Here is a 56,201-nt window from a genome sequence, read left to right as displayed (position 1 = left end):
CGCGATCGTCATCGCGGTGTGGTCCTGGTCGTTGATGCGCGACACCGGCGCGGTGCTGCTCGATGCCACCGATGACAAGCTCGCGAGCGAAATCCGCACCCTCGTCGAGGGGCCGGGCGATGCGACGATCACCGATCTCCATGTCTGGCGCGTCGGGCCGGGCGCACACGCCGCAATCGTCAGTGTGACGGGACAAGGGCGCGCGATCATTTGCGAACGCCTGCGCCCGGTCCACGAGATCGAACATCTGACGGTCGAAATTCGCTAGTCGGCAATCTCGATTTCGATATGCGGCCACGCGCCGCGCAATTTCTCCGCCCAGCGGTCATAGGGCCAGGGAATCACCTCCTGATCGAACCAGAAGAGGCGGTTGCCGGCGAGATCATAGAGATGGACCTCATCCTCCTGCTCGTCGCGGCGGACGATACGCAGCTTGCCGATTTGCGAGGGGTGGATACGCCCCTCATCCCCGCCCGCCGCGCCGATCCGGCCCTGCCACCACAAGATGTCGCCGGTCCGGACATCAATGCAACTGCCGCGCCGCGGATTGGCGAGGATGGTGAGGCCCGCGCCCAACGCGACGAGAGCCCCGAACCCCTGCGCCATCGGCACCAGCCACGGCGCGCATTCGCGCCCGTCCTCGCTGCAATTTTCCTCGGGGCGAAGCATCGAGCCCGCCCAGAAGAAGATCAGGCCGAAGGCGAAGAGCAATCACAGCCGGGCGTCGGTCCGCGCGCTGCGGCGATAGCTTGGAATACCCCCATCCGTCATGCGCCGAGCATAGGACGTCAGCCTCAACAGCTCGCTAACGTCCGCCGCCAGCCATGTCCCCGCGTGGGACATGCGCAGCGCGGCGAAACCGTTTATTGGCGTTTCGGGGCATAAGGCCGGAAATAGGGCGCGAATCGCCCGAGATGGTTTGACGGAACGCATGAAACCCGAACTCAACCTTGCCGCCGGATCGACGTGGCGCGACCCGGCGCCGGCAAAAACGGCGGGACCGGGCCGCGACTATTGGGCGGTGCTGGTCGCGGTGGTCGTGGTCGCGTGCCTCGCGCTGATGCTCTCAACCGGCCAATATCGCCCGCGCGGTTTCGGGCCGTACAGCGTCACGGTGCCGCTCAGTTTCAAACCCTATGATCCCGCGCGCTGGGCAATCATGAATTCCGACAGCTATGAGGACGCGCTGAAGATCGATCCGACGCTGCCCGATCCCGCGAGCGTAGGTTATGCCGATGCGACCGCGCTACCGCCGGCACCCCCCGCGCAGCTTCAGCAGGAGGCGCTCACCGGCCCTGCCGCGAGGCCCTATATGTTTCGCGGCCTCACTGCGCTCGACCGCGAGCGTGCACATTATTGCCTGACCGCCGCCATCTATTACGAAGCGGCGTCGGAAAGCGACGATGGGATGCGCGGCGTCGCGCAGACGGTGCTCAACCGAGTCCGCCATCCGAGCTTTCCGAACTCCGTGTGCGGTGTCGTGTTCCAGGGGTCGGAGCGCGCGGGCGTGTGCCAGTTCACCTTCTCCTGCGATGGTGCGATGGCCCGCGCGCCGAGCAAGACCAACTGGCTCCGCGCGAGCCGCATCGCGGCGGCCGCTCTCAATGGCTATGTCTTTACCGGCGTCGGGCTCGCGACCCATTATCACACCACCGCGATCTGGCCGCGCTGGGGCAAGAGCCTCGTCATGACGAACATCGTCGGTGCGCATATCTTCCACCGCTGGCGCGGCCGCTGGGGAATGCCCGACGCTTTCCGCGCGCCCTATCTCGGCCGCGAGCCCGTACCGGGCCCCTATCTGCCGGTCGCGCAGCAGCTTGCGATCCTGAGGGGCAAGGGGATCGTGCCGGGCGCAGGGCCGGTGCCCACGCTCGCCGGCGCGCCCGCTCCCCTCCCCGACGTTGCGCCCGCACCGATGCCCGGTGCGATGACCGCCCCGCCGCCCGCACCCGCGGCACCGGCTGCGGCGCCCGCGCCGGCCTACTCGGACCCGCGGCTGAACCAGTCGGGCCAGGTCCGCGAGGAATTCCGGAAAAGCGGGGAGTGGATTCGCTGACCGAAGCTGCCTAGTCTCACCGCGTCATTCCATGGGAGGCTGACATGGGGCATGTGAAAGGAATCGGCGGACTCTTCTTTCGCGCGAAGGATCCGGAGAAACTGAGCGCATGGTATCGCGAACGCCTCGGCGTCGGTGGCGGGTGCAGCGCCGACGACAGCGTGCCGCCGAACCAGTGGGTGTGGAATGTCACCGCGGGGCCGCTCGTCTTTTCGCCGTTCAAGGCCGACACCGACTATTTCGCCGCCGACCGCCAGTTCATGATCAACCTGCGCGTCGACGATCTCGATGCCGTGCTGGCGCCCTTCAGACAAGCGGGCGAGGCGATCATCACCAAGCCCGAATGGGACGATCCATCGGTCGGGCGCTTTGCGCGGGTCCACGACCCCGAAGGCAATCCGATCGAACTATGGGAGCCGCCGCAAGGGTAACCTTGTTGTCTGGCTAACGCCAGACGCGGCACCGGCCCGCTCCCCCGCCCGGCCTCCCGACATAGTATTCTGTGGGAGGCCGGGCGGGGGAGCGGGCCGGTGCCGCCTTCGCCGTCAGGCGAAGAACATCAACGCCCCTGGCTACGCCAGCGCTTGACGACGCGTTCGAGGATTTCGGCCTCGCCGCCGGTTTCGCGCCACAGTTTAGAGAAGAGCGGATCGCTCGACGCCGGGCGCTTGTCCTCTTCGAGCGTGTCGAGATAGACGCGGATCGGGATCGACACGCCCTCGCCGCAGACGATGCATTCGCGGTTGCGCAGCGCCGGGATCGAGTCGATGAAGCCGCGCGCGCCTTCGGGCATCGCCGCCTTGACGAAATGCTGGTCGCGCTCGTTGTTGAGGCGCATCGAGATGATCGTACCGCACTGCGACAGCACGCCTTCGGCCAGGTCGGACGGGCGCTGCGTGATCAGGCCCAGCGACACGCCGTACTTGCGACCTTCCTTGGCGATCCGTTCGAGGATCTTGCGGACCGCCTGGCCCTCGCCGACATCCTTCGCCGGGATGTAACGGTGCGCCTCCTCGCAGACGAGCAGGATCGGGCGCTGCGGCTCGCCGCGCGACCAGATCGCATAGTCGAAGGTCAGCCGAGATAGCACGGCCACGACCACGGACGTGATGTCCGACGGAACGCCGGAGACGTCGATGATCGAGATCGGGCGGCCATCCGACGGCAGGCGGAAGATCTTGCCGATGAAATTCGCCATGGTGTCGGCGACGAGCATCCCCGAGAACATGAAATTATAGCGCGGGTCGGCGCGCATTTCTTCGATCTTGCCCTTGATGCGCATGAAGGGCGCCGACGACGTCGCCTTGTCGAGCTTGCCCATCTCGTTCTGCAGGATGTTGAGAAGGTCGGAGAGCAGATAGGGGATCGGCGAGTCGACGGTGATCTTGGTCATCCCCTCGGCGAGCCGGTTCTTGGTGCGCGCCTGCAGCAGGCAGCGCGCCAGAATGTCGCAGTCGGCCTGGCGTTCGCGGCCCTGCGCGGTGACGAACACCTCGCAATGTTCCTCGAAGTTCATCAGCCAATAGGGAAGCGCGAGGTTATCGACGTCGAACAAGGCACCGGTGCTCTTGAACGCGGCCGAATATTCGCCGTGGGGGTCGATCATCACGATGTGACCCTGCGGCGCGAGTTCGCAGATCTTGTGCAGGATCAGCGCGGCGCTGGTCGACTTACCCGTACCGGTCGAGCCCAAAAGCGCGAAATGCTTGCCGAGCATCGCGTCGACATAGAGCGAGCCGCGAATATCCTTGGTCGGATAGACGTTGCCGATCTCGACATGCGCGCGTTCGTCGGCGGCATATATCTGCTTCAGATCGTGGCTGGTCGCCGCATAAACCTGGCTGCCCGGGATCGGATAGCGCGTCACGCCGCGGCGGAAATTGTGAATACGACCGGTGATCTTTTCCTCTTCGCCCTCGCCGAGGAAGTCGATCGTCGCGACGATCAGCCCCTCGCCGCGCTCGTGAAGCTGCTGGTCACGGATGCTGGCGACGAGCCAGGTGCTGCCGACGCGGATCTTTACCTGAGCGCCGACCTGTCCGGCCATCGCGACGGCAGCGTCGGCGGAAGTCGACAACTCGCCCAGCGTCGCAGCATCGAGCAGCATGCGCGATGCAGAACCCGAAATATCGATGACTTCGCCGATCAGCAGGTCATCGCGGTGATGGAGCGTGACCGGCGCGACCGCCGCTGCCGTGCCGCCGCCTGCGAGGCGCACATGCTGCGCCGCCGTCGTGTCACCGGCGCTGAAACCGCCGCCATGCATATCCATATTTTGCCCCGCCACTTGTTGTCCCGGGGTCGTTATCGCAGGCGAGAGTAAACAAAGCGCTTATACTAAATGGCAATATATCTCAGCGGCGCCGGAAAATGGCCGATGCGCCATAGCCGAGCAGCAGCGACAGCGCGACCGCGGTCAGGCCGTAGAGGAAGCCGTGGCGCTGCGCCGCGAGCGCGACGAAACGCTCGAAACCCGCCTTGCGGATCTGGACGTCGCGCGAGGCGACCGCCAGCACGCGGCCGCGGCTGATCAGATAGGTTTCGGCGCGATAGGTGCCCACCGGCACGCGCGCCGGAACCGGGATGCGCGCTCGATAGAGCACGCCTTCCGTAATCTCGACCGCGCCGGGATTCTCATAGAACAGTCCGCTCCGCCGATAGAGGTCGATCAGCCCGCTCTCGAAGCGCGCGAGCTTGCGCGCCTCCGAAAAGCCGGCCGGCGACATCGACAGATTGTCGAGGCCGAGCTCGAAGATGGCGGCGGTGCGTTCGTCGACCAGCTTGTCGATCGGCCGCGACGAACCGATTGCATAGAAGCCCGGCGACGTGCGAAGGCGGATGCTGTTCGCGTTAACCCAGATGCCCGCGACGCGGCGCTTTTCGCGAAGCACGATCGGACGCACCGGTCCTTTCAGCACCACGACGATATCGGCGCGGTCGTCGGGGAGGCGCTGGCCCGGATAGAGGATCGCGCCGAACAGCAGCAATTCCTCGCCGGTAAAGCTGTACTGGATGTCGATCGCGCGGCTCGACACATCGGGGACGAGCCGCGGGTCGGCGGCCTGCGCCGGAACCGCCGCGAACAGCGCGAAACCAAGGATCGAGGCGAGTGCGAGCCTCATTGCACCGTATAGATTTCGTCGGGGCGGATGAAGAGCCCCACGGCCATCCGCGCCGCGACCAGCAACACGATCGCCGCGAGCGCCATGCGCAGATATTCGGGCTTCACCTTCTGCGCGAAGCGCGCGCCGAACTGCGCCCCGGTGACGCTGCCGAGCAGTAGCAGGCCGGCGAGGACGATATCGACCGCACCCGTCGTCATCGCGTGGACCATCGTCGTCGCGATCGTCACGAACAGGATCTGGAACAGCGAGGTGCCGACCACGACCTGCGTCCCCATGCCGAGCAGATAGAGCATCGCCGGGACCATGATGAAACCGCCGCCGACACCAAGCAGCATCGTCAATATGCCGACCAGCATCCCGAGGATCAGCGGCGCGAGCGGCGAGATATAAAGGCCCGAGCGGTAGAAACGCCAGCGCAGCGGCAGGTTGGCAACCATCGGATGGTGACGCCGCTTTCTGGCGGGAGCAGGCAATCCCGCCCGCGCGGCGCGGAGCGCGCCCCAGGCCTCGCGCGCCATCAGCCCGCCGACCGAGCCGAGGAGCACGACATAGAGGATATTGATCGCGGTATCGATCTGGCCCCAGGCGGTGAGGAGTTCGAACAGCCCCGCGCCGATCAGCGAGCCGAGCAGGCCCCCGGCAATCAGCACCGCGCCCATCCGCACATCGACCCCGTCACGCTCGAAATGTGCGAGCGCGCCCGACACGCTGGCGCCGGTCACTTGCGTCGCCGCCGATGCGGCAGCGACCGTCGGCGGGATGCCATAGAAGATCAGCAGCGGCGTCGTCAGGAAACCGCCGCCGACCCCGAACATCCCCGACAGAAAGCCGACCCCGCCGCCGAGCAGGATGATGACCAGCGCGTTGACCGACAGATTGGCGACTGGGAGGTAGAGATCCATGGGCCCCGAAACATGCGTCTGCGGCGTAAAACTGCGCCGAGTCCCGAAACCCTAGAGCATTTTTCATCGCCGGGGAATCGGATGAACCAGCTAAATTTCCCGACGTCAGAAATCGGCCGCCAGCGTCAGCGCAACGCCGCTTTCGGGGCGAGCATTGCCGGCCACCCGCTGCCGCCAATCGAGAGCGATCCGAGCGCCCTGCCCGACATCTGGAAGCTTTACGGTCAATCGCGGCCCTATATCGACGCGCGACGCGCCGGGCTGGATCGCTCCAGCCGCCAGCGCGCCGAGGCGCAGCGGCGACCGCTCGTCCTTGCCCAACCGGCGATCGATCACGACGGCCCCGTCGGCAAAGCCGTCACGGCGGTTGAGGCCGACCACGCCGATTTGGGCATAGGCCTCGAGCCGGAACGCGCCCGCTACCGGAACATCGCCCACGCCACCGCTCGCCAGCGCGGCGAGCGCCGTCCGCCCTTGGTCGCCGAGCGCAACGCGTTGCTCCACCGCGATATCGACCGGCCAGCGCCGGACCGGCGCGAAAGCCACGCCGAACGCGGCCTCGCGCTGGCGCGGCTGTTCAATCGCCACCGTCGCCCGGCCATAGGCGCGCACGCGCCCGGCATCTCCAAAGCCGTAGGCCAGCCGCATCCCGGCCTGCGAGCCCCCCAGTTGACCGCCCGCCACGATATTGCCCGGCGTCCGATCGGATCCTTCGCGCAGATAGATCCAGCTTCCCAGCGACCAGCCACCGAGCCGCCGGTTCATCCAGAAGGGCTCCGCATAGCCTGGCGTTGCAGCAGCGGCGGGTGTCCCGACCGCCCACAGGCTTTCACGGCCGGGAAAGGCCGCGCTCGACTGACTGGCCGACGGGAAAAGGCGTGCCATCAAAGCCAAGCGTAAGCTGTGACGATTACCGCCGCCGGCCATCGACGGCTCCTCTCCACGCCGGTCATCGTCGCCGAACGCGAAGGCGCGCCGGGCGCCTTGACGGCTTGCCAGCATCGAGGGCGGCACCGACATGCCAAAGGCTTGGCGCGCCAGCCGGCGGTCTCCGGCGCGGGCGGACGTGACGAACGGAGGGGGCGGCGCAGCCAAGGCAGGCGGTGGAGGCACCCACGCGGACCCTACGCCCGCGGGCGCGGCCATCGGGACAGCGGCATCCCACAGCGCCAAAGCTCGAACGCCGATCCACCCAACCAGACACAGCGCCAAAAAGCGAAACGCCCGCGCTTCGGTTCCGGCCGGCAGCAAGACGCGTACGCCGATGATCACTCGGTCGCTCGCGATGGCAGCGGCTCGGTCAGCGGCGCGCGATGGAAATGTTCGGTCTTGTCCCACACGACCTTGCCCGATCGGAGCATGGTCCAATAGAGCGAAGCCGCCCGGCGCGCGGCGAGTATCGCGATGACATTGCCGAGAAAGGCGCGCGGCAGCGCCTGCAGCGCCTGCCGAGGCCCGTACCAGCGGGCAGTGAAATATCCGCGCATGCCAAGCCGCCAGAGCAGAACCACCGCGTTGACCAGGAACAGCGTGCGGATCGCCTGTCCCGGCGTCGGCATGGCCCATCCCAGCCACTGCGTCCCCGCAACGCCCAGCGTCGTCAGAACCAACGCGACATAGGCCGTCAGCAGCACGATCGCGGCCAAGGGCGCGCGCCGGTCGCGCCACAGCATCCAGCGCGTCAGCCAGATATTGGGACGTCCGCCATCCTGTATGCTGCGTATCTGGCCGATCCAACCGAGCGAATCCCAGGCCGCAAGCGCGATACCTGCAATCCACCGAGACTTCTGCCGTACTGCGGTTTCTACCGTGATCGGGAACGCCCCGCGCGACGCTATTCGATCCCCGTCCGGTCCGATCGCATCGACGAAGCGGGCCGACAGGCCATAGGCGCCGATCAGCATGCCCAGCTCATAATCCTCGGTCAGGCTGTCCGGCCGAAAGGGATCACCGCCGCGCTCGATCGCCAGCAGGGCAACGGTGCTGCGGGCCAACGCGCAGCCGACGCCTGCCGACGGGATCGGGAGGCCCAGCCGCGAACGAAGCACGACCTCCTTGCCATGCGCTTCCGCAAACTCGTCGCAATAATGACCCCCGATCCAGGTTGCCCCCTGATCGACAAAGGGCACGACCGGGATCTGGACCATCGCATTGCCGTCGAGGGTGCGGCGATAGAGAGCGAGTTCGTGAGGATGCACATGGTCTTCGGCATCGTGCAGAATGACGCCCAGGGCGCGAAACCCCTCGGCACGCTCGTCGGCGCACAGTGCGGCCCACATCTGGTTGAGATTGTCGCCCTTCGTCGTGGGGCCGTCAGCGGCGCCGATCACCAGGCGGAGCCGCGGGTCGGATGCCGCCAGCGGCGACACCGCGAGCAACGTCGCCGCGTCGTTGGGATAACAGCCGATATAGATGCGAAAATCATCGTCACCCCAGGCCGCCAGCGAGCGCAACAGCGTCGTCGGCAGAACCGCCGCCTCCTTCCAGGCCGGAATGAAGATCGCCAACTTTCCGGCGAGCGGCTGCTCCTTGTCCACACCGAGATCGACTAGTCGGTCGCGGCCGTTCGTCGCGATCCACAGACCGTCGAAGAGCAGGTCGTCAATCCCGAACAGCAGGATGCCGACCGATGCAAACAGCATCAGTTCGCGACCGGCGCCCAGCACCAGCCACTCCAGCGATGCGATCGACAGCTCCACCCCGCGCGTCGCCCCTTCTCGATGGCGCCCCGCCATCGGCCGGCGTCATTCGGTAATATCGACACAATTTTTGTAAAGGGTGACGGACGCCCCCACGGTCGCTAGGAAAGCGGGGTCAAACCCCTTGAAAGCGATCCGGTATTTTCCCGAATGTCCAGTAAATCCGCCCCTCGATCCGCCCTTCGCGACTTTCTGGAGAGTGAAAGCGCGGGAGGAATGCTGCTGATTTTCGCCGCCATAATGGCGATGATTGTTGCAAATTCGACATTCGCAGAGACCTATAATCATCTCATCCACGCCGTGACGGGGCCGGTCCTGACCGACAAGCTCGGTCCGATGACGGTGCATCTGTGGATCAACGACGGGCTGATGGCGATTTTCTTCCTGCTCGTCGGGCTGGAGATCAAGCGCGAGTTCGTCGACGGACGGCTCGCGACATGGGGCCGGCGGATCCTGCCGATGGTTGCCGCGGCTGCCGGCATGGCAGCCCCGGCCGCGATCTATTTGGCCTTTGCCGGCGCGACGCCCGGCCTCGCGCAGGGCTGGGCGATTCCCGCCGCGACCGACATCGCCTTCGCGATGGGCGTGCTCGCCCTGCTCGGCAAACGCGCACCGACCTCGCTCAAGCTGTTCCTCATCACCGTGGCGATCGTCGACGATATGGGCGCGGTGGCGATCATCGCGCTCTTCTATACCGCCAAGATCAACCTCGTCGCGCTCGGCGCGGCGGCGGCGATTCTCGGCGTGATGTTCGCGATGAACCGCCTGGGAGTGAAGAGCCTTGCGCTCTACCTCGTCGCCTTCCTGATCCTCTGGTACGCGATGCTGCTGTCGGGCGTCCACGCGACCATCGCGGGCGTGCTCGCCGCGATGGCGATTCCCTTCGAGCGGACGCCGGGCGCGCCCGACAGCGAAGAGTCTCCGCTGCACCGGCTGGAGCACGGACTGCATCCCTGGGTTGCCTTCGCGATCGTCCCGCTTTTCGGCTTCGCCAACGCCGGGGTCGATGTCCGCGGCCTTGGTCCCGAGCAGATGTTCGCGCCGCTGCCGCTCGGCATCGCGGCAGGGCTGTTCCTCGGCAAGCAGCTCGGCATCTTCGGCAGCGTCTGGCTCGCCGTGAAGCTCGGCATCGCCGGGCGTCTGCGCGGCGCGACCTGGCTGCAGGTCTATGCGGTCGCGATTCTGTGCGGCATCGGCTTCACGATGAGCCTGTTCATCGGCGGGCTCGCCTTCCCCGGCGATGCGGCGCTGGTCGAGGAAGCGAAGATCGGCATCCTGATGGGGTCGCTGGTCGCCGCGCTCTCGGGCTTCGCCCTGCTGCGCCTTGCACCGCCGCATCCCGACCATGACGCGATCGAAAGCGAGACGAATGCGGAAATTGCCGCCGATGGCGATGTGCGCGATACGTCGGACAGCAAGGAACCGGCCGCGACCTGATGCGCAAGCTCCCCTTCCTTCTCCTCCTCGCCGCCCCCTTGGGATCGTGCGCGGTCGATGCGCCGCCGCGTCCCGCGAATGAAGCGGGGATCGCGTCACTCGATGTCCGGCGCAGCCCCGACGCGTCGCAAGCCCTCGATGCCATCGCAGCCGACTATCTGCGCCTGACGCTTGAGATCGGGACGCACGAGGACGGCTATATCGACGCCTATTACGGCCCGCCCGACCTTCAAAAGGCGGCCGAGGCGGCGCCGCGCGACAGGGATGCGCTGCTCGCCGCGACGCGCGACCTGATGGTGCGGACCGATGCCGCAGCGCGGCGCCTGTCCGATCCGCTCGACCGCCGCCGCGCCGCCTTCCTGCGCGCGCAGCTTCGCGCCGCCGAAGCGCGGCTGATGATGATGCAAGGCACGCGCTTCGCCTTCGCCGACGAGGCCGAAAGGCTGTTCGGCGTCCGCCCGAAGCTGAAACCGCTCGAAACCTATGACGCTGAACTTGCCAGGATCGAGGCGCTGGTTCCCGGCGAGGGACCGCTCGCGACGCGGGTCGAGGCCTATCTCGACCGCTTCACCATCCCGAAGCAGCGGCTGCAGAAGGTCTTCGACGCCGCAATCGCACGCTGTCGCGGCCGCAGCGCCGCGCATATTCCGATGCCCGCGGGCGAGAGCTTCCGCCTCGAATTCGTCACCGGCAAGAGCTGGAGCGGCTATAACTATTACCAGGGCGGCTATCACAGCCTGATCCATGTCAACACCGACCTGCCGATCCGCCTGTCGCGCGCACTCGACCTCGGTTGCCACGAGGGCTATCCCGGCCATCATCTGCTCAACATGAAGCTGGAGGAAGGGCTGGCGAAGGGGCGCGGCTGGAGCGAGTTCAGCGTCTATCCGCTCTACAGCCCGCAAAGCCTGATCGCCGAGGGCAGCGCCAACTACGGCATCGACCTCGCCTTTCCAGGCACCAGCAAGGCCGACACCGAGCGCGACGTGCTGATGCCGATCGCCGAGATTCCCGTACCATCCGACGACCGCTACTGGCAATTGCTGTCGGCGATCAAACGCGCTTCGGGGGCGCGGCTGACGATCGCGCAGCAATATCTCGATGGCGAGATCGACCGGGCGACGGCGGTTGCGCTTACCCGGAAATATATGCTCGTCTCGCCCGAACGCGCCGACCAGTCGGTTCGCTTCACCGAACAATATCGCAGCTATGTGATCAATTACGGCCTCGGCGAGACGATGGTCCGCGCCTATGTCGAGCGCGGCAGGCCGAGCCGCGACGAGATGTGGCGGCGGATGGCGAAGATCGTCAGCGAACCGACCTTGCCTTCGGATTTGCTCGGGCGTTGAGCCGCTAGGGTCAGGACCCTAGATATCGACGATGATCTTGCCGAAATGCGCGTTCGCCGCCTGATGCCGGAACGCGTCGGCGAGATTTTCGAGCGGGAAATGCTGGTCGAGGATCGGACGGATGCCGTTCGCCTCGACCCCCGCGATCATCGCGAGTTGCTGCGCGCGGCTGCCGACCGTCAGCCCTTGCACGCGCAGATTCTTGCTCATCAGCAGCGCGGTTTTCACCGGCCCGACAATCCCCGTAAGCACGCCGATCAAGGCGACATGGCCGCCGACGCGCGTGGCGACCATCGATTGGTCGAGCGTCCCGGCACCGCCGATCTCGACCACCGTATCGACACCGCGCCCGCCGGTGAGTTCGAGCGCCCTGGCGCCCCACTCCGGGACGTCCTTGTAATTGATCAACGCGTCGGCGCCGAGCGCCTTCAGCCGATCGAGCTTCGCGTCCGACGAGCTTGTCGCGATCACTCGCGCACCTGCCGCCTTGGCGAATTGCAGCGCGAACACGGACACCCCGCCGCTGCCCTGCACCAGAACGGTCGAGCCCGGCAAGGTAGCACCGTCGACGAACAGCGCACGCCACGCGGTCAGCCCCGCACAGGTCAGCGTCGCGGCCTCGGCGGCCGACCAGCCTGTCGGTGTGCGGGTAAACCAATGCTGCGGCGTCACCACCACGTCGCGCGCATAGCCGTCGGTGCTGTCACCGGGCACATTGGTCAGCGCGCTCATCGACGGCGAGGGGCCGTCGCCCCAGCCGGGAAAGAAGAGTGAAACGACGCCGTCGCCGACCTTGTAATCGGTCACGCCCTCACCAACCGCCTCGACGGTCCCCGCCCCGTCGGACATCGGGATGCGGCCATCGACGGTCGGAATCATCCCGGCGACGACCGCGAAGTCATGGAAGTTGAGCGACGAGGCCGCGAGCCGCACGCGAATCTCGCCCGGCCCCGGATCGCCGGGGTCGGCAAGATCGGCGAGCGTCAGATTGTCGAGCGAGGCGGGCGCGCGAAGCCGGACCGCCCGCATCACTCCGCCGCCATCGCCAGCTCGACTTGCTGCGGACCGCGGATGACACCGCCCGGGGTCGGGCCCTGCATTTTGCCGTCCTTGAAGGTGACGACGCCCGACTTGATCGTCGCGACGTAGCCGTCGGCCTTTTGCAGCAGGCGCTTGCCGCCCGCGGGCAGGTCGAAGGCGAGCCACGGCTTGCCAAGCTTCAGCGCCTCCATGTCGATGACGTTCAAATCGGCGAGATAGCCCGGCGCCAGCACCCCGCGATCCTCGAGGCCATAGAGCATCGCGGTATCGCGGCACTGGCGCTTGATCGCATGTTCGAGGGCGATGCGGTTTCCCTTGCGGTCGCGGACCCAGTGCTGGAGCATGAAGGTCGGCGAGGCCGCATCGCAAATCGTGCCGCAATGCGCGCCGCCGTCCGAAAGGCTGTTCACGGTGTCGTCCGCCGCCTGCAAATCCTCGAGGAAATTGAGGTTGCCGTCGCGGTAGTTGAGGATTGGGAAGTAGATGAAACCCTTGCCGTCGTCCTTCATCAGCAGATCATAGGCATATTCGTCAGGCGAGACCCCCGCCGCCGCGGCACGCGCGGCAATGCTTTCGTCCATCTTGGGCTCATAGTTGAAGTCGGGGTCCATTTCGAACTGCACCGGCCAGCCGAGCGCGACGATCTTTAGGAAATCGAGGATGTCGCTTTCAGGCCAGACATTCGCCTCTTCGATCATGCGACTCTTGAACGCCGGGTCTTTCAGATGCGCGAGTTGCTGCTCCCACGGCAGGTCGATGATCTCGTTCCACGCGGGCTTGAAGCGGAAGGGATGCACCGTCCCCTGCCACGCCATGATGATGCCATTGCCGCGCAGCGCGATCTGCGCGACGATGTTCGCGCCGGTCGCATTCTGTTTGCGCATTTCCGAAATCTGCTCTTCGAGCGGCAATTCCTTGGCGATCGACTGGAGCGCGGCGAAGGTCACGGGAAGCCCGGTCTCGCGGCTCAAATCCCCCATCCACTGAAACTCGTTCCATTCGCGCTTCATGTCGCTCGCCATTTCGAACACGCCATAGCCGACGCGCCCCATTGCGCGGCCGATCGCGACCAGTTCCTCGGCGGTCGCGGTGGTGCCGGGGACGAGTTCGCCGTCGACCGACTTGTGGAGAACGGTGCGGCTGGTCGAGAAGCCGAGCGCACCGGCGCGCACGCCCTCCTCGACGATGCGCGACATTTCCGCGATATCCTCGGCGGTCGGAATCGCGCCGGGCTTTTCGCGGTCGCCCAGCACATAGGCGCGCACCGCCCCGTGCGGGACGTGGCACGCGACGTCGACGGTGCGCGGCAGTTTTTCGAGCGCGTCCATATATTCGGGGAAGGTCTCCCAATCCCACGACATGCCCTCGGCGAGCGCGGTGCCGGGGATGTCCTCGACGCCCTCCATCAGCGATATCAGCCAGTCGTGGCGGTCGGGCCGCGCGGGCGCAAAGCCAACGCCGCAATTGCCCATGACGACGGTGGTGACGCCGTGCCAGCTCGACGGCGCCATTTCGGCGTCCCAGGTCGCCTGCCCGTCATAATGGGTGTGGACGTCGACGAAGCCGGGGGTAACGATCTTGCCGGTCGCGTCGATTTCCTCGCGTGCGGGGCCGAGGTTCCGGCCGATCGCGACGATGCGATCGCCCGCCACCGCGACATCCGCAACGAAAGGCGCGCCGCCCGTTCCGTCGACGACGGTGCCGCCGCGTATCACCAGATCATGCATCCCGACTCTCCCGGCTATTTGGTTTCTAGGTGAAACCTATCACCAAAATCAGGATGTGCAAATTATGGCGCCGGACGCGTTCCAAGGCGCTATGATGTCGCAACAAACCATAAGGAGTCGATGCCATGATCCGCCCGCTGACCCTTGCCATCCTGCTTGCCCTCGCCGCTCCGTCGGTCGCTGCGAAACAGACCCCTGTCCCCGACAACAAGGCCGCGCTCGCCGACCCGGCGCGCCCGGCCGCCGACCGCGAGCGCGACGCGGCGCGCAAACCCGCGGAGCTGCTCGCCTTTGCCGGGATCAAGCCGGGGCAAAAGGTCGGCGACTTCGTGATGGGCGGCGGTTATCTGACCCGCATCCTCGCGGGTGCTGTCGGTCCCGCGGGAAAAGTCTATGCCTTCCAGCCCGCCGAGTTCATCGCGTTCAAGAAGCAATATGGCGACGATCAGGCTGCGATCGATGCTGCCTATGCCAATGTCGATGCGGTCGCGGGGCCGTTCGCGGCGCCGGCGTTCCCCGAACCCCTCGACGCGATCATCACCGTCCAGAATTTCCACGACCTTTACCTCAAGCCCTTCCCCGCAGGCACGGGCGCCAAGGCAAGCGCGGCGCTGTTCGCGGCGCTGAAGCCTGGCGGGACGCTGATCGTCGTCGACCATAGCGCTGCCGCGGGCAGCGGCACGACGCTGTCGGACAGCCTACACCGCATCGACAAAGCGGCGGTGGTCGCGGCGCTGACGGACGCGGGATTCAGGCTGGACGCATCCAGCGATCTTTACAAGCAAACGGCCGATCCGCTTACCGCCAACGTGTTCGACCCGGCCATTCGCGGCAAGACCGACCAGTTCACGCTGCGTTTCCGCAAACCCGAATAAGATAGCAGAGCGAGATCATGACCAGCGACGACGATGATTATGTCTATGACGAAGCGAGCGGCGAATGGTTGCCCGTCGGCGAAGCCCGCGCCCGCGCCGAAGCCGCGAATGCGCTTCCGCAAGCGAAGGATGCGGTCGGCAATGTGTTGAACGATGGCGACTCGGTCGTCCTCATCAAGGATCTGCCGGTGAAGGGCGCGGGGCAGACGCTCAAGGTCGGGACGGTGATCAAGTCGATCCGGCTGACCTCCGATCCCGAGGAAATCGACTGCCGCTACGAAGGCATCAAGGGCCTCGTCCTGCGCACCGAATTCGTGAAAAAGCGTTAGAGTCAGCGGCGGAGCTTCTTCATATGCCGGTCATACCATCTGCCGGCGAAATGCAGCGACCAGGCGAGCGGGATCGCCACGAACGCCCAACGCCAGTCGAAGCGGTCGATCAGGCCGTCGTCGAGGTGCGAAAAATAGCCAAGCAGGATGATCGGAACGACGACGGCGAGCGACGCGATCTGGAACCAGTTCGTGCCGCGGCCGAGGCGCCCGGCGTCGATCGGCAGCGGCGCGCGCGCGGCGACCGCCGCCTCGATCGCGTCGCGCCGGCTTCGCCACCCCCCGACATAGTCCCAGATTTCGAGGCCGACGAGGCCGACCTCGACCACGAAGACGCCGAGCCCGATCGCCGCCGCATGGAAACGCTGCGGGATATCCATGACGTCGAGCAGCCAGCCCCCGCCGAAGACGATCGCCAGCAACGCGCCGATCGCCCATGCCGCCTGGACGGGGATCGAGGCGATCATCGCATCGACATGCGTCTCGAGGTCGGCGCGCCAGCGTGCGATTTCGTCCGGCCGGACGCTGCGCCCGCGGCCGTCGCGGCCGCGATAGGCAGGGCCCATCGACGTGTCGACGAACCAGCGCTCGAAACGCCGAAGCTCGGTGTCGCGGATCTGCCGCTTCTGATAGTCGCTGACGAGTGCCATCGGTCGCCCCTTCCCCGCGTCGCATAGCGGGATGGACCTTAAGGCGACGATAAGGGCCGCCCTTACATCGGCGGGAATAATGATCTAGATTCAGCCGTCTTTCCGAAGTGCAAAGGGCCATATGCAGACGTCCGTGGCGAATTCTCTCGAACGGGACATGGCGGCCGGGTTGCACGCGATCCCATGGATGGCGTTGCCCGCCGTGCCGCCCGGCACGAAGCTCAGCGCGACGCGGGCCCATGTTGCCGCGCGCCGCGTCCGGCTTGCTCCCCGCACCGAGGTACTGGCGCCGGCAAACGGCGCCGGGCCCTGGGCGCTCTATTTCGCGTTTGCGCCCGATGGCCGGGCGCTGGGCCAGCACCGGTTCACGATGACGCGGCTGCGCGAACAGGGGTTTCGCATCTTGCTCGTCGTGGCGTGTAACGGCCTTCCCGATGCCAATTTCATGTCCGCCGATGCCGTGATCAGAAAGGAGCTGAACGGCTTCGACTTCTCGGGCTATGCGATCGGACTCGACCATCTTGCCGACACGGTCGGCCGCACCGACGTGCTGGTCCTGAACGACAGCGTCTTCGGTCCCTTTGCCGACATGCGCACATTTTTCGCGCGCACGCCGTTTCGCATGACAGGCTTCACGGCAAGCTACGCGGTCGAACCGCATCTGCAAAGCTACGCCTTTCTGATCCGCGATTTCGATCGCGCCTATATGGAAGGATTGCGGCCGGTCATGTGGCGCCGGTTCGCCTGCAGCCACCATGGCGGCGTGGCCTTCCTGCAGGAGACCCGGCTGGGCCGGATTGCGGCGCGGATGGGGTCGGTGGGGTCGGTCTGGACGCCATCAGACCCGATTTACGATCTGACGATGAGCGATCCGCTGGGGTTGTTGGCCGCCGGCTATCCCTTTCTGAAGCGTTCGGTGATCGGAAAATTCTCCGACGGCTTCGACAGCGATGCGATGATTGCCGCGTTGACGGCACGCGACCACCCGATCGAACGCACGTCCTACGCCGCCTGACCGCGGCGACAGAACGGAGCTTGCCTGCGGCAAAGCGCAAGAAGGCGCTAGAGCGCGCCCCACGACCGATAGTCCTCGACATGCGCATTGGGTCGGCGAAAGCTGGTGAAGCTCATGCTCGCCGACAGGTCGAGCGCCTCGACCTGGTGCCACCAGCCGACCGGCAGAAAGATACCTTCGCCCGGCCCGATGATCGTTTCGAGGATCGGCGGCGTCGCGCCATCGCCTTCGCCCGCGGGTAGCGGATCATTGCCCCAGTCGGAGAAGCAGTGGCGGCTGTTGCGCATCCGCGCAAAGGCCCAGGGCGGCGCCATGCGAACGCGCTTGCGGCCGATCACCTGCACGAGCAGATTATTGGTGAGATCATGGTGCCACGGCGTGAGCGTGCCGCGCGGCCCGAGCCAGAAGAAGCCGTCGCGCTCACGCCTGTCGTCCAGCAGCGCAATCGGCGCCATATCGTCCCACAAGGGCGCGAGCGCCGCGGCATTGCTGCCGCTGTTGTAGGCGGTCAGATAGATGTCGTTGCTCGCCTCGTCCTTGCGCAGCCAGTCGATCAGTTCGCCGAAGCGGACGAGGCGGCGGTGGTCGTCCTTGTCGAGTTCGTAATCCGGATCGCGCTCGCGTTCGACCTGCGCCTCGACCACGTTGTTGCCCGCGACCGCGTCGAAATGATCGAGCGACCAGCGCGTCAGCGCGGGCCAATGGTCGATGATACCGGTCAGCTTCGCGGGCCGGTTCGCCTCGTAATAATGCCGGTAAAATAATTCGGTGTCGGGCTTGTCGAGCATATCGAGCGCGAAGCCGCCCTCCGCCTCGAACGCGAGGCGCTGCTGGTTCGCAAACAGCCAGCCCTGCTTCGCCATCCGCGCCGCCTGCTGCCGCAGCATCGCCGCCATCGGATCCTTCGCCAGCCGGTCGACCTCGTACTTCGCCGCCGCCGCCGACACGCCCGCTTCGACCAGCCGCGCGTGGAGCAGCGCATCGTCGTCGCCCGCCGCCAGGCCTTCGGCAAGCAGCATGCGTTTGTCGGGCTGGGCCATCGTCACAATCTCCTCGGCCCGCTCAAGGCCAGCGACATGACAAAAGCATGACAGCGTCAGTCGCCTGGTGGCCCCTTGTAATCCGCGCCATAGACCGCGGCGCGGAAATCGCGGTGGAGCGTGCCGTCATAGGGCATCGTCTGGACGAAAAAGACCGCGGTCAGCTTGTTCACCGGATCGACCCAGAACAAGGTCGAGGCCGCGCCGTCCCAGAAAAATTCCCCGACAGCGCCGCGATTTTCCCCAGATGTCTGCGGCGGCCGCTTGCGCACCGCGAAATCCAGGCCGAAGCCGACCGCGCCCTTTTCGGGGAGCCACAGCCGCTCGGCGATCGCGGGGTCGAGCTGGTCGGTCGCCATCAGCTTCACCGTCGAAGGCTGGAGAATGCGCGCACCGTCGAGTTCGCCTTCGTTCAGCAGCATCCGCGCGAACCGCTGATAATCGTCGAGCGTCGAGGCGAGCCCGAAACCGCCGGGCGTCAGCGCGTGGTCCTGAAAATTGAGCGTCCGCGCCTCCGCATCGGGCATCTGTCCGAGCTTGCCGTCCTGCTTGACGTTCATCGCCGCGAAGCGCGGCAGGCGTGCGTCGGGCTGGCGCCACGCGGTGTCGGTCATCTTCAGCCGCTCGAAGATATGCTCGCGGACATAGTCGGCGAAAGGCTGGCCCGACAGCTTCTCGACCAGCGCCGCCTGCACATCGACGCCGATGCTGTAGCTCCACTGGGTTCCGGGCTGGAAGAGCAACGGGACCCCGGCGAGGCGGCGGTTCATCTCGGGAAGCCCGATCGTCAGGGCGAGCGGGTCGGCGGCGACATAGGCGTTGTGCGCCGGAGTCGGCCCCGGACCATAGGCGAAACCCGCCGTGTGGCGCATGACGTCGCGGATCGTGATCGGACGCTCGGCCGGAACATAGATCGGCTGGCCCGCCGCATCGCGGCCCGCATAGACGCGCATGGCCGCATATTCGGGGAAATATTTCGCCAGCGGGTCGTCAAGGTGGAACCTGCCCCGTTCCCAGAGCTGCATCAGGGCAACCCCGGTCACCGGCTTGGTCATCGAGAAGATCTGCGCGATCGTATCGCGGCGCATCGGCCGCCCGGCCTTGCGGTCGGCCATACCGGCACTGCCGAAATAAACCTCCTTGCCATCCCGCCAGATCAGCGCCGAAGCCCCCGCGGCGCGGCCGCTGTCGACCATATGTCTCAGGGCGGTGTCTATCCGCGCCTTGTCGATCCTCGGCGCCTCGGCCGCTGCCGGCCGCGCTTGCAGCGGCCGCCCGATCGCCGCCGACGCTGCACACGCCATCGTCATCGCCAGCGCCATTGCCAGTCGCTTGCCGCGCATATCGTCTCTCCGCCGTCGCCGCGGTTCGTCGCGGATCGGCGCGCACCACATGGCATCGGACAGGATGGGTCAACCCGAATAGGTTTGCGGGAAAGGCTATTCGGTCGTCGCTGGTTCCGCAGCGGGCGTTTTCGCGGCGGTCAGATCGCCGTTCTGGATCAGCCATTGCGGATAACCCGCCTGCACCGACGCCATGATCCGGTCAATCGCCGCGGCAACCTGTTCGCCTTCGGCCTCGCGGTCGCGCTGGACGATCACGCGGCGCGCCTGCGCGTCGATCAGCACCCGCTCGCGCGGCAGCAATTCACCGACCGTCAGTCCCGCGAGGATCGCGCGGCTGTCCTCCTCGCGCCGTTCGAGCGTCGCAAGGCGGCGATTGAGTTGCTCTTCGACCTGCACTGCGGCGTTCGTCTGCTGCCTCAGCTGGACGATGCTGACGCGCACATTGCGATCGAGTTCGCCGTGAACTTTCGCCGCGAGTTGCGTGTCGAGCTTTGCGGCATAACGATCGACAAGCACGACGCCGTCGATAGCAACCGCGTCACGCTCTATCCGGACGTTGAGGCTGTCGACGCGATCGTTTTCGTCGAGTAGCGACCTGAGTTCGGTTTGCACGATCGATCGGGCGCGCACCTCGCCCGCCAGGCTGTTGAGCGTCAGCGCGAGCGGGATCGACAATATGCCCAGCGTCGTGACGATGCCGGCGACCTGCATCGCCGTATGCTGCGGCGTCAACGATGGTCCGAATTTGTTGATTCGCGCCACGATCGTCGCGGCAAAGGCGATCGCAAGCGTGTTGGTGAGGAACAGCAACGCCGCACCCAGCGCAAAGTCGAAGCGGCCGGTCGCCAGCCCGAAACCGACGGTCGACAGCGGCGGAACCAGTGCGGTCGCGATGGCCACACCGACCATCACCCCCGACAGCTTGCGCATGATCGCATAGACGCCAGCAATGCCGCCGACGACCGCGACACCGAGGTCGAGCAGCGTGGGCTGTGTCCGAGCGCGCAGTTCAAGGGTGACGTCGCGGATCGGCGACAGCCAGATGAGGAACATCGCGACGAGGATGGCGACCGCCATGCCCGCCGCCATCGTCACCAGGGAACGCTTGATCAGGTTGCTTTCGAGCGTCGCAAGGCCAAACCCGATACCCATGATCGGACCAAGCAGCGGCGATACGAGCATCGCGCCGATGACTACCGCCGTCGAGCTCTGCAGAAGGCCGAGCGTTGCGATCGCAGCCGACAGCGTGATTAGCAGCAGGAATTTCTTGTTGAGCCGCGCGTCGCGCGCGACGCTCGCGAGGACGAGAGCGCGCCCGTGGACCTCGTCGTCGCCGAGGCCATTGTCGTCATCATCGACCTCGCGGCCGGCTCCGGGGCGCGCGGACCGGCGACCACCCGCGTTGAACGGTGCATCGCCCAGTCCGGGCACCCCGGGATGGTTGCCGGCCATATGGGCGGACGGTTAGATCTTGCCGGTCAGTTCGGGAACGGCATTGAACAGATCGGCGACGAGGCCGAAGTCGGCGACCTGGAAGATCGGCGCGTCCTCGTCCTTGTTGATCGCGACGATCGTCTTCGAATCCTTCATGCCCGCGAGATGCTGGATCGCACCCGAGATGCCGATCGCGAAATAGACTTCGGGGGCGACGATCTTGCCGGTCTGGCCGACCTGATAGTCGTTGGGGACATAGCCCGCGTCGACCGCGGCGCGGCTGGCGCCGAGCGCTGCGCCGAGCTTGTCGGCGAGCGGAACGATGACTTCCTGATATTTCTCGCTCGAACCCAGCGCGCGGCCGCCCGACACGATGATCTTCGCCGAGGTGAGCTCTGGGCGATCCTGCTTGGCGATCTCGGCGCCGACGAAGCTCGAGATGCCCGTGTCGCCGCCAGCCGAGACTGCCTCGACCGTACCCGAACCACCGGTTGCAGCAGCCTTCTCGAAGGCGGTGCCGCGAACGGTCAGGACCAGCTTCGCGTCCGACGATTCGACGGTCGCGATGGCGTTGCCGGCGTAGATCGGACGAGTGAAGGTCTTCGGACCCTCGACCGACAGGATTTCCGAAATCTGCATGACGTCGAGCAGCGCGGCAACGCGCGGCGCGATATTCTTGCCGGTGGTCGTGGCGGGCGCGACGAAGGCGTCGTGCGACGCCATCAGCTCGGCGACGAGCGGCGCGATATTTTCGGGCAGGTTGTGACCGAAAGCGGCGTTGTCGGCGACATGCACCTTCTGGACGCCCGCGATCTGCGCGGCGGCACTGGCGACACCGCCGACGCCCTCGCCCGCGACGAGCAGGTGGACTTCGCCAAGCTTCGACGCAGCGGTCACCGCGGCGAGCGTGGCATCCTTGACGGCGCTGCCGTCATGTTCGACCCAAACGAGCGTTTTCATGAGTGCACTCCCATCGCCTTGAGCTTGGCAACCAGTTCATCGACATCGGCGACCTTGACGCCCGCCGAGCGGACGGGCGGTTCGGACACCTTGACCGTCTTGACCCGCGGCGTCGTGTCGACGCCGTAGTCGGCGGGGGTCTTGGTATCGAGCGGCTTCGACTTCGCCTTCATGATGTTCGGCAGCGACGCATAGCGCGGCTCGTTCAGGCGCAGGTCGGTTGTGACGATCGCGGGAAGCTTCAGCTTCACCGTTTCGAGACCGCCGTCGACTTCGCGCGTCACGCTGACATGATCGCCCTCGACATTGACCGCGCTGGCGAAGGTGCCCTGCGCCCAGCCCGTGAGCGCGGCGAGCATCTGGCCGGTCTGGTTGTTGTCGCCGTCGATCGCCTGCTTGCCAAGGATCACGAGACCCGGCTGCTCCGCGTCAGCAATCGCCTTGAAGATCTTGGCAAGTGCGAGCGGCTCGACCTCATCGTCGGTCTGCACCAGGATCGCGCGGTCGGCGCCCATCGCGAGCGCGGTGCGCAGCGTTTCCTGCGCCTTCGCCGGACCGACGGACACGGCGACGATCTCGGTCGCGACGCCCTTTTCCTTGAGGCGGATCGCTTCTTCGACACCGATCTCGTCGAACGGGTTCATCGACATCTTCACATTGGCGAGGTCAACGCCGGTGCCGTCGGCCTTGACCCGCGGCTTCACGTTGTAATCGAGCACCCGCTTGACGGGGACGAGGATTTTCATGGCTTTAAAAGCTCCTCTCAGCAAATTGTGCACTGCGCCATAGTTGCGCTTTACGTAAACGTCAACCTAGCAGTCCCCAAACCCCTTCTCCCTTGAGGGGAGAAGGATAGGGAGCCTTATCGCCGCAGGCGATTAGGCGGACTTGGATGAGGGTGAGCGGAGCAAAGCTCCGCGCGAGCCTTTGGCTCGCATACCTCTCACCCGGCTTCGACTAGCGAGCAAGCTCGCAACTCTCCGCATCCCTCTCCCACAAGGGGAGAGGGTCTAGTCTCTTATCACGCAGCCTTGGCAACCTCGGCGACGATTTTCTTTGCCGCGTCGCCCAGATCGTTGGCCGCGACGATCGGCAGCCCCGAATTGGCGAGGATGTCCTTGCCCTGCTGGACGTTCGTGCCTTCGAGGCGGACGACGAGCGGGACCGACAGGTTCACTTCTTTCGCCGCGGCGACGATACCCTCGGCGATGATGTCGCACTTCATGATGCCGCCGAAGATGTTGACGAGGATGCCCTCGACCGCCGGGTCCTTCAGGATGATCTTGAACGCCGCCGTGACCTTTTCCTTGCTGGCGCCGCCGCCGACGTCGAGGAAGTTCGCCGGGAAGGCGCCGTTCAGCTTGATGATGTCCATCGTCGCCATCGCGAGGCCGGCGCCGTTGACCATGCAGCCGATGTTGCCGTCGAGCTTGATGTAGGCGAGGTCATATTCGGACGCCTCGACTTCGGCCGGGTCTTCCTCGGTCAGGTCGCGCAGTTCGGCGATATCCTTGTGGCGGAACATGGCATTGCCGTCGAAGCCCAATTTGGCGTCGAGGACGAGCAGTTCGTCGCCGTTCGCGCCTTCGCAGACGGCGAGCGGGTTGATCTCGATCTGCTCGGCATCGGTCGCGAGGAACGCATCATAGAGGCCGGCAAGAACCTTCGCAGCCTGCTTCGCGAGATCGCCGTCGAGTTCGAGCGCGGCGGCGACGCTGCGGCCGTGGTGCGGCATCAGGCCGGTCGCGGGGTCGATCGTGATCGTGTGGATCTTTTCGGGCGTGTTGTGCGCAACGGTTTCGATGTCCATCCCGCCTTCGGTCGAGGCGACGACCGCGATGCGGCTCGATGCGCGGTCGACGAGCAGCGCGAGATAATATTCTTTCTTAATGTCGGCGCCGTCGGTGATGTAGAGGCGGTTGACCTGCTTGCCATGCTCGCCGGTCTGGATCGTCACCAGCGTGTTGCCGAGCATTTCGCGCGCGTGGCTTTCGACTTCCTCCAGCGTCTTGGCCAGGCGGACGCCGCCCTTCGCATCGGGGCCGAGTTCCTTGAACTTGCCCTTGCCGCGGCCACCCGCATGGATCTGCGACTTCACGACATAAAGCGGCCCGGGCAGCTGCTTCGCCGCAGCGACAGCTTCCTCGACGCTCATCGCGGCGATGCCCTTGGGGATGGCAACGCCAAATTTCGCGAGCAGTTCTTTCGCCTGATATTCGTGGATGTTCATGAGGTCTGCCGGGCCTTTCGACTCTGGAAGGGGAGAAGAATGGCGCCGCATAAGCACAAGTTGCGCGGCAAGGCTACCCCTGCCGCGTCCAGAAAAACTTGGACTGCCGAAAGCGCGGGCTAAGTCGTTAACGCAGCGCGCAAAGCGCCGCCGAACTGGTCGTCACGGTCAATATCTCGGGATCCTTGAGCGCGCGGACCTTGTGCAGGAACTGGTCGAACGACAGGTCGCCGAGCCGCTTCTCCTTCAGGCTGCCCAGCGCCGACAGGCGACGAAGCTGTACGAGCGACAGCCGGTCGACCATCCGTTCGGCCATGCACGCCGACATCGCCTTGGAAAGCCCGGCATTATTGAGCCCGGTGCGCAATCGCGCCTCGGGGGTGGCGCAGCCCGCGAGCATCAGCGTGGCGGCGACCAGAGGCAGAATGGCAAAACGCATCGTCTATCTTCCATGAAATTCGGCAACGGCGCCCGATACCGCCTGCATGAGCTGCATACGAGCGGGAATCGGCGACGCCGTACTACCCATCATCACGACGATCGCATAGCGCGTGCCGTCGGGCGCGGTGGCAATGCCGATGTCGTTATAGCCCGCGGTCATGCCGTTCAGATCCTGCCCGGTCCCGGTCTTGTGCACAAACTGCCAGCCGGCCGGGAGCCCGGCCTTGAGGCGCTTCGGCCCGCTCTTCGTCCGGCTCATCACGCCAAGCAGATAGTCGGTCGATTCGGGCGACAACAATGTCCCGCGCGCAAGCCGAGTGAGGCCGCTCGCGATCGCCGAGGGGCTCGCGCCATCGACCGGGTTTGCCAGATAATTGTCCATCGCCGCGCGGCGCGTCGCGGGCGGCAGCGCGGCGCGAGCCGTCTGGAAGTTGCGGCCGATCGAATAGCTCTGCTGCCACGTCAGCCCGGCGGTGCCGGCCTGCAGCAGCCGTTCGCCGGGGCCGAAGCGGATCGAGCCCAGATCCTTTTTGCGAAGAAAGGCGCGCACCGCCTCGGGACCGCCGACGGTGCGCAACAGGCTGTCGTTCGCAAGATTGTCGCTGTGGGTGATCGCGGTCTCGATAAGGTCGCGAACGCTCATCGTCACGCTCCCCTCGGCGCGGACGCGAGCGGCGAGCGGCTGGTGGAAGACGACCAGATCCTCTGGACCGATCCGCACCCGCTGGTCGAGGCTCAACCGGCCGTTGTCCACCGCGTCGAGCACCGTCATCGCCACCCACAGCTTCGAAACGCTCTGCTGAGGGAAGAGGTCGGGGCCACGCTGCGCGATCGCCCATTCGCCGTCGATGCGCTGGACCGCGATGCCGACCCTGCCCGGATAGGCGCGCCACAGCGCATAGATCCGATCGCTGAGGCCGGGTGCAGGGCGGCGGAAGCCGGGATCCAGCGTCCCGCGCGGCGGGGCCGCGTTGCGCACCGGCTGCCCGATCGGCACCGTCACGGCGCCCGAACCTTTCGGCGCTTGCGCCTGACGCGGCGGCGGCACAATCGCCGCGCTGCTCACGCACCCCGCGAGCAAGGCGGCACCAATCGTCAAACCGAGCAGCGGCCTGCCCGAAAAGTGAAACGTCATTCAAACCCCGCGGCTACAGCCGTCATCATCGTCCCGACCCCTTTGGTCGGCCTATTGGTCCCGCAGGCGGGCGGCAGGGGCCAGCGATTTGCGACGAATGATTCCCGACGCACGGTGAGCGGCGGAACCTCTGCCGGTCAGGGCGCCGGAACCTTGCGTACAAGGTCGGGATAGAGGCGCTTCAAGGCTGCGAGCTTCGGCGCATCCCATCGCACGATGTAGGGATTCGATGGGTTCAGCCGCATGAAATTCTGGTGACTCGCTTCGGCCGGATAGAAGGTCTTGTAGCTTTCGATCGGCACGATCACCGGCTTCGCGAAATATTTCCCCTTGCCGATCTGCGCCAGATAGGCGGTTGCCACCTGTCGCTGCGTCGCATCCAACGGAACGATCGCGGCACGATATTGGGTGCCCGAGTCGGGACCCTGACGGTTCTTGAGCGTCGGGTCGGCAACGACCGAAAACAGCACGCGCAGCAGCGTGCCATAGCTGACCTGCGTCGGGTCATAGACGATGCGCACCGCCTCGGCATGGCCCGAGGTGCCGTCGTGCGTCAGCTCGTATTTCGCGGTCGCCCTGCTGCCGCCATGATAGCCCGACTCGACCGAGATCACGCCCTTCACATTCGAAAAGACGCCCTCGACGCCCCAGAAACAGCCGCCCGCGAGGACGGCCGTCGCGCGCTTGGCCTTGACGACCGGGTCGACAGCGGCAGCGGGGAGCTTGACGACGCTTTCGGCCTGCGCGGGCGCGCATTGCGAAAGGACGGCCGCGGCGAGCAGGGCGACGAGCGGGCGGACCCGCGGCGTCACAGCGCCATCGCGAACGCCGGATGCTGGATCATCACGATCAGCCCGCCGATCGCGAAGCCGGCGAGCATGGTCGGAAACCAGTCGGAGCGGAGAAGGGAAACCATGGGAGCCTCTTTTTTGCATGTCATCTTATACGGTGGAGCCGGAGCCCCGGTTACACCGAACGATATGGCGCGCCCCTTGCCATCGTGCAGTGATCGCCGTCACCCTTAAGGGAGACGGCTTACTATCGGGTGAACCGACCTGTTGTCCGCGGTTCAGCTTAGCGCCGCGCACGCCTGCTGGATGCGCACGCAGGCTTCCTTGAGCACCGCTTCCGACGTCGCATAGGAGACGCGGAACGCCGGCGACAGGCCGAAGGCGCCGCCATGCACCGCCGCAACGCGTGCGCTGTCGAGGAAATAGTCGATCAGTGCCTCGTCGGTGTCGATCAGCTTTCCATCGGGGGTCTTCTTGCCCATGCAGTCGCTCGCGTCGGGATAGACGTAGAAGGCGCCGTCGGGGACCGGGCACGACAGGCCCGGCGCGTCGTTGAGCATCGCGACGACCATGTCGCGGCGCTTCCGGAACGCGGCATTGCGGTCGTCGAGAAACTGCTGCGGCCCGCCGAGCGCGGCCGCAGCAGCGGCCTGCGCGATCGAACAGGGGTTCGAGGTCGACTGCGACTGCAGCTTGCCCATCGCCTTGATCAGCCAGGCGGGCCCCCCGGCATAACCGATGCGCCAGCCGGTCATCGCATAGGCCTTCGAACAGCCGTTCACCGTGAGGATGCGGTCGATGAGGTCGGGGCAGCGCTGGGCGATCGTCGAGAATTCGAAATCGGCGTACCAGACATGCTCGTACATATCGTCGGTCATCACCATCACATGCGGATGACGGCGCACGACCTCGCCGATCGCGTCGAGCTCTTGCGGCGAATAGGCCGCGCCCGACGGGTTCGACGGCGAGTTGAAGATGATCCAGCGCGTCCTTTCGGTGATCGCCGCGTCGAGCTGCGCGGGCGTGATCTTGTAGTTCTGCGCTGCCGACGCCTCGATCACGACGGGCTTGCCGCCGCAGAAGGCAACGATATCGGGGTAGCTTACCCAATAAGGCGCAGGGATGATCACTTCATCGCCCTTGTCGACGGTCGCGACGAGTGCGTTGAACAGCGTGTGCTTGCCGCCGACGTTCACCGTGATCTGGTCGAGGCCGTATTCGAGGCCGTTGTCGCGGCGGAACTTGCCGCGGATCGCTTCCTTGAGCGCGACGGTGCCGTCGACGAGCGTATATTTGGTCTGGCCATTGCGAATCGCCTCGATCGCCGCTTCCTTGACGAAGTCCGGCGTGTCGAAATCGGGCTCGCCCGCCGACAGGCCGATCACGTCGATGCCTTCGGCTTTCAGCTTGGCGACGCGCGCGGTCATCGCGAGCGTAGCCGACGGCTGGATGCGGTTCAGGGCGGCGGACGTATGCGGCTTCAGCGACATGGGTCAGGCTTTCCGTGGCTTGCGCGGATCGATTGCGAATTGACAGGAAATTGCGCGCGGCCGCGCCTAAAGCCTCCGGCTCATATTCGCAAGCGCGCAGCGGTATAATTTACCTATGCACCGCGCGTCACGCGGGCGAAGGCTCGGCCAGCCGCGCCGGAACCAGCCCGCGAAGCGAATTGCCGATATAGAATCCCTCGGCAAGATCGGCGAGCCGCAGGTGCGATTCGGCGGCGCGGCCCTTTTCGATCAGTTCGGCGCGCAGCACCCCGGGCAGCAGCCCGAGCGACAGCGGCGGGGTCAGCAGCACGCCGTCGCGCTCGACGAAGATATTGCTCCAGCTCCCCTCGGTGACGAAGCCCGGTTCGTCGACGAACACGACTTCCGCCGCACCGCTCTCGATCCGCGCCGCGTCATAGGCCGCGCGCAGGCTGGTCTTGTGCGCCAGGCGGAAATCGTCCGCCGCCATCGGCGCGGGCCGCGCGACGACGGGCACGGGCAGTTCGGCAAGGCGTGGCAACGGCGACACCTCGATCGCCAGTGCGCCCGACGACGAAAGCCGCATCCGCACTCGCGCCGCGGTACGAAGGCGGAAGGTCGCCGATTGCAGGCTGTTGCGCGCGCCATGGCGGTCGAACGCGAAACCGAATGCCGCAGCGCTCGCCTTCATCCGGGCCAGATGCCCTTCAAGGCGCTGAACGCCCTCGACAGGGTCGAAAAACATCGTCTCGAGAAGGTCGAAGCTTTCCCCCGCTGCGCCCACAAATTCCCCCTTGGCCAGACATTCGCGCCATTCCTCCGCCGGCTGGCTATCGGCGACGATCCCGGAGCCGAGCCCCAGCGTGGCGCAAGCCGCGCCGTCGCGCAAGCCGCTCTGCGACGGAAAGATCAGCGTGCGGATCGCAACGTTGAACGCCGCGTCACCCCCTGCCTCGATGAAGCCGATCGACCCCGTGTAGAGGCCGCGCGCATCGCTCTCCAGCTCGTCGATGATTTCCATCGCGCGCACCTTCGGCGCGCCGGTGATCGATCCGCAGGGGAAGGCGGCGCGCAGGACGTCGACCGCCCCCGCCCATTCGGGCAGCGTCGCGGTGACGTCCGACACAAGCTGGTGGATCGTCGGAAAGCTTTCGACGCGGAACAGATCGGGCACCGCGACCGTCCCCGGCACCGCGACGCGCGACAGGTCGTTGCGGATGAGGTCGACAATCATCAGATTTTCGGCGCGCTGCTTCGGATCGGCCGCCAGCTCGCGCGCCGCGGCCGCGTCGGCCGCCCCATCGGCCAGCCGCGCCGCGGTGCCCTTCATCGGCCGCGCCATCACCTCGCGCCCGCGCAGCGCGAAGAAAAGCTCGGGCGAGTGCGACGCGATCGCCTGCGTGCCGGTCCAGATGAAACCGCCATAGCCGGCGCGCGCGGTCCGGCGCAGCCGCGCATAGACCGCGAGCGGATCGCCGAGCACCGGCACGTCGGCGCGGAAGGTCAGGTTTGCCTGATAGATGTCGCCCGCGCGGATATAATCGAGCACGCGCGCCACCGCTGCCTCATAGGCCGCGCGCGCGATACGCGGTGCGACTCGGCCGACCCACGCGGCGTCGGGATCGGGAAAGAGAGCTGGCACGGCATCGGCTGCGATCCGCTCGACGCTCCGGAACAGTCCGAACCATGCCAGCGGCGCATCGTCGCCGGGATCGCCCGCCGCACCGCGCCACGCGGGCGCCAGTCCCTTCCCGGCTTCATAGGCCAGGTAGCCCGCGGCGTGGAGCCCGCGGCGCGGCGCGGCTTCGAGCTGATCGAGCAGCGCGGGAATCTGGTCTGCCGACGCCGCTGTCAGCACCTGGGCCGGGTCGCGGAATAGGCGTGCCGGCACGGCGCCATGCACGCGTGCATCGTCGAGAAGGACGAAGGCCTGCTCGTCCGGACCTGTTGCCAGTCGCATCATCGCCGTCGTCGGCAAACCTCCACGATGCGCTTATCGCTCGCGGCGCACCTTGACCGACGGCCGCCCCTCGAGGCTGAGGAAAAAGGTGCCGAGCGTGCCCGACTTGATCTCGACCTTCTGCCCGATGCGCGGGCGCAGCGGCATTCGCTTGCCGTCGGTCTGGACCCACAGCGATCCATCCGCCATTTCCATGCGATAGCCGTCGGCGCCATCGGCAACCGACGCAATGGTGGTTTCGACCCGCTCGATTTTGTCCGCGTCGTCGTCGCCGCCGAACAGACCGAGGCTCGGCAAGGTAAAGCCGAACAGGCCGCGCCGCGTCTTCTTGACCGTTTCCTTGTCGGCAAAGGTGATTTCGCGCGCCTGGTCGGCCGCCGACAGCTCGCCGACCTCGCGGTCGAAGCAGGCGAGGCGCGCGGTGGGGTCGGCGATATCGCGGCACGCATAAAGTTCGTTGATCTGCGCGGGGCGCGGCGGCGCTTCCTTGTCCTTGGCGACCGCCGGCGCACCCATGCAGGCGATAAGGACGATGGGCGCGCCGAGACGCACGATATGCTGCAACACCATGGACGAACCCCTGTCAGACCGGACGGTCCCCTGACTAGCCGCCGCCGCCCTGCGCCGCAAGATTGCGGACGCAGCGAAGCCTGCCTAGAGTGATGTAAATAGCACAGATGAAAGGGTCTCCCTCCGCGATGACGCCCCCCTACGACTGGTCGACCGATTACCGCCACCCGACGAAGTGGGACCAGTTGTTCGAGCCGCTCTCGCTGCCCGCGATGCTCGCGGCGAGCGTCGCGGCGAAGCGCGATGCGCCGATGCTCGACTTCATGGGCCGGCATTTTTCGTACGCGGAAGTCGCGAACGGCGTCGCGCGGGTCGCGCGCGGGTTGCAACAGCTCGGAATCGGCAAGGGCAGCCGCGTCGGCCTGTTCCTGCCCAACGTGCCGCATTACGTCGCCGCCTATTATGGCGCGCTTGTCGCGGGCGCGACGGTGGTCAATTTCTCGCCGCTCTACACCGCGCACGAACTCGAAGCGCAGGTCGAGGATTCGGGCACCGACACCTTGTTCACGATCAGCGCCGCGGCGCTGCTGCCGACCGCGCTCGAAGTGCTCGACGGATCGAGCCTCAAGCGGCTCGTCGTCGGCTCGATCGCCGGCGGGCTCCCGCACGCAAAATCGGTTCTCTATCGCCTTTTCAAGCGCAGGGAGGTCGCGCCGCTGCCCACCGACCCGCGCGTCATCCGCTTCTCGGCGCTCACCGACAATGACGGCAAGTCCGACCCGGTCGCGATCGACCCCGAACGCGACGTCGCGCTGATCCAATATACCGGCGGCACCACCGGCACGCCGAAAGGCGCGAAACTCACCCACCAGAACCTGACCGCCAACGCGCGGCAGGTGAACGGCATCGACCCCGACCATGACGCCGGCGACCGCATTCTCGGCGTCCTTCCCTTCTTCCACGTCTTCGCCAACACCTGCGTGCTCAACCGCACCGTCCTCAACGGCGGAATGATCACGATGCTGCCGCGTTTCGACGCCAAGGGCGCGCTCGAGGCGATCACCCGGACCAAGGCGACCGCGCTGCCGGGCGTGCCGACGATGTACCAGGCGCTGCTCGACCATCCCGATCTCGCCAAAACCGACTTTTCCTCGCTGCGTGTCTGCATCTCGGGCGGGGCGCCGATGCCCGCCGAGCTGCGCGAGAAATTCATCGCCGCGACCGGCGCCTCGCTCGTCGAGGGCTATGGCCTCACCGAAAGCTCGGGCGTCGTCGCGACCAACCCCTATGACGGCCCGGTCAAGCCCGGTACGATCGGGCAGCCGATCCCCGCGACGCACATCCGCCTGCTCGACAAGGAAGACCCGTCGAAGGACGCGCCCGCGGGCGAGCCCGGCGAACTCGCGGTGAAGGGCCCGCAGATCATGCAGGGTTACTGGAACCGGCCCGACGCCGATCTCGACAGCTTCACCCCCGACGGCTGGCTGCGCACCGGCGACGTCGCGACAATCGATGCCGACGGCTATATTCGCATCGTCGACCGGCTGAAGGACATGATCGCCGTCGGCGGGTTCAAGGTCTATCCGAGCGTGATCGAGGCGCATCTCTACGAGCATCCTGCGGTCAAGGAAGCCATCGTTCTCGGCGTGCCCGACGCCTATCGCGGCGAAGCGCCCAAGGCGTTCGTGACGCTGGAGGAAGGTTTCGAGGTTTCGGGCGAAGCGCTTGCCGCCTGGCTCAATCCCCAACTCGGCAAGCATGAACGGGTGACGGCGGTCGAGGTGCGCGACAGCCTGCCCAAGACGATGATCGGCAAGCTCGACCGGAAGGCGCTGCGGGCGGAGGCCGGCACCTGAACTCCCGCCCACTCTTGCCGTCACCCCCGCGAAGGCGGGGGTCCAGCTTCTGGATGGGATAGACCATGGCCAAGGGCGGATATGTCTACATCATGGCCAATCGTTACCGCGGCACGACCTATATCGGCGTCACGGCCTATCTCCCGCATCGCATCGTCCAACATCGCGATGACAAAGGCGCTGAGTTTTGCCGGAAATATGGCCTGAAGCAGCTCGTCTACATGGAGCGACACGAGGACATCCGTGATGCCATCGCCCGCGAAAAGGCGCTGAAGAAATGGAATCGCGATTGGAAATTCCGCCTGATCGAGCAGGACAATCCCGATTGGCTCGACCTGTTCGATACCCTCAACGCATGATCTAGCTGGACCCCCGCGTTCGCGGGGGTGACGGGAAGTGAGCGGTCAGAAATGTTACAATGAGATATTGTAACCTTTGTCATGTTATGCCATATCCAGCCTGCAATTGCGCCAACCGGAGAATCGGGTGACCCAAGTCGCCAATCACAGCCATGCATGGCCGCGCCTCGGCGCGCTGGTGCGGGCTGCGCGTGATTCGCGCCCGCTGACCTCGCTGACCGGCGACCAGCTCGCCATGGGCCTGTCGGGGCTCTGCCTCGTCCACTGCCTTGCAACGACGATCTTTTTCGCGTCGATCGCATCGGTCGGCGGTGTCTTTCTCGAAAGCCATCTGTTCCACGAAATCGGCCTGATCGTCGCGATCGGCTTCGCGCTGATCACGCTCGTCTCGGGGGTGCTAAGCCACGGCTATATGATGCCCTTCGCGGTCGGCTGCTTCGGGCTCGGCATGATGGCGGGGGCGCTGTCGCGGCCGCACGACGGCAGCGAGGTGCTGGCGACGATGATCGGCGTCGCGGTCGTTGCGCTCGGCCACGACCTTAACAGGCGCGCAACGCGCTGATACGCAGTCCCCGCAGCTTGCGGGGAACCTCCAAACGACATACATTGTCCTGAACGGGGGCAAAGCGGCACGATGGCCGCGCAAGGAAGAGCCAATGGGCAAGCATGAACATCCGCACGTCGAGGCGACCGGCGCCTCGCTCGCCAGAGCGGCACAGGATGCGCTCGAAAAGGGCGGCGAAGCCTGGACCGACATGCGCGCGCAGATTTTCGATGCGGTCGCCGAAATCGGCAAGCCCGCGAGCGCCTATGAAATCGCCGACATCGTCTCGCAAAAGCGTGGCAAGCGCGTTGCGCCGAACAGCGTCTATCGCATTCTCGACCTGTTCGTGGCGAACAACCTCGTCCGCCGGGTCGAAAGCGCCAACGCCTTCGTCGCGAACAGCCATCCGGGCTGCCTGCACGACTGCATTTTCCTGATCTGCGACACCTGCGGGACCGCGGTCCATGTCGACAACGACAAGCTCTCGGACGGCGTCCGCGCCGCCGCCGAGGCGACGGGCTTCGCCGCCGAACGCCCGGTGATCGAGGTGCGCGGCAAATGCGCCGAGTGCCAATAGGTTGAATTACGACCTGCCGGCGGCGCGCTGGTGGTACGGGGCGCTGCTGCTTGGCATCGCTGTCTTGCTCTTCGGCCTCCACCTGGGGCAGGTTTTTCCGCCAGACGCCCATGCGGTCGATCCCGGCTATGGCGCGCCCATCCTCGCGTTCGAATTCGCGGGCGGCCAACACGACCTGATCGCGATCTTCGGTCCCGACAGCGATCCGCGGCAGGTCGGCCGCCTCGCCGCGATGCGGACGGGGAACGAGCAGGATCATATCTACATGCTGCTCTACACGGGTTTCCTCGCATCGGGGCTCATCGCGCTCTCGCACGAATTGGGACTGCGCGCGTTGAAGGCCGCAGCAACGCTGCCGATCCTCGCGGGGCTCTGCGACGTATGGGAGAATTGGCTGCTCTTCGATATCCAGGCCGCCTTCACCGTCGGTGACTATTCGCCTGCGATGGCGAGCCTGCCCTATCCGGTAGCGGCGAAATTCGCCTTGCTGGCGCTCACCAATGTCGCGATTGGCCTCGGCATCGCGCGGATCGGCCGCTGGCACGAGCTGGCCGGGACGCTCGTCATCGTCGCCTGCGTGCCCGTGCTGATGGCGATCGCTGTGCCCGCGCGCTACGGCTGGACCCTGCTCGCATCGACCGGCGGCGGCTGGATCGTGCTGCTCGGCCTTGCGATGATGGCAAGCTGGCGCGCGGCGGTGCGCAAGCGCCCGCTTGTGGAATCCGAAATGCCGGCACCCGCCACGCGCCGCGCCGAACCCGACGCGGCACCGGCAGCACGCAAGCTCTTCGGCCGCCGCGGCGCCTAAGCCCCTTCCCACCCCGCGTGCGCGGGTCTAGGGAGACGGCGAATCCTGAAACAGGAAAGGGGCTGCACCCATGAACACCGTCGTCATCCGCGAGGACGATCTGATCGAGACGATCGCCGACGCGCTCCAGTACATCAGCTATTTCCATCCGATGGACTATATCCGCGCGCTCGCCGCGGCCTATGAGCGTGAGGTGTCGCCCGCCGCCAAGGACGCGATGGCGCAGATATTGTCGAACAGCCGGATGTGCGCCGAGGGGCATCGCCCGATCTGCCAGGACACAGGCATCGTCACCGTCTTCATCAAATGGGGCATGGACTGCCGCCTCGACAGCCCCCGCAGCCTGCAGCAGGTCGTCGACGAGGGCGTCCGCAAGGCCTATCTCCACCCCGACAACAAGCTCCGCGCCTCGATCCTCGCCGACCCGGCGTTCAGCCGCGTGAACACCAGGGACAACACACCCTCGGTCCTTAACGTCGAGATGGTCCCGGGCAACAAGGTGGTGATCGACGTCGCCGCGAAGGGCGGCGGCAGCGAGAACAAGTCGAAGTTCAAGATGATGAACCCGTCGGATTCGATCGTCGACTGGGTACTCGAAATGGTGCCGCAGATGGGCGCCGGCTGGTGCCCGCCGGGCATGCTCGGCATCGGCATCGGCGGCACGGCGGAAAAGGCGATGCTGCTCGCCAAGCAGTCGCTGATGGACCCGATCGACATGACCGAGCTGCTCGCGCGCGGCCCGAGCAATCCGACCGAGGAACTGCGCATCGAACTCTATGAAAAGGTCAATGCGCTCGGCATCGGCGCGCAGGGGCTCGGCGGCCTCGCGACCGTGCTCGACGTCAAGATCGCCGACTGGCCGACCCACGCCGCGTCGAAGCCCGTCGCGATGATCCCGAACTGCGCCGCGACGCGCCACGCGCATGTCACGCTAGACGGCAGCGGCCCCGCCTTCCTCGAACCGCCGGTGCTCGCCGATTATCCGCAGATCGACTGGGCGCCCGACAAGGCGGCGATCAGCGTCGATCTCGACACCCTGACCCCCGAGGTGGTCGCGAGCTGGAAACAGGGCGACCGCCTGCTGCTCAATGGCAAAATGCTCACGGGCCGCGACGCCGCGCACAAGCGCATCGCCGACATGCTCGCCAAGGGCGAACAGCTCCCCGTCGAGTTCAAGGGCCGCGTCATCTATTATGTCGGCCCGGTCGACCCCGTCGGCGAGGAAATCGTTGGCCCCGCCGGCCCCACGACCGCGACGCGCATGGACAAGTTCATGGACATGATGCTGGAGCAGGGCCTGCTCGCCTGCGTCGGCAAGGCCGAACGCGGCCCCGCAGCGACGCAGGCGATCGCCAAGCACAAGAGCGCCTATCTGATGGCGGTCGGCGGCGCGGCCTACCTGGTCGCGCGCGCGATCAAGGGCAGCAAGGTCGTCGGCTTCGCCGATCTCGGCATGGAGGCGATCTACGAGTTCGAGGTCAAGGACTTCCCGGTCACCGTCGCGGTCGACAGCGAAGGCCAGAACGTCCACGTCAACGCCCCGAAGCTGTGGCAGAAGCGGATCGCCGACGAGGGGCTGCTCGAGAAGGCGTGAGGGAGCGCGGCGATGGCGAAGAGCGAAGACATCGACCTCTACTCGCCCCTCCCGCCCGACGCGATCGCGCGCAAGCTCAAGGCGGTCATGGACGATCCGATGACGACCGCAACGGCGCGCGTCTATGGCAGCGGCAGCCAGTATGACATGACGCTGCGCTATGCGCGTCGCAACGTCCAGAATCCGATGGCCCCGACGCTCGAAGCGGCGATGGAGCCCGAGGGCGAGGGCACGCGGATCACCGGCACGCTCGGCTTGACGCGATCAGGCCGCCTCTTCCCGTTCGTATGGCACGGTTTCCTGTCGCTGTTCGTGATCGTCGGGGTCACCGTCGCCTGGTTCGTGCCCGAAGCCCTGCTGTTCGGCGTGATCTTCGCAGGCATCCCGCTGTTCATGATGGTCGTCGGCTCCCTCGCCTTCCGCGCTGGCGGCGCAAAGGATGACGAGGACCGGCGCGAAATCATGCGCTTCCTGAGCCGCGAACTCGACGCGCGGCCCGCCGCCTAACGCTGGCTGCGCATCCGTTCGACGAACAGCGCGACGTCCATCGCATCGTCGCCCGGCTCGCGCGGCGCGTATCTCGCAAAGGCGGCATAGGCCTCGGCCCAGCGCTCCTCCATCCGCACGACATTGTAAGGGTGGCTGACAAGGTAAAATTGCCCCGCCTCCATCTGCGGGACGATGCGGTCCGCAAAGACATCGGCGTCCATCGCGGCGGCGGCGTGGCGCGTCATGTCGGACTTGACCCAGCCGGGGATGATGACGCCGACCTCGATATTATCCGGCGCCTCGTTGCGCAGCGTGTCCATCAGCCCGACGACGGCATGTTTGCTCGCCACATAGATGCCGCCGTTCGTGCGCACCGCGTTGAACAGCCCGTTCTCCGACGCCGTCGCATAGATCGCCGAGGGCAGCCCATCCTCGCGGAAACGCCGCCCGAAGGTGCGGATGCAATTCCACACACCCCAGAAATTGACCTCGATCAGCGCGCGCGCCGCAGCATCGTCGGTGTCGAGGATTTCCGTCCGGACCCCACCCACGCCGGCGTTGGCGATGATCGCGTCGGCGCGGCCATGCTGATCCCGCGCGAAATCGGCGAGCGCTTCGACCGCCGCCGCATCGGTGACATCGCCCGCGACGGACAGCGCCTCGATCCCGAGCGCGCCCAGCGCCGCGACCGCCTCGGCGAGCTTGTCGGCGCGCGGCTCGAACAGGATGATCCGCGCGCCCGCAGCGCCGATGCGCTTCGCCAGCGCAAAGCCGATCCCCGTCGCCCCGCCGGTGATGACGACGCTCTTGCCCTGAAAGTCCATCGCGCCTCTCCTTCCTTGCAAGGCTAGGCGCGCTGCGCCATCAGCGTCAACGCAGCAGGGGATCAACGATGAGCTTCACCCTCACACCCATCGGCCATGTCCGCGGCGGCCGCGCCGACGCGATCGACGACGACTGGGGCGCCAGCCGCGCGACGATCGCTCTCGACCCCGATAAATTCACCCCCGACGCGTTCGCCGGCCTTGCCGACTTCAGCCACGCCGAGGTGATTTTCCTCTTCGACAAGGTGCCCGACGAGAAGATCGAGACCGGTGCACGCCATCCGCGCAACCGCGCCGACTGGCCGCTCGTCGGCATCTTCGCGCAGCGCGGCAAGAACCGCCCCAACCGCCTCGGCCTCACCACCTGCCGCATCGTCGTGGTCGACGGCCTGACTGTCGAGGTCGAGGGGCTCGACGCGATCGACGGCACGCCGGTCCTCGACATCAAGCCGGTGATGGTGGAGTTTCTCCCGCGCGGGGATGTGCGACAGCCGGACTGGTCGCACGAATTGATGCAGGGATATTGGGAAAAATCATGACGACGGGGAAAGGGACTGACGATGCACGATGACGATCAGGCGATCCGGATGTTGCTCGAGCGGCGCGGCCTGCTGCGCGGTGCGGCCATGCTAGGCGCCGGCGCGATGGCGATGAGTCCACTTCCCGCCCTCGCCGCGAGCAGCCAGAGCGTCGCGATCCGCAAGGCGGCCGAAGCCGGCAAGGACGCCTCGCTCAAGCGGCTGCGCGACTGGATCGCCCTCCCCTCGATCGCTGCCGAGAACCGCAATATGCCCGAGGGCGCGGCCTATATGGCCGAACTCGCGAAGGATGCGGGCTTCACCAATGTCGAGATCATCCCGACAGACGGCCATCCCGGCGTCTTCGGGACGATCGACGCCGGCGCGAAACGCACGCTCGGCATCTATTTCATGTACGACGTCAAGCAGTTCGATCCCGCCGAATGGTCGTCGCCGCCGCTCGAAGGCAGGATGATCGACAAGCCCGGCTTCGGCCTGTCGATCGTCGGCCGCGGCGCGGTGAACCAGAAGGGTCCCGAGGCGACCTTCCTCGCCGCGCTCCACGCGATCCGCGCCGCCAAGGCGAAACTGCCGGTGAACATCGTCCTCGTCTGCGAGGGCGAAGAGGAGATCGGCTCGCCGCACTTCCGCCAGGTCGCGACCAAGCCCAACGTCCTCGCCGCGCTCAAGACATGCGACGGCATTTTCATTCCCTTCGCCTCGCAGGACAAGACCGGCGCGGTCGACGTCAATCTGGGGTCGAAGGGGATCATCGAACTCGAACTGATCGCGAGCGGCGCAAAATGGGGCCGCGGGCCGAAGGGCGATGTCCACTCCAGCCTGAAGGCGATGATCGACTCGCCCGTCTGGCGGCTGGTGCAGGCGCTCCAGACGCTCGTCACCCCCGACGGCAACACCCCGGCGATCGAGGGCTGGTTCGAAAACGTCCGTCCGCTGACCGACCGCGAAAAGGCGCTGATCCGCGAAGCCGCGAAGGGCGCCGACGAAGCCGCAGAAAAGGCGGCGCTCGGCGTCGACGTCTGGATCGACAATCTCAAATATGACGACGCGCTGATCCGTCTCGCGCAGGAGCCGACGGTCAATATCGAAGGGCTCGTCGCGGGCTATACCGGCCCCGGCGGCAAGACGATCCTGCCCGGCAAGGCGGTCGCCAAGCTCGACCTCCGCCTCGTCCCCAACCAGACGCGCGCCGAGGCCGAGAAGAAGCTCCGCGCCCATCTCGACAAGCATGGCTTCACCGATGTCGAAATGAACGTGTCGGGCGGCTACGACCCGACCGAGGTCGCCGAGGACAGCCGCCTCGTCCGCACCGAGCTTGCGACCTACAAGGCTCTCGGCGTCAAGGCGAATATCAACGCGCGGCTCGCGGGCAGCTGGCCCGGCGCGACCTTCACCGCCCCGCCGGTGTCGATCCCCGCCGCGCACTTTGGCATCGGTCATGGTTCGGGCGCGCACGCGCCGAACGAATATTATCTGATCGATTCGACCAACCCGAAGGTCGCGGGAATGGTCGACGCGACGATGGGCTTCGTCGAATTCCTCTACACGCTGGCGGCGATCAAGTGAGCGGGCTCAACGGCGTCGCGCATGTCATCCTGACTGCGGGCGACTTCGCGCGCTCGACCGCCTTCTGGCGCGACATGATCGGCTATCTGGGCCTGAAGCTCGTGCTCGACAGCGACTATATGCTCTATGGCGTCGGCGGCCGCACCGCGATCGGGATCCGCACCCCCAGCCCCGAAAATGCGGGCAAACGCTTCGATCAGGGCGCGCCGGGGCTGCACCACGCCTGCTTCCGGATGCGCGACCGCGCGGCGGTCGATGCGGTCCACGCCTTTCTGGCAAGCCGCGGCGACGTGCATATCGTCCATGCGCCGCAGGAGGAGCCGTGGGCGCCGGGCTATTATTCGGTCCTGATCGAGGATCCCGACGGCATCCGCATCGAATTCAACCATGTTCCCGGCGCGGGCCTGCTTATCGATGGCGAGGAAATCGGCGGCGCCGACGCGTTCGACGGCAGCTAGAATCCGTACACCAGCGTCAGCCGCGTCAGCGTGTCGACATTCTCGACGCCGGGCGGCGGGTTCGAATCGATCTCCGCTGAATAGGCGATGCGCGCCGACAAGGCGCCGGTGAGCTTGGCGTTGAGCGCGGTCAGCGAGCTGGTCGCGGTCTTGCTTTCGCCGACGATCGTCGAGGCGACCTGCGTCAGCCGCAGCGCGGGCGACAATTGCCATCCGAAATCGACCCCGGCGAGCCCGGTGATTTCGCTGTCGTGGCGGCCGCCGGTGAAATCGGTCTGCCGCCATGCGGGCCCGCCCTTCACGCTCAGCGACAGCCCCTCGCGATCGACGACCTTGTAACCGACGCCGCCCGACAGGTTCCAGCGCGTGTCATAGCCGAGGATACGGTCCTGCTCCCAGCGGCCGAGGCTATAGGCAAAGGCGCGCTCGCTCACCTTGTACTGCGGTTCGACCTCGACGACGAAACGCTCGACCGAGGTCTGGCCGTTGGTGCGCTGATAATCGGCCTGCGCGCGGAACTTGTGATTCCAGTCGATCCCCTGCCGCGTCAGCGCGACCCCGGCGCTGAGCCCGGTCGAATCGGTGTTGCCGCTGCTCAGCGTCGCGCCGATCTGCCCCTCGCCCTTCCAATTCTCATAGAATTTGGCCCTCGCCAGCTTCTCGCGCGCCGCCGCGGCCGCCTCGTCCTTCAGTCGCTGCCGTTCGGCGCGGTAGGCGACGAGCCGCGCCTCGATCTCTGTCGCCAGATCGGGATTGGTCGTCTTTGCCAGCGCGCCGACCGCCTCGACATCGGCATCCTTGCCGCTCGCGATCGCGGCGGCGAGCAGATCGCCGACCGGATCGGCCGGCGCGACCGGCGGATACTGGCTCCGATAGCGCACGAGCAGCGCGTCGATCTCCGCGACATGGTCGGGATTGGCGAGTTTCGCGACCTTGACCACCGTTTCGACATCGGCGTCCTCGCCGCTCGCGATCGCGGCGTTGATCATCGCGCGGACCGCTTCCGATAACGGCGGGGGCGGCAGCACGACGATGGACTCGGGAACCGGATTCGCCAGCACCGGATCGACCAGCGCCGGGTTGGGCTGCGCCGGATCGGAAGATGCGTGCGCCGACGGGACGGCGATCGCGAGCAGGCCGAGAGCCGCGAAGCGGGGGAGAGCGGTCATCGAATCGTCCTTCTTCGGGGTTGGGGTTCGTTCGATCGCGGAGCGGCCTCGTGGAGCGGCATCCGGCCCATCTATACGCTGAAAGAGGCTGGCAATTCCACCCCGCCTGCCCCATCTCCCTTTCATGTGGATCGCGATCATTGCCATTTTCGGGGCCGGCATCGGCAATTTCGCGATGCACCGCGCCTTCATGGAAAGCGACGACCCGCTGATCCAGCAGATGGTCCGCCCGCTCGCCGACAAGGTCGGGCCGAACATCACTTATGTCTTCGAATTCCTGGTGCTCGTCGGCGCGATGGCGATCGCTTCGCGCAACTGGTTCACCGGGCTCTTGCTCTATGGCCTCTACACCATCTTCAACGCGATGGCATTCAGCTGGATCATGCACCGGCCGCGCTGACGCCGCCCGGGGGGAATGACTTGGGACGGGCGAGAGCTCGCATTCGCGTCCGATCGGGAGCGATGACCGGTTTCGACCGTTATGTGCCCTTCGCTCCTCCCTGTGGCGCAGCCATGGGGAGGTGGCAGCGCGAAGCGCTGACGGAGGGGCAATACAGCCGCCGTTGCGGCCCCTCCACCACCGCCTTCGGCGGCGGTCCCCCTCCCCATCGCTGCGCGACAGGGAGGATCGCTCCATCATCGTCACCCCGGACTTGATCCGGGATCCACCGCGGCGGCGAAGTCATGGACCCCGGATCAAGTCCGGGGTGACGAATGAGGATCAGCGAACGACCGCTCCCCACCCCAAAGCAGACACCGCCCTCAAATAGGCCTTTCCTACATTATCCCGCTGTGTCAGCCTTCACCCGGCTGTTCCATCTGACGGATAAGAGCGGTCCCGGTTCGGCTTGCGGGCGCGGCGGGCGCGATGCGTCCGGCAACCCTCCATCTCCAGAACGAGGGACGCAATAGGCTGAACTTTCCTGAACTTTGAAAATCCAGGGCGCGATGACCAGAGCGGCAGGACGGCTTTCCACGCCGAAGCCAATGCCCGCCGAAAGATCAGGCCGCAGCACCCTTCGCCGACCCGGCAACCAGATTGATCACCAGCTTCGGCAGGCTGCAGTAATTCGCGCCATGATATTGCGAATCCGCCGGGAGCGCCTCCTTCAGGCGGCGGTGCGCCTCGGGCAGCGCGTGATAGGGCACGCCCGGCAGCAGGTGGTGCAGCGCGTGATAGCGCAGGCCCACCGGCGCCCAAAGCTCGGGCAGCAGCCCCGGCGGCGGGACGTTGACGCTGTCGAGGAACTGCGCGGTCACGGTCAGTTCCTCGCCGTCATTTTCCCAGAGATGCGCAACCAGCGTGCGGATCTGGTTGAGCACCAGCGTCGCGGCCGCGATCGCGCCGAAAATGACGAGCGCGCGCAGCGGAACCCAGCCGAACACGCCCGCCGCGACGAGCAGGGTCGACCACGCCCAGGCGCCGCCCTCCTGCCACGCCCATTGGCGGCGGAATTCGCCCTCGGGCGCCTTGCGGCGGAACATCGGGTTGATGATCATCCCCGAATAGCGCTCGCGCACCAGCTTGCGCAGCGGCGGGATCAGGAAGGATAGCGGGGTCAGTACCGCGTAACGGAACAGCAGCGCCAGAGGCGCAAAGGCTGCCGCGACGACGAACAGCGGCACCGTCCACGGCTTCATCAGGGCGAGCGGCAGATATTCGGGATCCTCGACCGTGCCATATTTGGTGCGGTTGTGGTGCAGGCTATGGATGCCCTCGTACATGAAGGACGGGATCAGCAGCGGCACCCCGACGAGCAGGTTCCAGACGAAGCGAAAGCCGGGCAGCGCATTCTTCCGGATATGCGTCAGCTCATGGATGAAGCTGCCCGCGCGGTAGAGGGCGAGCACCGCGACGAGGCTCGCGACCAGCATCCAGCCCGTCGAGGGCGCGAGGATCGCCACCGCGACGCCGGCATAGCCGACGACGGCCGAGGTGAGGAAATCGGTCCAATAGACGCGCGCGCTGGGCGTCACGAGGTCGCGCGTCAACTCCGACGCCGCGCGGATCATCGCCATGTCGTCGGGGATTGCCGACTTGGGGGCCTTGACCGCCGGTTCGCTCGACAGGCGGTCGACAAGGGTGTTCATTGCTAACATGTCCGCGTCTTCATCATGATTTCGTGGCAGCAAAATGGCCGAATGCGGGTCGCCAGCGCCACCGCAATGCCCTAATGCGTCGCCACGCATATAGGATCGCATCCCCAGGAAACCAGTATGAGCGCCCACAACGAAGGCCCCATCACCCTCCACCCCGTCAAGACCAAAGCCGACCGGCGCGAGTTCGTCGAGCTTGCCTATCGCCTCAATCGTGGCGACCCGGCGTGGGTACCGCCGCTGAAGGGCGAGGTTTACGGCCTGCTGACGCCGGGCAAGAATCCGTGGTTCGAGCACGGCAAGGCGCAGCTCTTCATCTCGCGGCGCGGCGAGCGCACCGTCGGGCGCATCTCGGCGCATATCGACGAACTCGCGCTCGCGCAGCCCGCCGAACAGGGCATGGGGCCCGGCACCGGCAACTGGGGCCTGCTCGAGGCCGAGGACGCCGAGGTCGCGCATGCGCTGATCGCCAAGGCCGAGGACTGGCTGCGCGGTCAGGGCATGACGCGCGCTCTGGGGCCGCTGTCGATTTCGGTCTGGGACGAACCCGGCCTGCTGATCGAGGGGTTCGACACGCCGCCGGCGATCATGCTCGGCCACAACAGCGCGCTCTACCAGGGCTGGATCGAAGGCGAAGGGTACCAGCCGGTCAAGCAGCTCTTCAACTATGGCGTCGAGATCGTCGACGGCTTCCCGCCGCTGGTGAACCGCATCGTCGCCGCGGGCGAAAAGAACGAGCGCATCCGCATCCGCCGCGTCGACAAGAAGAAATTCGACGCCGAGGCGAAGCTGATCATGGGCATCCTCAACGACGCCTGGTCGGACAATTGGGGTTTCGTGCCGCTGACCGACAGCGAGATCGCCTATGTCGGCAAGAAGTTGAAGGACATCGTCTTCGAGGATCTGATCCGCGTCGCCGAAGTCGACGGCGAGCCGGTCGCCTTCATGATCGTGCTGCCGGACATGAATGAATTGCTGATCGAGATGGACGGAGCCTTGCTCCCCTTCAACTGGGCGAGGCTGCTCTGGTGGCTGCGGAAGCCCAAGAGCAAGCGGTTGCGCGTGCCGCTGATGGGCGTGGTAAAGAAATTGCAGAACAGCCGCATGGCGAGCACCCTGGCCTTCATGATGATCGAATATATCCGCCGCGACGGCGTCGCCAACTATGGCGCGACCGAGGGCGATATCGGCTGGGTCCTCGACGACAATCAGGGGATGGTCGCGGTGGCCGACGCGATCAACGCGCGGCGCAACCGCGTGTACCAGCTTTACGACAAGATGCTCTGACGCTGGCACAGCTTTGCGACAAATAGCCGGCATTGTGCGTTTCCGGTTCGGAAGAGGCATGTCATGTCGACGCACTATCTTGCCGCCAATCGTTTCGGCCTCGGACGCCGCTGGGATGATCCCGCGATCCGCGATCCGCGGGCGTGGCTGACGCGCCAGCTCGGCGCCTTCGATCCTGCCCCCGCCGCGATCGCGGCGCTCCCCGGCCGCGCGGCGATCGCCGCCGCCTATTTGGGCTATCGGGAGGATCGGCAGGCAATGCGGCGCGAGGCCCCCGACATGCCGATGAGCGAGGAGGAAAAGGGCATGGACCCTGAACTCCGTCGCCTGTCGCGGTCCGAAATCCGCCGGCACTATGTCGATGCGGCGGGCGCGCGGCTGGCGAATGCCGTCGCGACGCCGACCCCTTTCGCCGAACGGCTGACACATTTCTGGGCCAATCATTTCGCGGTGTCGGCCGACAAGATCACGATGATCGGCTTTGCGGGCAATCATGAGTTCGAGGCGATCCGCCCGAACATCATGGGCAAATTCGCCGACCTGCTGATCGCGGCGGTGCGCCACCCCGCAATGCTGCTCTATCTCGATCAGGCGCAGAGCTTCGGCCCCGACAGCCCCGTCGCGCAACGTGTCCAGCGCCGCCAGAAGCAGGCGAAACTCGGCCTCAACGAGAATCTGGCGCGCGAAATACTCGAGTTGCACACGCTGGGTGTCCGCACCGGCTATACGCAGGCCGACGTCACGGCCTTTGCCAAGGCGCTGACCGGGCTGACTGTCGCCGGCCTCGGCAAGGGCGCCGGGCAACGCCTGATGCCCGCCGACGCGCGGCCCGGTGACACGGTGTTCATCGCCCAACTCCACGAACCCGGCGCACAGTCGATCCTCGGCAAGCGGTACGATCAGCCCGGTGCACGGCAAGGCGAGGCGGTGCTCCGCGATCTTGCGGTCCACCCGGCGACCGCAGCGCATATCGCGACCAAGCTCGCGCGCCACTTCACCGGCGACACCCCGCCCCCCGCGCTCGTCGAGCGGCTGACGGCCGATTTCCGCCAGACCGGCGGCGACCTGCCCTCGCTTTACCGCGCGCTGATCGCTTCACCCGAGCCGTGGGCAGGCGCGCCGACGATGTTCAAGTCGCCTTGGGACTGGGCGGTGTCGACGATGCGCGCGCTGAAACTGCCCGCGATCGGCGAGAAACAGAATGTGCCCGCGATCTTCACCCAGCTCGGCCAGCCGCTATGGCGCCCGGGATCGCCCGCGGGCTATGACGACCTCGTCGCGACCTGGGCGGGGTCGGCGGCGCTGATGCAGCGCGTCGAAATCGCCAGCCGGATCGCCGGGCGTATCGGCGACCGCGTCGATGCGCGCAAGCTCGCGCCCCTGATCCTCGCGGACGCGATGACCCCCGATATCGAACAGGCGATCGCGCGCGCCGACAGCCCCGGACAGGCGCTCGCGATGCTGTTCGCCAGCCCCGTCTTCCTGCGGAGATAGACGATGATCCTCTCACGTCGTTCCATCATCCTGTCGGGCATCACCGTCGCCGCTGCGGGCGCGATGCCGCGTTTCGCCCATGCCGCCGCAGGCACGCCCAGACGCCTCGTCTTTGTGATCCAGCGCGGTGCGGCCGACGGACTGGCGGTCGTCGCGCCAACGGGCGACCCCGCCTTCGCCGCCGCGCGGCGCGCGCTCGCCGATGAAACTAGCGGCGGCGCGAAGCTCGACGGCCTCTTCACGCTGCACCCTGCGCTCGTGACCGGCGCTTCGCTCTTCGCCGCGAAGCAGGCGCATTTCGCGCACGCCGTCGCCACCGCCTATCGCGACCGCTCGCACTTCGACGGGCAGAATGTTCTAGAAGGAGGCGCGTCGCGCCCATATGAGCGCGACGACGGCTGGGTCGGGCGCCTGCTCACCCTGCTCCCCGCCGCCGAGCGCGATGCGATCGCAATCGCGCCTGCCGTGCCGCTCGCGCTGCGCGGCACGGTGCCGGTCGGCACCTATGCGCCGAGCCGCCTGCCGCAGGCCGACGCCGACCTGATCGCGCGGCTGACCGCAATGTATGAGGGCGACGCGCTGCTACGCCCGTTGTGGGACAGCGCGGTCAAGACGCAGGAACTGGCGAGCGACATCGGCGGCAACAACGGCCGCAACGGCGCCGAACTCGGCAAACTCGCCGCCTCGCTGATGCTTCCCGCCGACGGCGCGCGGGTGATGATGGTCGAGACCGGCGGCTGGGACACGCACAGCGCGCAGCGCGGGCGCCTCGCCGCACAGCTTCGCGGGCTCGATCAGCTCGTCGGTGCGCTTCAGACCGGGCTCGGCCCGGCATGGGCCGACACGCTGGTCATCGTCGCGACCGAATTCGGCCGCACGGTCGAGGTCAACGGTACCGGCGGCACCGATCACGGCACCGCGTCGACCGCGATGTTCTTCGGCGGCGGACTGGCTGAGGGCGGCAGGGTATCCGCGGACTGGCCGGGGCTGGCCGTACCTGCTCGCTACGAAGGCCGCGACCTCAAGCCGACACGCAGCCTCGAACGCGTCGTCGCGGGCGCGATCGCGCATCATTATGATCTGGATCCGGCGCGGGTCGGAAAAACGCTCTACCCGGACGCTTGACGCGCTCTGCGTCGTGTCTAGGCTGGCCCCGAACCAGCGGGTGGGAACGGATCATGTGCCGCGCGATGATGTATCTGGGCGAGCCGGTGCAGCTCGACGACCTGCTCTTCAAGCCTGACTCCAGCCTCGTCAACCAGGCCTATATGCCCAAGATGCTGCATATGCTGAACCTCGCGGGGTTCGGGATGATGGCATGGGATGCGTCGAGCTTCCTGCCGCAGCAACCGCACCGCTATCGCTCGCCGTCGCTGCCGGTGTTCGACGGCAATCTCAAGTCGCTGGCGGTGAAGACGCGCGCCGAATGCGTGATCGCGCATGTCCGCGGCGTCGCTTACTCAACGACGGTCAAGGTCAGCGAGCAGAACACCCATCCCTTTCACTTTCCGGGCGCCGCGGTGGCGATGGCGCACAACGGCGACATCTACCGGATCGGCGAAATGAAGGGGACGCTGATGGCCGATATCGACCCCGAACTGCTCGCGCAGATTTCGGGATCGACCGACAGCGAATGGATCTATGCGCTGCTGCTGTCGCAGCTCCCGGACTGGCGCGTCGAGCCGAGCCGCGACGAACTGGTCGCCGCCGTGCAGAAGACGGTCGACCTGATCGAGGCGGCGCGGCGGCGCCATGGCATCGCGATCTCGTCGAGCTGCAACCTGTTCATCACCACGGGGCGGCAGATATTGGGCCTCCGCCACTGCTTCGACTTCGGTCATTATCGCACCGGATCGCCCGATCAGGTGCATGAGGCGAACATGAATTTCCTGTCGATGTGGTTCACGACCGGGCGCGACTATGGCCTCCACGACGGCGAATGGCAGATGGTCGGTGGCGAGGAGGAACCGCGCGCGGTGATCGTCGCGTCGGAGCCGCTGTCGTCGAACAGCGCGACGTGGATGCCGGTTCCCGAATATGCGATGGTTCATGCAGAGATGGACGGGAATCTTCCGAAATTCAGGGTGATACCACTCGCGCGTTAGGCCGCGACGGCGTGGCCGCGGCGCATCGCAAGGATGCGCGCCTCGACCTGGTCGAGCGCATCGAGCGCGGTGACGAGATCGGCGTTGACCGACGCGCCTAGCTCGCGGCTGAGCGCATCGCCCGTGTCCAGCATCTCGGTGAAGGTCGCGCGGTCAAAGGCGAGCAGGGTCGCCTGTTCGCTGGTGCGCAGCAGCCGGTCGTGCGCGCCATCGAGCAGCAGCGCGGCGATGCCGACGAGCTGGCCGGGCCCGGTGACGGTGAGTTGATAGATACCCGTCCCGTGCGGCAGCGCACTGCGCACCGCACCGCGAACAACGAGCCAGATCCGATCCGAAGCGCCGCCGACGAGCGCGAGGTCGGTGTCGGCGGCAACGTCGATCCGCTCGCCCGCGTCCCAGAAGGCGAGCCGCTGCGCGTGGGTCATCGCCGCGCAGCAGGGCAGCTTCGCAAGGAAAGGCTCGGGGGTGAAGGCCTCCTCGACAACCGGCGCGAGCATACGTTGCGGGCGCGCGGTGAAGGCATCGGGGCCATCGGCAAGCAGCCCCGCGATGTCGGCCGCCTTGGCGACGACGCGGCTGGCGACGAGTCGCCCGAGTTCCGCCTGCAATTGCAACGAGGCGGGGCGAAGCTGCGACAGCGCGGCGCGAAACTGGTCGGCGGGAAGATACCAGGTCGCGACCGGCCCGCGCGCAATCCCCATCGCCGAGCGTCTGAGGTCGCGTCCGATCAGCGCCATGTCCCCTATCACCTCGCCCGGCCCCACCTTGGCGAGCAGGGCAAGGCCGCCGCCGGGCAGCCGCTTGCCGATATCGACCTGCCCCGCGTCGATCAGGAACAGCCCTTCGGCGCGTTCGTTCTGGATCAGGATCGCCTCGCCATCGGCGAAATGGCGCGGAACGAAGGCGTCCGCGAGTTCGATGCGCTCAGCCTCGGCCAGTCCCGCGAAGAGCGGCGCGTCCGCCAGCTTCGCGGCGGACAGCAGGCTCATGCAAAGACCGCCCAGGTCGGAGCGTGGTCGCTCGCCTTTTCGCGGCCGCGATGGTCCTTGTCGACCCCGGCATCAACGAGCCGGTCGGCCATCGCGGGGCTGAGCAGCAGATGGTCGATGCGGAAGCCATGGTCGCGTTGCCACGCGCCGGCCTGATAATCCCAGAAGGTCCAGACCCCGCCCGCCGGATGCCGGCTGCGCACCGCGTCGGTCCAGCCGTCGCCCAGAATGCGGAAAAAAGCGTCGCGCGATTCGGGCTGCATCAGCGCATCGTCGGCCATCGGCCCGCGCGGATCCCAGACATCGTCGTCGTGCGGGATGACATTATAGTCGCCGGTCAGGATCGTCGGAATTTCCGCGGCAAGCAACGCTTTCGCCCGCTCGCGCAGCCGCGTCATCCAGCGCAGCTTGTAATCGAATTTCGGCCCCGGCTGCGGATTGCCGTTGGGCAGATAGATGCAGCCGACGCGGACGCCCCGGACATCGGCCTCGAGGTAGCGCGACTGCTCGTCCTCGGCTTCGCCTTCGAGCCCGCGCTGGATTTCGACCGGCTGTTCGTCCTTGGCGAGGATCGCGACCCCGTTGAAGCCCTTTTGCCCGTGATAGAGAAAGCCATAGCCCGCCGCCTCGATCTCCTTGGTCGGCATCGTCTCGTCGCTCGACTTGAGTTCCTGCAGGCAGGCGACGTCGGGCTGCGTTTCTTCAAGCCATTCGACGAGACGCGGCAGGCGCGCCTTGATTCCATTGATGTTGAAGGTCGCGACTTTCATGCCCCCGCTATGGCAGGAAGCATGCCGCTAAGGAAGGCGTCAGATCGAGAAGCTCGACCCGCAGCCGCAACCCGAGGCGGCGTTGGGATTTTCGACCTTGAACGAGGATCCGCCGAGCGAGTCGACGAAGTCGACGACACAGCCGCGCACCAGGTCGATGCTGACCGGATCGACGACCAGCTTCACCCCGTCGGTCTCGGTCACGATATCGTCGGCGTCGATGCTTTCGGCGAGACCGAAGCGATAGGTGAAGCCCGAACAGCCGCCGCCGTCGACCGCAAGTCGGAGCGCCGCCTCGCCCTCGCCCTTGCGGTCGGCGATCCAGCGGACGCGCGCCGCAGCGGCGGGCGAAAGGGCGATGTCGGAAACCTGCGTGTCCATTTGGGAAAGATAGGGGCTGCCACCCCAAATGAAAAGGGCGCCCCGGCTATAGCCGTAGAGCGCCCCTCCTCTCCGACCCAGGAAAGCTTGTTATTCGGGACCGCCCATTGCGAGCTTCTTGTTCCCTGTGATGGCGGCGATCGCCATGGTTTCCGACTGGCAGAAGGGCATCGGATTGACCGGTTCGCCCTCGATGCGGACTTCATAGTGAAGATGGTTGCCGGTCGAACGGCCGGTCGAGCCGACGTAACCGAGGATGTCGCCCTTCTTCACCTGCTGGCCGGGAGCGACGATGTAGGACGACATATGGCCGTAGCGCGTCTGGATCGCGTTGCCGTGCTCGACCTCGACATAATTGCCATAGCCGCCAAGGCGCTGGGCGCGGCCGACGATGCCGTCGGCGGTCGCATAAATGGGGGTGCCATAGGGCGCCGGAATGTCGATGCCATTGTGGCGCGCGAGCTTGCCGGTGACCGGGTGGACGCGCATCCCGTAGGATGACGACAGCGACATCTTTTCGATCGGACGACGCGAGGGCACTGCAATGCCGATGTTCGCGGTCAGGCCGGTGTCGAGGCGCTTCCACGCCTGGAATATCGCGCGCGCTTCGGTGTTTTCACCGACCGCCGGAACGCCGGCGGTGAAGCCGTCGTCATCGGGCTCGTCGGGAACCGTGATGCTCGCGTCGTTGCCCGCATTCGCCGCGTGGGCGGCCGGAGCGGTGAGCCCCGTCACTGCCGCGGCAGCGAGAATCAGGCCAGAATGAAACTTTTGCGCCAGTAGAGCGTATTGCACGTATCGACCCCGCAGTCCTTGTCGCCAGTGTCCCGTTTCGGGATCGCCGGTGCCGGATTTTTGCTTCGGATTGGGATAATTCCCTGCCCGCGAGTGTTGATGACGGCCCAAACCTTACCAAGCAATAACTGCGTAGTAGTCTTGCGTTAAACCGGCTTCACGGCGCGCCGAGTCGTTGAACGGAGGCTTCAAGATTCCACGAAATCGCGATTTTACGAGGCTTTGCCACGTTTCGACGGCGTTGAATCCCATTTCGTCGCACTTTTGGTTAAACCAGACTGTGCCGGCGGTCACATGGCGGATTTCATCCTTGTAAATACGCGATAAAATCTTTGCCGAGACCGCATCGCCGGCATTTCGGAAGCGATCGACGGTCGCCGGGGTGACGTCGAGCCCGCGCGCTTCGAGGACCATCGGAACGATCGCGAGACGCGCCAGCACGTCGTCGTTCGTCGCCTGCGCAGCCTCCCAAAGCCCGGCGTGCGCGGGCAGTTCGCCGTAAAAGCTGCCGAGCTGGCGCAATCTCCGGTCGAGCAACGCAAAGTGCATCGCCTCATCGGCGACCACCCCGAGCCAGTCGTCGACGAAGCCGCGCGGGAACGCACCGCCGAACCGTCCGACGAGATCGACCGCCAAATCGATCGCGACAAATTCGATATGCGCGAGCGCGTGGAGCATCGCGATCCGGCCGCGTGTCGACCCGCCCTTGCGGCGGCGCGGCATCTGGCCGGGCGCGAGCAATTCGGGCTTGGCGGGCCAAGCGGGCCGGTCGGGCATCGCAACGTCGCAACGATGCCCAACCTCGCCGCACCGCCATGCCCGTGCCAGCGCCCGCGCCGCGCGGCGCTTGTCGTGCGGGTCCGGCGTCAGCAGGACCGCACGCGCAGCTTCGCCGAGGGTTTGCATCAAAGAGCCTTCGCGGCCTCCAGCACGGCCTCGGCGTGGCCCTTCACGCGGACCTTGCGCCATTCCTTCGCGAGCTTGCCGTCGGCGCCGAACAGGAAGGTCGACCGCTCGATACCCATATAGGTGCGCCCGTAATTCTGCTTCTCGACCCAGGTGCCGAACGCCTCGCATACCGCGCCATCCTCGTCCGACGCGAGGCGCACCGTCAGGCCATATTTGTCGCGAAACTTGCAGAGCCTTGCCGGCGCATCGCGCGACACCGCGAGCACCTGTGCGTTCAGATGCGCGAATTCCGGCGCAAGGCGAGTGAAATCCTGCGCCTCGACCGTGCAGCCCGGCGTATCGGCCTTCGGATAGAAATAGACGACAAGCGGCGCGCCCTTCAGGCTCGCAAGATCGATCCTCGCGCCGTCGGCGTCGAGCAGCGTGACCGAGGGAATGGCGTCTCCGATGGCGAGTGTCATGGCTTCGTCTCCTGCTGCGGCGGACGAATCGAGGCCCACCAGTCCGCGATCTCCTGCCGCGCCGCATCGTGCGCGGCAAGCAGTTGCGGCCAGCCGGGCTCGCCGCATGCGCTTGCGACGAGTTGACGCGCGGCGGCGGTCGCGGGTTCCCCCTCCGGTGCGGTCAGCCGCAGCATCACGAGCATCCGCGCGAGCAGGCCGTGCGCATCGCAGATCTCGGGCGGGGCGAGACCGTCGACCCTCAGACAGGCGAGCGCGGATCCGATGTTGGGATCGTGACACCGCCCCGTAGCGAGTTGCGTCACCTGCATCGCGAATTCTAGGTCGACAAGCCCGCCGGGCCCGCCCTTGATATCGAGCGGGCCTTTCGGCGGTTTGTGTGCGGCAATCTTGTCGCGCATCTCGGCGGCGTCCTGCGCGACCGTCGCGCGGTCGCGCGGCGCGGCGAGCAGTTCGTCGATGGTGCGCTGTACCGCCGCCTTTGCACGGTCCGAGCCATAGACCGGCCGCGCGCGAAGCAGCGCCATATGCTCCCACGTCCACGCTTCCTCGCGCTGATAGCGTTCGAAGCTGTCGAGCGTGACGACGAGCGGCCCCTGCGCGCCCTGCGGCCTGAGCCGCGTGTCGACATCGTAGAGCTTGCCCGCAGCGGTCGGCACCGACATTGCGCCGCTCACGCGCTGCGCAAGCCGGTTGTAATAGGTCGTCGCGCCGAGCGGGCGCGGCCCGTCGGATTCGGCGAGATGATCGCCGGTAAAGAGATAGATGAGGTCGAGGTCCGATGCGTGCGTCAGCGCCCTGCCCCCGAGCCGTCCGAGCGCAAGCACGACGAGCTCGCTGTCGGGGACGCGTCCGTGCGCGGCGACGAATTCGGTGACCGTGGCATCGGCAAGCACCTGTAGAGCCGCCTCGGCGAGTTCGGAATAGCCGCACGCAATGGCAAGCGGATCGGTCGAGCCCGCAATGATCTGCACACCGTAGGCGAAGCGCCGCTCACCGACCCGGTCGCGGACGCGGTCGAGCAGGCGTTCGTAATCGAGCCCCGCGAGCCCGGGCGCCCATTCGGCGAGCAGTTCGGCCTTGGTCGCGGGCGCCTCGAACGCACGCTTGTCGATCAGACCTTCGATCAGCTCGACCCGCGCGCCTAGCGCGTCCGCGAGTGCCGGAGCGAGCCACAGGATGCGCGTCGCAATCTTCGCCAGCGCGGGCTGCGCGGCGAGCAGGTGGAAAAAGCCGATCGCACTCGGCAGGCCGCCGACGAGCTTGTCGAAGCGGAGCAGCGCGGCGTCGGGATCGGGAGCGGCGCCGAGCGCCTTCACCAGTTCGGGAAGCGCGGTTTCGAGCGCCTCGAGCGCCGCCGCGCTGCGCAGCGCGCGCAGCTTGCCTCCGCGCCATTCGGAAATCGTGCGGAGCGCGGCGTCGGGCGGGTCGAAGCCTGCCGCCATCACCGCGCCGGCCAGCTCACCCTCATCGCGCGGCAGGCCGCTCGTCGCCGCACGCTCGGCGACGAGCCGGTCGTAGCAGGCGCCGACGTCGGTCACGACGGGCTGGAGCGTGGCGAGCAGCGCCGCGCCGTCGGCCTCGCCGTCGAGCCGCGCGACCCCGTCGAGCGCGGCGGGCTGTACCGGCAGGCACTGCGTCTGCTGGTCCTCGATCATCTGCAACCGATGCTCGATCCGGCGGAGCAGCGCATAATGACCGGTCAGCCGTTCGGCGACGTCGGCGTCGACACGCCCCGCCTTGGCGAGTGCGGCGAGCGCATCGACCGTCGCGGGCAAGCGCAGCGACGGATCGCGGCCGCCGTAGATGAGCTGGTGGACCTGCGCGAAAAACTCGATCTCGCGAATACCGCCGCGCCCACGCTTCAGATCATAGCCGGGGCCGAAGGCCTGGCCTTGCGAGAAATGGTCGCGGATGCGATCGCTCATCGCGCCGATTTCCTTGAGTTGCCGGAAATCGAGGCTGCGGCGCCAGATGAAGGGTTGGATCGCGGCGAGGAAGCGGTTGCCGAGCGCACGGTCGCCCGCCGACGCGCGCGAGCGGATGAACGCGGCCTGCTCCCACGCCAGCGCCTCGGATTCATAGTAGGAAATCGCCGCGCTCTCGGGAAGCACGATCGGCGTCACTTCGGGATGCGGGCGGAGCCGCAGGTCGACACGCAGCACGTGGCCGTCGGCGGTGCGTGCCGACAAAATTTCGACCATCCGCCGCGCGATCCGCACCGCCGCCTCGCCGGGATCGTCGCGCGAACGGCGCGGCATGGTTTCGGGGTCGAAGATCAGGATCGGGTCGATGTCCGACGAATAGTTGAGCTCGTGGCTGCCGAGCTTGCCGAGCGCGATCACCGCGATCCCCCGCGGCTCTTCGCCTGGCACGCGCTCGGCGAAAGCGGCGGCGAGCGCGATGTCGCACGCGGTGTCGGCGAAGTCCGACAGGAGCCGCGTCGTGAGCCCGACATCATGCTCGCCCGACAGGTCGCCGAGCGCGAGCAGCAATGCCATCCGCCCACGCCACTGGCGGAGCGTGCGCATGATGTCGTCGTCGACGGGCGGCGGTGCGACCTCCGCGAGCGCCGCGTCGGCCCCCTCGCCAAGGAAGCGCGCCACATCGTCGGGATTGAGCTCCGCAAGCCGGGCGAGGAACGGCGCATTCGCCGTCAGTCGATCGAGCGCCGACCGGCGCGCGGAAGCATCCGAAGCAATCATCAAGCGAGGGTATTGCCTGCGCCCGGCGACGTATCAACCCCAACCTCGTTGGTACGCGACTTCGCCGTTCGCAAGGGCGAAGAATTCAGGCCGGAACAGTACTCTCGTCGAAAAACAGCACCTGCGAGATCGCGGCGCGCAAGGTCGCGGGCTGGTACGGCTTGGTGAGCAGGAAGGCCGGTTCGGGGCGGTCGCCGGTCAGCAACCGCTCGGGGAACGCGGTGATGAAAATGACCGGCAGCTTCACGTCCTGCAGGATCTCCTGCACCGCCTCGATCCCCGAGCTGTTGTCGGCGAGCTGGATGTCGGCGAGGACGAGGCCCGGCTGGTGCTTCTGCGCCTCGGCGACCGCCTCGGCATGGGTGGTTGCGACCGCGACAACGTCGTGGCCGAGATCACGGACGATCATTTCGATGTCCATTGCGATGATCGGCTCGTCCTCGATGATCAGGATACGCGCGCGTGTCTGGCGGTCGATCTCGTCGGTCGCTTGCGCGATCAGCTCGTCGACCGAGGCGGTATCGCGGCCGATGATGCGGCCGGTTTCTTCCGAGTTGAAGCCCTCGACCGCAGTGAGCAGCAGCGCCTGCCGTGCCAGCGACGGGATGCGGCGGAGCCGCGCGTCGGCAATCGCCACTTCGGCGGGGGCATTTTCCTCGGCGGCCGACTGCCCGGCCATCAATCCGAAATTATCATGCACCATCCGGTACAGCTGGATTCGGAGATCGCCGGAAGGGTCGACCGCGCCGGGGTTTGCCACCAGCGTTTCGAGCAGTCCGGCGACCAAGGCATCGCCGCTCTGCTGGCTTCCCGAAATCGCCCGGCCATAGCGCCGCAGATAGGGAAGATAGGGCGCGATCGCTTGACCCAATGACATTTATAGCCTCCTGCTCCAGCCGAAAAC

The 56,201-nt window shown here is 66.3% G+C and carries 55 protein-coding genes (1 of these 55 running past the window's edge); 23 read left to right on the top strand and 32 right to left on the bottom strand.

All coding sequences use genetic code 11. The annotated features are described in order from the left end of the window. Nucleotides 1-268 carry the final stretch of a CDF family Co(II)/Ni(II) efflux transporter DmeF gene (dmeF, locus tag ATE64_RS00835; RefSeq protein WP_058455684.1) on the top strand. Its footprint begins 641 nt before the window's first position, so 268 of the gene's 909 nt are visible here — the last part of the coding sequence; its start codon lies off the left edge, out of view; the stop codon is at nt 266-268. Here the strand turns inward: dmeF and ATE64_RS00830 are convergent. Continuing rightward, nucleotides 265-711, bottom strand: a complete 447-nt coding sequence (locus ATE64_RS00830) for a hypothetical protein (RefSeq protein WP_058455683.1) — start codon at nt 709-711, stop codon at nt 265-267. The genes dmeF and ATE64_RS00830 overlap by 4 nt on opposite strands. 220 nt (nt 712-931) lie before the next feature. Here ATE64_RS00830 and ATE64_RS00825 point away from each other — a divergent pair, with 220 nt between their 5' ends. Then, on the top strand, nt 932-2,056 hold the full coding sequence (locus ATE64_RS00825) for a cell wall hydrolase (RefSeq protein ID WP_058455682.1): 1,125 nt from the start codon (nt 932-934) through the stop codon (nt 2,054-2,056). 44 nt (nt 2,057-2,100) lie between these two features. Further along, the gene (locus ATE64_RS00820; protein ID WP_058455681.1) at nt 2,101-2,487 is read left to right on the top strand and encodes a VOC family protein; all 387 of its coding nucleotides are present in this window, start codon (nt 2,101-2,103) and stop codon (nt 2,485-2,487) included. A gap of 128 nt (nt 2,488-2,615) precedes the next feature. On the opposite strand, the gene ATE64_RS00815 is transcribed toward ATE64_RS00820, so the two are convergent. From ATE64_RS00815 to ATE64_RS00795, 5 genes are all read right to left on the bottom strand, one after another. Next, nucleotides 2,616-4,163 carry an ATP-binding protein gene (locus ATE64_RS00815; RefSeq protein ID WP_231729014.1) on the bottom strand — a complete coding sequence of 516 codons (1,548 nt, stop codon included), beginning with the start codon at nt 4,161-4,163 and terminating at the stop codon, nt 2,616-2,618. Nucleotides 4,164-4,410: 247 nt separating this feature from the next. Further along, nucleotides 4,411-5,178 (bottom strand): TIGR02186 family protein, encoded by a 768-nt coding sequence (locus ATE64_RS00810; RefSeq protein ID WP_058455680.1) that lies wholly within the window; start codon nt 5,176-5,178, stop codon nt 4,411-4,413. Next, a complete protein-coding gene (locus ATE64_RS00805) occupies nt 5,175-6,083 on the bottom strand; it encodes a sulfite exporter TauE/SafE family protein (RefSeq protein WP_058455679.1) in 909 nt (302 codons plus the stop codon). The genes ATE64_RS00810 and ATE64_RS00805 overlap by 4 nt, the downstream gene beginning before the upstream one ends. A gap of 105 nt (nt 6,084-6,188) precedes the next feature. After that, entirely contained in the window at nt 6,189-7,355 is a 1,167-nt protein-coding gene (locus ATE64_RS00800) for a hypothetical protein (protein ID WP_156416443.1), read from the bottom strand. Beyond that, nucleotides 7,352-8,818: a glycosyl transferase family protein gene (locus ATE64_RS00795; protein ID WP_058455677.1), complete on the bottom strand. Its 1,467-nt coding sequence runs from the start codon at nt 8,816-8,818 to the stop codon at nt 7,352-7,354. Before ATE64_RS00795 ends, ATE64_RS00800 begins: the two co-directional genes overlap by 4 nt. Nucleotides 8,819-8,932: 114 nt before the next feature. Here ATE64_RS00795 and nhaA point away from each other — a divergent pair, with 114 nt between their 5' ends. Together nhaA and ATE64_RS00785 are read left to right on the top strand one after the other, a co-directional pair. Further along, nucleotides 8,933-10,219: a Na+/H+ antiporter NhaA gene (nhaA, locus tag ATE64_RS00790; protein WP_058455676.1), complete on the top strand. Its 1,287-nt coding sequence runs from the start codon at nt 8,933-8,935 to the stop codon at nt 10,217-10,219. Beyond that, nucleotides 10,219-11,568, top strand: a complete 1,350-nt coding sequence (locus ATE64_RS00785; RefSeq protein WP_197410091.1) for a hypothetical protein — start codon at nt 10,219-10,221, stop codon at nt 11,566-11,568. Before nhaA ends, ATE64_RS00785 begins: the two co-directional genes overlap by 1 nt. An 18-nt stretch (nt 11,569-11,586) precedes the next feature. Here the strand turns inward: ATE64_RS00785 and ATE64_RS00780 are convergent, their stop codons facing one another. Both ATE64_RS00780 and ATE64_RS00775 read right to left on the bottom strand, forming a co-directional pair. Continuing rightward, nucleotides 11,587-12,597 carry an NAD(P)-dependent alcohol dehydrogenase gene (locus ATE64_RS00780; RefSeq protein WP_058455675.1) on the bottom strand — a complete coding sequence of 337 codons (1,011 nt, stop codon included), beginning with the start codon at nt 12,595-12,597 and terminating at the stop codon, nt 11,587-11,589. Continuing rightward, a complete protein-coding gene (locus ATE64_RS00775; RefSeq protein ID WP_058455674.1) occupies nt 12,597-14,336 on the bottom strand; it encodes a D-aminoacylase in 1,740 nt (579 codons plus the stop codon). Before ATE64_RS00775 ends, ATE64_RS00780 begins: the two co-directional genes overlap by 1 nt. A 125-nt stretch (nt 14,337-14,461) precedes the next feature. On the opposite strand from ATE64_RS00775, the gene ATE64_RS00770 reads away from it, so the two are divergent. Both ATE64_RS00770 and ATE64_RS00765 read left to right on the top strand, forming a co-directional pair. Continuing rightward, nucleotides 14,462-15,211, top strand: a complete 750-nt coding sequence (locus tag ATE64_RS00770) for a class I SAM-dependent methyltransferase (RefSeq protein ID WP_058455673.1) — start codon at nt 14,462-14,464, stop codon at nt 15,209-15,211. Between the two features lie 17 nt (nt 15,212-15,228). Then, nucleotides 15,229-15,540 (top strand): alkylphosphonate utilization protein, encoded by a 312-nt coding sequence (locus tag ATE64_RS00765; RefSeq protein ID WP_058455672.1) that lies wholly within the window; start codon nt 15,229-15,231, stop codon nt 15,538-15,540. A gap of 2 nt (nt 15,541-15,542) precedes the next feature. Here the strand turns inward: ATE64_RS00765 and ATE64_RS00760 are convergent, their stop codons facing one another. After that, nucleotides 15,543-16,190: a hypothetical protein gene (locus ATE64_RS00760; protein ID WP_058455671.1), complete on the bottom strand. Its 648-nt coding sequence runs from the start codon at nt 16,188-16,190 to the stop codon at nt 15,543-15,545. Between the two features lie 133 nt (nt 16,191-16,323). Here ATE64_RS00760 and ATE64_RS00755 point away from each other — a divergent pair, with 133 nt between their 5' ends. After that, entirely contained in the window at nt 16,324-17,205 is an 882-nt protein-coding gene (locus tag ATE64_RS00755; protein WP_156416444.1) for a hypothetical protein, read from the top strand. 47 nt (nt 17,206-17,252) lie between these two features. On the opposite strand, the gene ATE64_RS00750 is transcribed toward ATE64_RS00755, so the two are convergent. The 12 genes from ATE64_RS00750 to ATE64_RS00695 form a co-directional block, all read right to left on the bottom strand. Continuing rightward, nucleotides 17,253-18,245, bottom strand: coding sequence for a cupin-like domain-containing protein (locus ATE64_RS00750; protein WP_058455669.1), 993 nt, complete (start codon nt 18,243-18,245; stop codon nt 17,253-17,255). A 56-nt stretch (nt 18,246-18,301) separates the two neighbouring features. Then, on the bottom strand, nt 18,302-19,588 hold the full coding sequence (locus tag ATE64_RS00745) for a serine hydrolase domain-containing protein (RefSeq protein ID WP_058455668.1): 1,287 nt from the start codon (nt 19,586-19,588) through the stop codon (nt 18,302-18,304). A gap of 96 nt (nt 19,589-19,684) precedes the next feature. Continuing rightward, nucleotides 19,685-21,043: a DUF389 domain-containing protein gene (locus ATE64_RS00740; protein WP_058455667.1), complete on the bottom strand. Its 1,359-nt coding sequence runs from the start codon at nt 21,041-21,043 to the stop codon at nt 19,685-19,687. 12 nt (nt 21,044-21,055) lie between these two features. Continuing rightward, nucleotides 21,056-21,985 (bottom strand): electron transfer flavoprotein subunit alpha/FixB family protein, encoded by a 930-nt coding sequence (locus tag ATE64_RS00735; RefSeq protein WP_058455666.1) that lies wholly within the window; start codon nt 21,983-21,985, stop codon nt 21,056-21,058. Beyond that, a complete protein-coding gene (locus ATE64_RS00730; protein ID WP_058455665.1) occupies nt 21,982-22,731 on the bottom strand; it encodes an electron transfer flavoprotein subunit beta/FixA family protein in 750 nt (249 codons plus the stop codon). The genes ATE64_RS00735 and ATE64_RS00730 overlap by 4 nt, the downstream gene beginning before the upstream one ends. Before the next feature lie 275 nt (nt 22,732-23,006). Continuing rightward, nucleotides 23,007-24,215 carry an ADP-forming succinate--CoA ligase subunit beta gene (sucC, locus tag ATE64_RS00725; protein WP_058455664.1) on the bottom strand — a complete coding sequence of 403 codons (1,209 nt, stop codon included), beginning with the start codon at nt 24,213-24,215 and terminating at the stop codon, nt 23,007-23,009. A 127-nt stretch (nt 24,216-24,342) separates the two neighbouring features. Beyond that, nucleotides 24,343-24,654, bottom strand: coding sequence for a hypothetical protein (locus ATE64_RS00720; protein ID WP_058455663.1), 312 nt, complete (start codon nt 24,652-24,654; stop codon nt 24,343-24,345). Between the two features lie 3 nt (nt 24,655-24,657). After that, complete coding sequence (bla, locus tag ATE64_RS00715; RefSeq protein WP_058455662.1) at nt 24,658-25,791, bottom strand: class A beta-lactamase; 1,134 nt, start codon at nt 25,789-25,791, stop codon at nt 24,658-24,660. 137 nt (nt 25,792-25,928) lie between these two features. Further along, nucleotides 25,929-26,603, bottom strand: a complete 675-nt coding sequence (gene msrA / locus ATE64_RS00710; RefSeq protein WP_058455661.1) for a peptide-methionine (S)-S-oxide reductase MsrA — start codon at nt 26,601-26,603, stop codon at nt 25,929-25,931. 257 nt (nt 26,604-26,860) lie between these two features. Next, nucleotides 26,861-28,072, bottom strand: coding sequence for a pyridoxal phosphate-dependent aminotransferase (locus ATE64_RS00705; RefSeq protein ID WP_058455660.1), 1,212 nt, complete (start codon nt 28,070-28,072; stop codon nt 26,861-26,863). Between the two features lie 127 nt (nt 28,073-28,199). Then, on the bottom strand, nt 28,200-30,014 hold the full coding sequence (pabB, locus tag ATE64_RS00700) for an aminodeoxychorismate synthase component I (protein WP_058455728.1): 1,815 nt from the start codon (nt 30,012-30,014) through the stop codon (nt 28,200-28,202). Between the two features lie 30 nt (nt 30,015-30,044). Next, a complete protein-coding gene (locus ATE64_RS00695) occupies nt 30,045-30,581 on the bottom strand; it encodes a hypothetical protein (RefSeq protein WP_231729005.1) in 537 nt (178 codons plus the stop codon). A gap of 128 nt (nt 30,582-30,709) precedes the next feature. Between ATE64_RS00695 and ATE64_RS00690 the strand changes: the two genes are divergently transcribed. From ATE64_RS00690 to ATE64_RS00660, 7 genes are all read left to right on the top strand, one after another. Beyond that, complete coding sequence (locus ATE64_RS00690; RefSeq protein ID WP_058455659.1) at nt 30,710-32,377, top strand: long-chain fatty acid--CoA ligase; 1,668 nt, start codon at nt 30,710-30,712, stop codon at nt 32,375-32,377. A gap of 65 nt (nt 32,378-32,442) precedes the next feature. After that, entirely contained in the window at nt 32,443-32,736 is a 294-nt protein-coding gene (locus ATE64_RS00685) for a GIY-YIG nuclease family protein (RefSeq protein WP_058455658.1), read from the top strand. Nucleotides 32,737-32,863: 127 nt separating this feature from the next. Further along, nucleotides 32,864-33,298, top strand: a complete 435-nt coding sequence (locus tag ATE64_RS00680) for a MerC domain-containing protein (protein WP_082657522.1) — start codon at nt 32,864-32,866, stop codon at nt 33,296-33,298. A 94-nt stretch (nt 33,299-33,392) separates the two neighbouring features. Continuing rightward, nucleotides 33,393-33,857 (top strand): transcriptional repressor, encoded by a 465-nt coding sequence (locus tag ATE64_RS00675; RefSeq protein ID WP_058455657.1) that lies wholly within the window; start codon nt 33,393-33,395, stop codon nt 33,855-33,857. Between the two features lies 1 nt (nt 33,858). Further along, on the top strand, nt 33,859-34,665 hold the full coding sequence (locus tag ATE64_RS00670) for a hypothetical protein (RefSeq protein WP_058455656.1): 807 nt from the start codon (nt 33,859-33,861) through the stop codon (nt 34,663-34,665). Nucleotides 34,666-34,735: 70 nt separating this feature from the next. Next, nucleotides 34,736-36,259: a fumarate hydratase gene (locus tag ATE64_RS00665; protein ID WP_058455655.1), complete on the top strand. Its 1,524-nt coding sequence runs from the start codon at nt 34,736-34,738 to the stop codon at nt 36,257-36,259. Nucleotides 36,260-36,271: 12 nt separating this feature from the next. Then, the gene (locus ATE64_RS00660; protein WP_058455654.1) at nt 36,272-36,766 is read left to right on the top strand and encodes a hypothetical protein; all 495 of its coding nucleotides are present in this window, start codon (nt 36,272-36,274) and stop codon (nt 36,764-36,766) included. Here the strand turns inward: ATE64_RS00660 and ATE64_RS00655 are convergent. Then, nucleotides 36,763-37,572, bottom strand: a complete 810-nt coding sequence (locus tag ATE64_RS00655; RefSeq protein WP_058455653.1) for an SDR family NAD(P)-dependent oxidoreductase — start codon at nt 37,570-37,572, stop codon at nt 36,763-36,765. The genes ATE64_RS00660 and ATE64_RS00655 overlap by 4 nt on opposite strands. Before the next feature lie 68 nt (nt 37,573-37,640). On the opposite strand from ATE64_RS00655, the gene ATE64_RS00650 reads away from it, so the two are divergent. Genes ATE64_RS00650 through ATE64_RS00640 form a run of 3 tightly spaced genes read left to right on the top strand, consistent with a single transcriptional unit; the run spans nt 37,641 to nt 40,135 of the window. Continuing rightward, nucleotides 37,641-38,111, top strand: coding sequence for an SAM-dependent methyltransferase (locus ATE64_RS00650; RefSeq protein ID WP_058455652.1), 471 nt, complete (start codon nt 37,641-37,643; stop codon nt 38,109-38,111). A 21-nt stretch (nt 38,112-38,132) separates the two neighbouring features. Beyond that, complete coding sequence (locus ATE64_RS00645) at nt 38,133-39,677, top strand: M20/M25/M40 family metallo-hydrolase (protein ID WP_058455651.1); 1,545 nt, start codon at nt 38,133-38,135, stop codon at nt 39,675-39,677. After that, nucleotides 39,674-40,135, top strand: coding sequence for a VOC family protein (locus ATE64_RS00640; protein WP_058455650.1), 462 nt, complete (start codon nt 39,674-39,676; stop codon nt 40,133-40,135). Before ATE64_RS00645 ends, ATE64_RS00640 begins: the two co-directional genes overlap by 4 nt. Here the strand turns inward: ATE64_RS00640 and ATE64_RS00635 are convergent. Beyond that, nucleotides 40,132-41,304, bottom strand: coding sequence for a DUF481 domain-containing protein (locus ATE64_RS00635; RefSeq protein ID WP_231729006.1), 1,173 nt, complete (start codon nt 41,302-41,304; stop codon nt 40,132-40,134). The two genes, ATE64_RS00640 and ATE64_RS00635, sit on opposite strands and share 4 nt — an antisense overlap. Before the next feature lie 124 nt (nt 41,305-41,428). On the opposite strand from ATE64_RS00635, the gene ATE64_RS00630 reads away from it, so the two are divergent. Then, entirely contained in the window at nt 41,429-41,704 is a 276-nt protein-coding gene (locus ATE64_RS00630; RefSeq protein WP_058455649.1) for a hypothetical protein, read from the top strand. A gap of 602 nt (nt 41,705-42,306) precedes the next feature. Here ATE64_RS00630 and ATE64_RS00625 read toward each other — a convergent pair. Next, nucleotides 42,307-43,395, bottom strand: a complete 1,089-nt coding sequence (locus ATE64_RS00625) for a fatty acid desaturase (protein ID WP_231729015.1) — start codon at nt 43,393-43,395, stop codon at nt 42,307-42,309. A 126-nt stretch (nt 43,396-43,521) separates the two neighbouring features. Here ATE64_RS00625 and ATE64_RS00620 point away from each other — a divergent pair, with 126 nt between their 5' ends. The 4 genes from ATE64_RS00620 (at nt 43,522) to ATE64_RS00605 (ending at nt 48,287) form a co-directional block, all read left to right on the top strand. After that, a complete protein-coding gene (locus ATE64_RS00620; RefSeq protein ID WP_058455647.1) occupies nt 43,522-44,688 on the top strand; it encodes a hypothetical protein in 1,167 nt (388 codons plus the stop codon). A 63-nt stretch (nt 44,689-44,751) separates the two neighbouring features. After that, nucleotides 44,752-46,182 (top strand): DUF1800 domain-containing protein, encoded by a 1,431-nt coding sequence (locus ATE64_RS00615; protein WP_058455646.1) that lies wholly within the window; start codon nt 44,752-44,754, stop codon nt 46,180-46,182. A gap of 3 nt (nt 46,183-46,185) precedes the next feature. Next, on the top strand, nt 46,186-47,307 hold the full coding sequence (locus ATE64_RS00610; protein ID WP_058455645.1) for a DUF1501 domain-containing protein: 1,122 nt from the start codon (nt 46,186-46,188) through the stop codon (nt 47,305-47,307). Nucleotides 47,308-47,360: 53 nt separating this feature from the next. Beyond that, on the top strand, nt 47,361-48,287 hold the full coding sequence (locus ATE64_RS00605) for a class II glutamine amidotransferase (protein WP_058455644.1): 927 nt from the start codon (nt 47,361-47,363) through the stop codon (nt 48,285-48,287). Here ATE64_RS00605 and ATE64_RS00600 read toward each other — a convergent pair. The 8 genes from ATE64_RS00600 to ATE64_RS00565 form a co-directional block, all read right to left on the bottom strand. After that, nucleotides 48,284-49,276, bottom strand: coding sequence for a cyclic nucleotide-binding domain-containing protein (locus tag ATE64_RS00600; RefSeq protein WP_058455643.1), 993 nt, complete (start codon nt 49,274-49,276; stop codon nt 48,284-48,286). The two genes, ATE64_RS00605 and ATE64_RS00600, sit on opposite strands and share 4 nt — an antisense overlap. Continuing rightward, nucleotides 49,273-50,046: an exodeoxyribonuclease III gene (gene xth / locus ATE64_RS00595; RefSeq protein ID WP_058455642.1), complete on the bottom strand. Its 774-nt coding sequence runs from the start codon at nt 50,044-50,046 to the stop codon at nt 49,273-49,275. The genes ATE64_RS00600 and xth overlap by 4 nt, the downstream gene beginning before the upstream one ends. Before the next feature lie 39 nt (nt 50,047-50,085). Next, nucleotides 50,086-50,427 (bottom strand): iron-sulfur cluster insertion protein ErpA, encoded by a 342-nt coding sequence (gene erpA, locus ATE64_RS00590; protein ID WP_058455641.1) that lies wholly within the window; start codon nt 50,425-50,427, stop codon nt 50,086-50,088. Nucleotides 50,428-50,517: 90 nt separating this feature from the next. Continuing rightward, entirely contained in the window at nt 50,518-51,222 is a 705-nt protein-coding gene (locus ATE64_RS00585) for a M23 family metallopeptidase (RefSeq protein WP_082657521.1), read from the bottom strand. A gap of 114 nt (nt 51,223-51,336) precedes the next feature. Continuing rightward, nucleotides 51,337-52,128 (bottom strand): ferritin-like domain-containing protein, encoded by a 792-nt coding sequence (locus ATE64_RS00580; RefSeq protein WP_058455640.1) that lies wholly within the window; start codon nt 52,126-52,128, stop codon nt 51,337-51,339. Further along, a complete protein-coding gene (locus ATE64_RS00575) occupies nt 52,128-52,592 on the bottom strand; it encodes a peroxiredoxin (RefSeq protein WP_058455639.1) in 465 nt (154 codons plus the stop codon). The genes ATE64_RS00580 and ATE64_RS00575 overlap by 1 nt, the downstream gene beginning before the upstream one ends. After that, nucleotides 52,589-55,297 (bottom strand): bifunctional [glutamine synthetase] adenylyltransferase/[glutamine synthetase]-adenylyl-L-tyrosine phosphorylase, encoded by a 2,709-nt coding sequence (locus tag ATE64_RS00570; protein ID WP_058455638.1) that lies wholly within the window; start codon nt 55,295-55,297, stop codon nt 52,589-52,591. Before ATE64_RS00570 ends, ATE64_RS00575 begins: the two co-directional genes overlap by 4 nt. Nucleotides 55,298-55,382: 85 nt before the next feature. Next, on the bottom strand, nt 55,383-56,174 hold the full coding sequence (locus tag ATE64_RS00565; protein WP_058455637.1) for a response regulator: 792 nt from the start codon (nt 56,172-56,174) through the stop codon (nt 55,383-55,385). Nucleotides 56,175-56,201: the final 27 nt, after the last annotated feature.

It is taken from the genome of Sphingopyxis sp. H073 (assembly GCF_001468395.1).
GTDB lineage: Bacteria > Pseudomonadota > Alphaproteobacteria > Sphingomonadales > Sphingomonadaceae > Sphingopyxis.
Note: the sequence above shows the minus strand (reverse complement) of the source record. Positions and strands in the feature narration are given on the sequence as shown.

Bases quoted from the DNA above. Each gene is read 5' to 3' on its own strand.
- ATE64_RS00825 (WP_058455682.1), top strand. From the start codon at position 932: ATGAAACCCGAACTCAACCTTGCCGCCGGATCGACGTGGCGCGACCCG.
- ATE64_RS00820 (WP_058455681.1), top strand. From the start codon at position 2,101: ATGGGGCATGTGAAAGGAATCGGCGGACTCTTCTTTCGCGCGAAGGAT.
- ATE64_RS00815 (WP_231729014.1), bottom strand. From the start codon at position 4,163: ATGCTGCTCGATGCTGCGACGCTGGGCGAGTTGTCGACTTCCGCCGAC.
- ATE64_RS00810 (WP_058455680.1), bottom strand. From the start codon at position 5,178: ATGAGGCTCGCACTCGCCTCGATCCTTGGTTTCGCGCTGTTCGCGGCG.
- ATE64_RS00805 (WP_058455679.1), bottom strand. From the start codon at position 6,083: ATGGATCTCTACCTCCCAGTCGCCAATCTGTCGGTCAACGCGCTGGTC.
- ATE64_RS00795 (WP_058455677.1), bottom strand. From the start codon at position 8,818: ATGGCGGGGCGCCATCGAGAAGGGGCGACGCGCGGGGTGGAGCTGTCG.
- nhaA (WP_058455676.1), top strand. From the start codon at position 8,933: ATGTCCAGTAAATCCGCCCCTCGATCCGCCCTTCGCGACTTTCTGGAG.
- ATE64_RS00785 (WP_197410091.1), top strand. From the start codon at position 10,219: ATGCGCAAGCTCCCCTTCCTTCTCCTCCTCGCCGCCCCCTTGGGATCG.
- ATE64_RS00780 (WP_058455675.1), bottom strand. From the start codon at position 12,597: ATGCGGGCGGTCCGGCTTCGCGCGCCCGCCTCGCTCGACAATCTGACG.
- ATE64_RS00775 (WP_058455674.1), bottom strand. From the start codon at position 14,336: ATGCATGATCTGGTGATACGCGGCGGCACCGTCGTCGACGGAACGGGC.
- ATE64_RS00770 (WP_058455673.1), top strand. From the start codon at position 14,462: ATGATCCGCCCGCTGACCCTTGCCATCCTGCTTGCCCTCGCCGCTCCG.
- ATE64_RS00765 (WP_058455672.1), top strand. From the start codon at position 15,229: ATGACCAGCGACGACGATGATTATGTCTATGACGAAGCGAGCGGCGAA.
- ATE64_RS00760 (WP_058455671.1), bottom strand. From the start codon at position 16,190: ATGGCACTCGTCAGCGACTATCAGAAGCGGCAGATCCGCGACACCGAG.
- ATE64_RS00750 (WP_058455669.1), bottom strand. From the start codon at position 18,245: ATGGCCCAGCCCGACAAACGCATGCTGCTTGCCGAAGGCCTGGCGGCG.
- ATE64_RS00745 (WP_058455668.1), bottom strand. From the start codon at position 19,588: ATGCGCGGCAAGCGACTGGCAATGGCGCTGGCGATGACGATGGCGTGT.
- ATE64_RS00740 (WP_058455667.1), bottom strand. From the start codon at position 21,043: ATGGCCGGCAACCATCCCGGGGTGCCCGGACTGGGCGATGCACCGTTC.
- ATE64_RS00735 (WP_058455666.1), bottom strand. From the start codon at position 21,985: ATGAAAACGCTCGTTTGGGTCGAACATGACGGCAGCGCCGTCAAGGAT.
- ATE64_RS00730 (WP_058455665.1), bottom strand. From the start codon at position 22,731: ATGAAAATCCTCGTCCCCGTCAAGCGGGTGCTCGATTACAACGTGAAG.
- sucC (WP_058455664.1), bottom strand. From the start codon at position 24,215: ATGAACATCCACGAATATCAGGCGAAAGAACTGCTCGCGAAATTTGGC.
- ATE64_RS00720 (WP_058455663.1), bottom strand. From the start codon at position 24,654: ATGCGTTTTGCCATTCTGCCTCTGGTCGCCGCCACGCTGATGCTCGCG.
- bla (WP_058455662.1), bottom strand. From the start codon at position 25,791: ATGACGTTTCACTTTTCGGGCAGGCCGCTGCTCGGTTTGACGATTGGT.
- ATE64_RS00705 (WP_058455660.1), bottom strand. From the start codon at position 28,072: ATGTCGCTGAAGCCGCATACGTCCGCCGCCCTGAACCGCATCCAGCCG.
- pabB (WP_058455728.1), bottom strand. From the start codon at position 30,014: ATGATGCGACTGGCAACAGGTCCGGACGAGCAGGCCTTCGTCCTTCTC.
- ATE64_RS00695 (WP_231729005.1), bottom strand. From the start codon at position 30,581: ATGGTGTTGCAGCATATCGTGCGTCTCGGCGCGCCCATCGTCCTTATC.
- ATE64_RS00690 (WP_058455659.1), top strand. From the start codon at position 30,710: ATGACGCCCCCCTACGACTGGTCGACCGATTACCGCCACCCGACGAAG.
- ATE64_RS00685 (WP_058455658.1), top strand. From the start codon at position 32,443: ATGGCCAAGGGCGGATATGTCTACATCATGGCCAATCGTTACCGCGGC.
- ATE64_RS00675 (WP_058455657.1), top strand. From the start codon at position 33,393: ATGGGCAAGCATGAACATCCGCACGTCGAGGCGACCGGCGCCTCGCTC.
- ATE64_RS00665 (WP_058455655.1), top strand. From the start codon at position 34,736: ATGAACACCGTCGTCATCCGCGAGGACGATCTGATCGAGACGATCGCC.
- ATE64_RS00660 (WP_058455654.1), top strand. From the start codon at position 36,272: ATGGCGAAGAGCGAAGACATCGACCTCTACTCGCCCCTCCCGCCCGAC.
- ATE64_RS00655 (WP_058455653.1), bottom strand. From the start codon at position 37,572: ATGGACTTTCAGGGCAAGAGCGTCGTCATCACCGGCGGGGCGACGGGG.
- ATE64_RS00650 (WP_058455652.1), top strand. From the start codon at position 37,641: ATGAGCTTCACCCTCACACCCATCGGCCATGTCCGCGGCGGCCGCGCC.
- ATE64_RS00645 (WP_058455651.1), top strand. From the start codon at position 38,133: ATGCACGATGACGATCAGGCGATCCGGATGTTGCTCGAGCGGCGCGGC.
- ATE64_RS00635 (WP_231729006.1), bottom strand. From the start codon at position 41,304: ATGACCGCTCTCCCCCGCTTCGCGGCTCTCGGCCTGCTCGCGATCGCC.
- ATE64_RS00630 (WP_058455649.1), top strand. From the start codon at position 41,429: ATGTGGATCGCGATCATTGCCATTTTCGGGGCCGGCATCGGCAATTTC.
- ATE64_RS00625 (WP_231729015.1), bottom strand. From the start codon at position 43,395: ATGAACACCCTTGTCGACCGCCTGTCGAGCGAACCGGCGGTCAAGGCC.
- ATE64_RS00620 (WP_058455647.1), top strand. From the start codon at position 43,522: ATGAGCGCCCACAACGAAGGCCCCATCACCCTCCACCCCGTCAAGACC.
- ATE64_RS00615 (WP_058455646.1), top strand. From the start codon at position 44,752: ATGTCGACGCACTATCTTGCCGCCAATCGTTTCGGCCTCGGACGCCGC.
- ATE64_RS00610 (WP_058455645.1), top strand. From the start codon at position 46,186: ATGATCCTCTCACGTCGTTCCATCATCCTGTCGGGCATCACCGTCGCC.
- ATE64_RS00605 (WP_058455644.1), top strand. From the start codon at position 47,361: ATGTGCCGCGCGATGATGTATCTGGGCGAGCCGGTGCAGCTCGACGAC.
- ATE64_RS00600 (WP_058455643.1), bottom strand. From the start codon at position 49,276: ATGAGCCTGCTGTCCGCCGCGAAGCTGGCGGACGCGCCGCTCTTCGCG.
- xth (WP_058455642.1), bottom strand. From the start codon at position 50,046: ATGAAAGTCGCGACCTTCAACATCAATGGAATCAAGGCGCGCCTGCCG.
- erpA (WP_058455641.1), bottom strand. From the start codon at position 50,427: ATGGACACGCAGGTTTCCGACATCGCCCTTTCGCCCGCCGCTGCGGCG.
- ATE64_RS00580 (WP_058455640.1), bottom strand. From the start codon at position 52,128: ATGCAAACCCTCGGCGAAGCTGCGCGTGCGGTCCTGCTGACGCCGGAC.
- ATE64_RS00575 (WP_058455639.1), bottom strand. From the start codon at position 52,592: ATGACACTCGCCATCGGAGACGCCATTCCCTCGGTCACGCTGCTCGAC.
- ATE64_RS00570 (WP_058455638.1), bottom strand. From the start codon at position 55,297: ATGATTGCTTCGGATGCTTCCGCGCGCCGGTCGGCGCTCGATCGACTG.
- ATE64_RS00565 (WP_058455637.1), bottom strand. From the start codon at position 56,174: ATGTCATTGGGTCAAGCGATCGCGCCCTATCTTCCCTATCTGCGGCGC.